General features: G+C 67.9%; 44 protein-coding genes and 1 pseudogene (1 of these 45 only partly in view). 32 read left to right on the forward strand and 13 right to left on the reverse strand.

The genetic code is table 11. The annotated features are described in order from the left end of the window. From lpxD to WS91_RS05110, 6 genes are all read left to right on the forward strand, one after another. Nucleotides 1–40: the 3' end of a UDP-3-O-(3-hydroxymyristoyl)glucosamine N-acyltransferase gene (gene lpxD, locus WS91_RS05085; RefSeq protein WP_059669877.1), read on the forward strand. 1,046 nt of this gene lie to the left of the window's left edge; 40 of the gene's 1,086 nt are visible here — the last part of the coding sequence; the start codon falls outside the window, past its left edge; it ends in the stop codon at nt 38–40. Between the two features lie 151 nt (nt 41–191). Continuing rightward, the gene (gene fabZ, locus WS91_RS05090) at nt 192–659 is read left to right on the forward strand and encodes a 3-hydroxyacyl-ACP dehydratase FabZ (RefSeq protein WP_038745009.1); all 468 of its coding nucleotides are present in this window, start codon (nt 192–194) and stop codon (nt 657–659) included. A 55-nt stretch (nt 660–714) separates the two neighbouring features. Further along, nucleotides 715–1,503 (forward strand): acyl-ACP--UDP-N-acetylglucosamine O-acyltransferase, encoded by a 789-nt coding sequence (gene lpxA, locus WS91_RS05095; RefSeq protein ID WP_059669878.1) that lies wholly within the window; start codon nt 715–717, stop codon nt 1,501–1,503. Between the two features lie 3 nt (nt 1,504–1,506). Then, nucleotides 1,507–2,673 carry a lipid-A-disaccharide synthase gene (lpxB, locus tag WS91_RS05100; protein ID WP_038745014.1) on the forward strand — a complete coding sequence of 389 codons (1,167 nt, stop codon included), beginning with the start codon at nt 1,507–1,509 and terminating at the stop codon, nt 2,671–2,673. Further along, a complete protein-coding gene (rnhB, locus tag WS91_RS05105; RefSeq protein ID WP_059574535.1) occupies nt 2,673–3,317 on the forward strand; it encodes a ribonuclease HII in 645 nt (214 codons plus the stop codon). Before lpxB ends, rnhB begins: the two co-directional genes overlap by 1 nt. Beyond that, entirely contained in the window at nt 3,314–4,102 is a 789-nt protein-coding gene (locus tag WS91_RS05110) for a TrmH family RNA methyltransferase (RefSeq protein WP_038745019.1), read from the forward strand. Before rnhB ends, WS91_RS05110 begins: the two co-directional genes overlap by 4 nt. 242 nt (nt 4,103–4,344) lie before the next feature. Here the strand turns inward: WS91_RS05110 and ppsR are convergent, their stop codons facing one another. Continuing rightward, the gene (ppsR, locus tag WS91_RS05115; protein ID WP_059643109.1) at nt 4,345–5,163 is read right to left on the reverse strand and encodes a posphoenolpyruvate synthetase regulatory kinase/phosphorylase PpsR; all 819 of its coding nucleotides are present in this window, start codon (nt 5,161–5,163) and stop codon (nt 4,345–4,347) included. A gap of 248 nt (nt 5,164–5,411) precedes the next feature. Here ppsR and WS91_RS35525 point away from each other — a divergent pair, with 248 nt between their 5' ends. From WS91_RS35525 to WS91_RS05125, 3 genes and pseudogenes are all read left to right on the forward strand, one after another. Continuing rightward, complete coding sequence (locus WS91_RS35525) at nt 5,412–5,672, forward strand: hypothetical protein (RefSeq protein ID WP_145986752.1); 261 nt, start codon at nt 5,412–5,414, stop codon at nt 5,670–5,672. Beyond that, nucleotides 5,669–7,561 (forward strand): S53 family peptidase, encoded by a 1,893-nt coding sequence (locus WS91_RS05120; protein WP_038745023.1) that lies wholly within the window; start codon nt 5,669–5,671, stop codon nt 7,559–7,561. Before WS91_RS35525 ends, WS91_RS05120 begins: the two co-directional genes overlap by 4 nt. Nucleotides 7,562–7,582: 21 nt before the next feature. Next, a pseudogene (locus tag WS91_RS05125) lies at nt 7,583–8,463 on the forward strand (phytochelatin synthase family protein); the annotation flags it as partial. Between the two features lie 513 nt (nt 8,464–8,976). On the opposite strand, the gene WS91_RS36690 reads toward WS91_RS05125, so the two are convergent. Further along, nucleotides 8,977–9,159, reverse strand: a complete 183-nt coding sequence (locus tag WS91_RS36690) for a hypothetical protein (protein ID WP_156440113.1) — start codon at nt 9,157–9,159, stop codon at nt 8,977–8,979. Between the two features lie 14 nt (nt 9,160–9,173). Between WS91_RS36690 and ppsA the strand changes: the two genes are divergently transcribed. The 3 genes from ppsA to WS91_RS05140 all read left to right on the forward strand — a co-directional run bounded on the left by ppsA (nt 9,174) and on the right by WS91_RS05140 (nt 13,141). Beyond that, the gene (gene ppsA, locus WS91_RS05130; RefSeq protein WP_059669879.1) at nt 9,174–11,573 is read left to right on the forward strand and encodes a phosphoenolpyruvate synthase; all 2,400 of its coding nucleotides are present in this window, start codon (nt 9,174–9,176) and stop codon (nt 11,571–11,573) included. 130 nt (nt 11,574–11,703) lie between these two features. Next, nucleotides 11,704–12,138 carry an NfeD family protein gene (locus WS91_RS05135; RefSeq protein WP_059669880.1) on the forward strand — a complete coding sequence of 145 codons (435 nt, stop codon included), beginning with the start codon at nt 11,704–11,706 and terminating at the stop codon, nt 12,136–12,138. Nucleotides 12,139–12,193: 55 nt separating this feature from the next. Then, the gene (locus WS91_RS05140) at nt 12,194–13,141 is read left to right on the forward strand and encodes an SPFH domain-containing protein (protein ID WP_038745031.1); all 948 of its coding nucleotides are present in this window, start codon (nt 12,194–12,196) and stop codon (nt 13,139–13,141) included. Nucleotides 13,142–13,277: 136 nt separating this feature from the next. On the opposite strand, the gene smpB is transcribed toward WS91_RS05140, so the two are convergent. Next, nucleotides 13,278–13,724 (reverse strand): SsrA-binding protein SmpB, encoded by a 447-nt coding sequence (gene smpB, locus WS91_RS05145; protein WP_038745032.1) that lies wholly within the window; start codon nt 13,722–13,724, stop codon nt 13,278–13,280. Between the two features lie 97 nt (nt 13,725–13,821). Here smpB and WS91_RS05150 point away from each other — a divergent pair, with 97 nt between their 5' ends. Together WS91_RS05150 and WS91_RS05155 are read left to right on the forward strand one after the other, a co-directional pair. Then, complete coding sequence (locus WS91_RS05150) at nt 13,822–14,259, forward strand: type II toxin-antitoxin system RatA family toxin (RefSeq protein ID WP_038745034.1); 438 nt, start codon at nt 13,822–13,824, stop codon at nt 14,257–14,259. A gap of 5 nt (nt 14,260–14,264) precedes the next feature. Beyond that, nucleotides 14,265–14,588, forward strand: coding sequence for an RnfH family protein (locus WS91_RS05155; RefSeq protein ID WP_038745123.1), 324 nt, complete (start codon nt 14,265–14,267; stop codon nt 14,586–14,588). A 154-nt stretch (nt 14,589–14,742) separates the two neighbouring features. On the opposite strand, the gene WS91_RS05160 is transcribed toward WS91_RS05155, so the two are convergent. The 3 genes from WS91_RS05160 to WS91_RS05170 all read right to left on the reverse strand — a co-directional run bounded on the left by WS91_RS05160 (nt 14,743) and on the right by WS91_RS05170 (nt 17,934). Then, nucleotides 14,743–15,714, reverse strand: a complete 972-nt coding sequence (locus WS91_RS05160; RefSeq protein WP_059669890.1) for a DMT family transporter — start codon at nt 15,712–15,714, stop codon at nt 14,743–14,745. 279 nt (nt 15,715–15,993) lie between these two features. Then, nucleotides 15,994–16,680 (reverse strand): Vgb family protein, encoded by a 687-nt coding sequence (locus tag WS91_RS05165; RefSeq protein ID WP_059574541.1) that lies wholly within the window; start codon nt 16,678–16,680, stop codon nt 15,994–15,996. A gap of 33 nt (nt 16,681–16,713) precedes the next feature. Further along, the gene (locus tag WS91_RS05170; RefSeq protein ID WP_059669881.1) at nt 16,714–17,934 is read right to left on the reverse strand and encodes a hypothetical protein; all 1,221 of its coding nucleotides are present in this window, start codon (nt 17,932–17,934) and stop codon (nt 16,714–16,716) included. A 131-nt stretch (nt 17,935–18,065) separates the two neighbouring features. On the opposite strand from WS91_RS05170, the gene WS91_RS05175 reads away from it, so the two are divergent. The 5 genes from WS91_RS05175 (at nt 18,066) to guaA (ending at nt 24,146) form a co-directional block, all read left to right on the forward strand. Next, entirely contained in the window at nt 18,066–18,830 is a 765-nt protein-coding gene (locus WS91_RS05175) for a DUF899 domain-containing protein (RefSeq protein WP_059574545.1), read from the forward strand. Then, a complete protein-coding gene (locus tag WS91_RS05180; protein ID WP_197422211.1) occupies nt 18,808–19,686 on the forward strand; it encodes a DUF2182 domain-containing protein in 879 nt (292 codons plus the stop codon). The genes WS91_RS05175 and WS91_RS05180 overlap by 23 nt, the downstream gene beginning before the upstream one ends. A gap of 589 nt (nt 19,687–20,275) precedes the next feature. Then, entirely contained in the window at nt 20,276–21,736 is a 1,461-nt protein-coding gene (guaB, locus tag WS91_RS05185) for an IMP dehydrogenase (RefSeq protein WP_038745044.1), read from the forward strand. Between the two features lie 6 nt (nt 21,737–21,742). Continuing rightward, on the forward strand, nt 21,743–22,399 hold the full coding sequence (locus WS91_RS05190) for a hypothetical protein (protein ID WP_059669891.1): 657 nt from the start codon (nt 21,743–21,745) through the stop codon (nt 22,397–22,399). A gap of 127 nt (nt 22,400–22,526) precedes the next feature. Continuing rightward, nucleotides 22,527–24,146: a glutamine-hydrolyzing GMP synthase gene (gene guaA / locus WS91_RS05195; RefSeq protein WP_038745047.1), complete on the forward strand. Its 1,620-nt coding sequence runs from the start codon at nt 22,527–22,529 to the stop codon at nt 24,144–24,146. 462 nt (nt 24,147–24,608) lie between these two features. On the opposite strand, the gene WS91_RS05200 is transcribed toward guaA, so the two are convergent. The 4 genes from WS91_RS05200 to WS91_RS05215 all read right to left on the reverse strand — a co-directional run bounded on the left by WS91_RS05200 (nt 24,609) and on the right by WS91_RS05215 (nt 28,650). Further along, a complete protein-coding gene (locus WS91_RS05200) occupies nt 24,609–25,379 on the reverse strand; it encodes an MBL fold metallo-hydrolase (RefSeq protein WP_059669882.1) in 771 nt (256 codons plus the stop codon). A gap of 232 nt (nt 25,380–25,611) precedes the next feature. Continuing rightward, nucleotides 25,612–26,304 (reverse strand): tautomerase family protein, encoded by a 693-nt coding sequence (locus WS91_RS05205; protein WP_231751978.1) that lies wholly within the window; start codon nt 26,302–26,304, stop codon nt 25,612–25,614. 16 nt (nt 26,305–26,320) lie between these two features. Beyond that, the gene (locus tag WS91_RS05210) at nt 26,321–27,313 is read right to left on the reverse strand and encodes a GlxA family transcriptional regulator (RefSeq protein ID WP_059669884.1); all 993 of its coding nucleotides are present in this window, start codon (nt 27,311–27,313) and stop codon (nt 26,321–26,323) included. A 62-nt stretch (nt 27,314–27,375) separates the two neighbouring features. Continuing rightward, entirely contained in the window at nt 27,376–28,650 is a 1,275-nt protein-coding gene (locus tag WS91_RS05215) for an MFS transporter (protein WP_082758094.1), read from the reverse strand. A gap of 343 nt (nt 28,651–28,993) precedes the next feature. On the opposite strand from WS91_RS05215, the gene WS91_RS05220 reads away from it, so the two are divergent. From WS91_RS05220 to WS91_RS05275, 11 genes are all read left to right on the forward strand, one after another. Further along, complete coding sequence (locus WS91_RS05220) at nt 28,994–29,500, forward strand: DUF1993 domain-containing protein (RefSeq protein ID WP_038745055.1); 507 nt, start codon at nt 28,994–28,996, stop codon at nt 29,498–29,500. Between the two features lie 831 nt (nt 29,501–30,331). Then, nucleotides 30,332–30,733, forward strand: a complete 402-nt coding sequence (locus WS91_RS05230) for a DnaJ family domain-containing protein (protein WP_038745060.1) — start codon at nt 30,332–30,334, stop codon at nt 30,731–30,733. Next, nucleotides 30,730–31,311 carry a tRNA adenosine(34) deaminase TadA gene (gene tadA / locus WS91_RS05235; protein WP_038745062.1) on the forward strand — a complete coding sequence of 194 codons (582 nt, stop codon included), beginning with the start codon at nt 30,730–30,732 and terminating at the stop codon, nt 31,309–31,311. The genes WS91_RS05230 and tadA overlap by 4 nt, the downstream gene beginning before the upstream one ends. 56 nt (nt 31,312–31,367) lie before the next feature. Further along, a complete protein-coding gene (ldcA, locus tag WS91_RS05240; RefSeq protein WP_059643084.1) occupies nt 31,368–32,309 on the forward strand; it encodes a muramoyltetrapeptide carboxypeptidase in 942 nt (313 codons plus the stop codon). A gap of 336 nt (nt 32,310–32,645) precedes the next feature. Further along, nucleotides 32,646–33,341 (forward strand): GntR family transcriptional regulator, encoded by a 696-nt coding sequence (locus WS91_RS05245; protein ID WP_038745067.1) that lies wholly within the window; start codon nt 32,646–32,648, stop codon nt 33,339–33,341. Between the two features lie 154 nt (nt 33,342–33,495). Next, a complete protein-coding gene (locus tag WS91_RS05250; RefSeq protein WP_197422212.1) occupies nt 33,496–34,989 on the forward strand; it encodes an NCS1 family nucleobase:cation symporter-1 in 1,494 nt (497 codons plus the stop codon). Between the two features lie 10 nt (nt 34,990–34,999). Next, on the forward strand, nt 35,000–35,908 hold the full coding sequence (locus WS91_RS05255) for an aspartate/glutamate racemase family protein (RefSeq protein WP_059669885.1): 909 nt from the start codon (nt 35,000–35,002) through the stop codon (nt 35,906–35,908). Nucleotides 35,909–36,053: 145 nt separating this feature from the next. After that, nucleotides 36,054–37,004 carry an allantoinase PuuE gene (gene puuE, locus WS91_RS05260; protein ID WP_038745073.1) on the forward strand — a complete coding sequence of 317 codons (951 nt, stop codon included), beginning with the start codon at nt 36,054–36,056 and terminating at the stop codon, nt 37,002–37,004. Then, entirely contained in the window at nt 37,004–37,525 is a 522-nt protein-coding gene (gene uraD, locus WS91_RS05265; protein WP_038745137.1) for a 2-oxo-4-hydroxy-4-carboxy-5-ureidoimidazoline decarboxylase, read from the forward strand. The genes puuE and uraD overlap by 1 nt, the downstream gene beginning before the upstream one ends. A gap of 262 nt (nt 37,526–37,787) precedes the next feature. Beyond that, complete coding sequence (alc, locus tag WS91_RS05270; protein ID WP_038745139.1) at nt 37,788–38,801, forward strand: allantoicase; 1,014 nt, start codon at nt 37,788–37,790, stop codon at nt 38,799–38,801. Further along, nucleotides 38,798–39,310: an ureidoglycolate lyase gene (locus WS91_RS05275; RefSeq protein WP_038745075.1), complete on the forward strand. Its 513-nt coding sequence runs from the start codon at nt 38,798–38,800 to the stop codon at nt 39,308–39,310. The genes alc and WS91_RS05275 overlap by 4 nt, the downstream gene beginning before the upstream one ends. Before the next feature lie 747 nt (nt 39,311–40,057). Here WS91_RS05275 and WS91_RS05285 read toward each other — a convergent pair. Together WS91_RS05285 and uraH are read right to left on the reverse strand one after the other, a co-directional pair. Continuing rightward, entirely contained in the window at nt 40,058–41,251 is a 1,194-nt protein-coding gene (locus tag WS91_RS05285) for a urate hydroxylase PuuD (protein ID WP_038745077.1), read from the reverse strand. Nucleotides 41,252–41,300: 49 nt separating this feature from the next. Next, on the reverse strand, nt 41,301–41,654 hold the full coding sequence (uraH, locus tag WS91_RS05290; RefSeq protein WP_038745079.1) for a hydroxyisourate hydrolase: 354 nt from the start codon (nt 41,652–41,654) through the stop codon (nt 41,301–41,303). 537 nt (nt 41,655–42,191) lie between these two features. Here uraH and WS91_RS05295 point away from each other — a divergent pair. After that, on the forward strand, nt 42,192–43,604 hold the full coding sequence (locus WS91_RS05295) for an 8-oxoguanine deaminase (protein WP_059669887.1): 1,413 nt from the start codon (nt 42,192–42,194) through the stop codon (nt 43,602–43,604). A gap of 205 nt (nt 43,605–43,809) precedes the next feature. Here the strand turns inward: WS91_RS05295 and WS91_RS05305 are convergent, their stop codons facing one another. Beyond that, complete coding sequence (locus tag WS91_RS05305) at nt 43,810–44,739, reverse strand: LysR substrate-binding domain-containing protein (protein WP_010104452.1); 930 nt, start codon at nt 44,737–44,739, stop codon at nt 43,810–43,812. A gap of 185 nt (nt 44,740–44,924) precedes the next feature. Between WS91_RS05305 and WS91_RS37170 the strand changes: the two genes are divergently transcribed. Next, nucleotides 44,925–45,123 (forward strand): hypothetical protein (locus WS91_RS37170; protein WP_231751979.1); only part of this gene is annotated, 199 nt, incomplete at its 3' end.

A 45,123-nucleotide genomic window follows, 5' to 3' on the forward strand; every position in this document is an offset into this window, starting at 1 on the left:
CGCGCTGGCCGCGCGGGAAGGCGACGCCGGCGGCGCATGAACCCACGCGTCGGCCGGGGATTGCACGGGGCAGCTTGCAGGTTGCCCGGCGCGCCGGCCGACCGAACCGAGCGCCGTTTTCCCCGACGCGGCCCGCATCAGCATTTGCAGTCATCACCGCGCAACCCAACCATTGCGTGAGACGAACCACCATGAGCTCTGAAAAAATCAACTTCGACATCCATAAGATCCTCACGCTGCTGCCGCACCGCTATCCGATTCTGCTCGTCGATCGCGTGCTCGAACTCGAGCCGCACAAGTCCATCAAAGCGTTGAAGAACGTGACGGTCAACGAGCCGTTCTTCACAGGCCATTTCCCGAAGCGGCCGGTGATGCCGGGCGTGCTGATCATCGAGGCGCTCGCGCAGGCGGCCGCGCTCCTCACGTTTGCCGAGGCGCAGCCGAAGGACCCGGAGAATACGCTGTACTACTTCGTCGGCATCGATAATGCGCGCTTCAAGCGCGTCGTCGAGCCGGGCGACCAGTTGATCCTGAACGTGACGTTCGAGCGCTACATTCGCGGCATCTGGAAGTTCAAGGCCGTCGCGGAAGTGGACGGCAAGGTCGCGGCGGAAGCCGAGCTGATGTGCACGGTCAAGACGGCCGACGCGGCGCCCTGAGCGCGCGGCGCGCAAGGCTACGCAACGCGACATAGACATTGAGAGGCAACGGCGCATGAGCAGGATTCACCCCACGGCGATCATCGAGCCGGGCGCGCAGGTCCACGAGACGGCCGAGATCGGCCCGTATGCGATCGTCGGTCCGAACGTGACGATCGGCGCGCGGACCACGATCGGTTCGCACAGCGTGATCGAAGGCCATACGACGATCGGCGAAGACAATCGCATCGGCCATTACGCGTCGGTGGGCGGCCGTCCGCAGGACATGAAGTACAAAGACGAGCCGACGAAGCTCGTGATCGGCGATCGCAACACGATCCGCGAATTCACGACGATTCACACGGGCACCGTGCAGGACACGGGCGTCACGACGCTCGGCGACGACAACTGGATCATGGCGTACGTGCATATCGGCCACGACTGCCGCGTCGGCAGCCACGTGATCCTGTCGAGCAACGCGCAGATGGCGGGGCACGTCGAGATCGGCGACTGGGCGATCGTCGGCGGGATGTCGGGCGTCCACCAGTTCGTGCGGATCGGCGCGCATTCGATGCTGGGCGGCGCGTCGGCGCTCGTGCAGGACATTCCGCCTTTTGTCATCGCCGCGGGCAACAAGGCCGAGCCGCACGGAATCAACGTCGAGGGGCTGCGCCGCCGCGGTTTCTCGCCCGATGCGATCTCCGCGCTGCGCAGCGCTTACCGGATACTGTACAAGAACGGCCTGTCGCTCGAAGAGGCGAAGGTCCAGCTGCGCGAGCTCGCGCAGGCGGGCGGCGACGGCGACGCGGCCGTCAAGGCGCTAGCCGACTTCGTCGAGACGTCGCAGCGCGGCATCATTCGCTGAACGATGGCGTTCCAACTCACACCGCTGCGCGTCGCGCTCGTCGCGGGCGAGCCGTCGGGCGATCTGCTCGGTGCGTCGCTCCTCGGCGGGCTGCATGCGCGGCTGCCCGCATCGTCCCGCTACTACGGGATCGGCGGGCCGCGCATGACCGCCGTGGATTTCGACGCGCACTGGCCGATGGAAAAGCTCGCGGTGCGCGGCTACGTCGAGGCGCTCAAGCACATTCCCGAAATCCTGCGCATTCGCGGCGAGCTGAAGCGTCAACTGCTCGCCGAGCCGCCCGACGCGTTCATCGGCATCGATGCGCCCGACTTCAACTTCGGCCTCGAGCAGGCGCTGCGCGGCGCGGGCATCCCGACGATCCACTTCGTCTGCCCGTCGATCTGGGCGTGGCGCGGGGGGCGGATCAAGAAGATCGTCAAGGCCGTCGACCACATGCTGTGCCTGTTCCCGTTCGAGCCCGAACTGCTCGAGAAGGCGGGCGTCGCGGCGACGTTCGTCGGCCATCCGCTTGCCGACGAAATTCCGCTCGAGCCCGACATGCACGGCGCGCGGATCGCGCTCGGCCTGCCGGAGAGCGGCCCCGTGATCGCGGTGCTGCCGGGCAGCCGCCGCTCCGAGATCGAGCTGATCGGCCCGACGTTCTTCGACGCGATGGAGCTGATGCAGCAGCGCGAGCCCGGCGTGCGTTTCATCGTGCCGGCCGCGACGCCCGCGCTGCGCGAGCTGCTGCAGCCGCTCGTCGACGCGCATCCGTTGCTGTCGGTCACGTTGACCGAGGGGCGCGCGCAAGTCGCGATGACGGCGGCCGACGCGATCCTCGTGAAGAGCGGCACCGTGACGCTCGAGGCGGCGCTCCTCAAGAAGCCGATGGTGATCTCGTACAAGGTGCCCTGGCTCACCGGGCAGATCATGCGCCGGCAGGGCTACCTGCCGTACGTCGGGCTGCCGAACATTCTCGCGGGCCGCTTCGTCGTGCCCGAGCTGCTGCAACACTTCGCGACGCCCGACGCGCTTGCCGACGCGACGCTCACGCAGTTGCGCGACGACGCGAACCGCCGCGCGCTCACCGAAATCTTCACCGACATGCATCTCGCGCTGCGCCAGAACACCGCGCAGCGCGCGGCGGAGGCCGTCGCGCGCGTGATCGACGACAGGAAGCCGCGCTGATGGCCGCGACTCGCAAACCCCGTGGGGCCGCGGCTGGCGCGGCCCAGCCGGCGCTCGAGTTCGATGCGCCGGGCGAGATCGTCTGCGGCGTCGACGAAGCAGGGCGCGGCCCGCTCGCCGGGCCCGTCGTCGCGGCCGCCGTCGTGCTCGACCCGGCGCGGCCGATCGTGGGGCTCGACGATTCGAAGGCGCTGTCCGCGAAGAAGCGCGAGCGGCTCTTCGACGAAATCGTTGCGCATTCGCTCGCGTACTGCGTTGCGTCGGCGAGCGTCGAGGAAATCGATACGCTCAACATCCTGCACGCGACGATGCTTGCGATGAAGCGCGCCGTCGAAGGGCTCGCGGTGCGGCCGACGCTCGCGAAGATCGACGGCAACCGCTGTCCGACGCTTGCGATCCGCAGCGAGGCGATTGTCGGCGGCGACGCGCTCGTGGCGAGCATCTCGGCCGCGTCGATTCTCGCGAAGGTCACGCGCGACCGGATGCTCGTCGAGCTGCACGCGCAGTTCCCGATGTACGGATTCGACGTTCATGCGGGCTACGGCACGCCGAAACACCTCGCGGCGCTGCGCGAGCACGGCCCGTGCGAGCATCACCGCCGTTCGTTCGCGCCCGTGCGCGCGGCGTTCGATCTGATTCGATGAAAGCAATCACTTCCCGCGACAATCCGCTGTACAAGCGCCTGAAGGCGCTCGCGGGCTCGACGCATCAGCAGCGCCGCGGCGGCCAGGCGCTGCTCGAGGGGCTCCATCTCGCGAGCGCCTATCTCGATGCGGCCGGGCAGCCGGAGCTGTGCGTCGTCACCGACGGCGCGTTCGCGCACGCGGAGGCGCGCGAGATCGTCGCGCGCGTCGAGCCGGCGCGGCTCGTCACGCTGCCCGATGCGCTCTTCGGTCAACTGTCGAACGTCGTCCACGGCGTCGGTCTGCTGCTGCTCGTCGCCCGGCCGGCGCCCGCGCTGCCGGAGCGCGTCGCGCACACGGCGGTCGTGCTCGACGGCGTGCAGGACGCGGGCAACGTCGGTTCGATCCTGCGCAGCGCGGCCGCGGCGGGCGTGAAGCAGGCGTTCTGCACACCGGGCACCGCATATGCGTGGTCGTCGAAGGTGCTGCGCTCGGCGATGGGCGCGCACTTTCTGCTCGACATCCACGAGGACGTCGCCGCCGACACGCTGATCGAGCGGCTCGCGGCCCCGGTCGCGCTGACCGATTCGCACGGCGCGCGCGCGATCTACGACTGCGATTTGTCCGGGCCGGTCGTGTGGGTGTTCGGCAACGAGGGGGCGGGCGTATCCGCACGCTGGCGCGACGCGGCGACGCATCGCGTGACGATTCCGCAGCCGGGCGGGATGGAATCGTTGAACGTGGCTGCTGCGGCGGCGATTTGTCTTTTCGAGCAGTGCCGGCAGCAACGCGCGCGCGGCGTGTGACGCACGCGCGTTTCCTTCTCTCTTCTGTTACGCGATTGGCGCGCTAGGCGCGGTGAGTGCGCTTGCGCGGCGCACGGCCTGAAACGCGATGCTCGCGATGTCGGCGGCCGGCATCGCGATGCCGATCAATGATGCCGCGGGTGACGCGCGTCGCCGCGCATGCCGGATGCAGCGGCGTGTGGGGGGGCGCAAGCGCCGCGGCGCGCGAGCGGCGCTTGCATCGCCGCCGTCGCGGGTCTGCATCAATACGATTGCCGTTCCTCGAGCTTGATTTCCTGCAGGATCGTCGTCGCGATCTCCTCGATCGACTTGTGCGTCGACGACAGCCATTTGACCCCTTCGCGCCGCATCATCGCTTCCGCCTCGTTGATTTCGTAGCGGCAGTTCTCCGGCGCGGCGTACTTGCTGCCGGGGCGGCGCTCGTTGCGGATTTCGGAGAGGCGCATCGGGTCGATCGACAATCCGAACAGCTTGTCGCGGTGCGGGTGGAGCGGCGTCGGCAGCTTGCCGCGCTCGAAGTCTTCCGGGATCAGCGGATAGTTTGCCGCCTTTACGCCGTACTGCATCGCGAGATAGAGGCTGGTCGGCGTCTTGCCGCTGCGCGACACGCCGATCAGGATCACGTCCGCGTCGGCGAGATTGCGGTTGGACTGGCCGTCGTCGTGCGCGAGCGAGAAGTTGATCGCTTCGATCCGCGTCTTGTATTCCTCGGTGTCCGCGTTCTGGTGAACGCGGCCCATCGCATGGCTCGACTTCAGTTGCAGCTCCTGTTCGAGCGGCTCGACGAAGCGCTGGAACATGTCGAGCACGAGCGCGTTCGAGCGCTTGACGATCTCGTTCGATTCGCCGTCGACGAGCGTCGTGAACACGATCGGCCGGCGGCCGTCGTGCTGCGCGGTGTCGTTGATTTTCTGGACGGTGCCGTACGCCTTCTCGAGCGAATCGATGAACGGCACGCGCACGAGCCGGAACTTCTGGTCGAACTGGGACAGGATCGAATGCGCGAAGGTTTCGGCGGTGATCCCGGTGCCGTCGGAGACGATGAATACGGTTGGAAGCATGAATCGGAGCGTCGAGCGTGTGCGTGGCGGCCGCGCGCGGCCGGGAAGCGGTCATTCTAGCAGGCGCGGGCGCGCGGTCCGGGCGACGGCGAAGCGTCGCCGGCGGCGCCCGAGCGTCGCGCCGCTCGACGATATGACGAACGATCAATCCGGATTCGACGATAAGCATTTGCGTATTGAGCAATAGTCGATGCGTGCATTCATCGGAATGATCTGTAATATTTCGTAATGCTGTTCGAAAGGTGGCAATGGCGAGCCGTATCATGTCGCCGAATGAATGTTTTCGCCGCGCAAATCAGTTTGTCGAGTTGCCTTGGTTGATTCGGAATCCTACTGATTGCCGATCGGCCCTTGGCGTGGACGGGCGGCGGCATTCGTTCATTGCCGCATCGCGGGCGAGGCCGGAGGAGCGGCGGCGCATGCGTGCGGACAGCAGTCGTGGGGCAGTGGTACTCGAGCAGTTCGGCGGTTCGATTTGTTTGAGTTTCGACTTTATTCAAACCAAATGAGGAACGACGAAATGACGTCAAGAAAATGGGCCAACCCTCGCGCTTCGCAAGCGAAGCGTGCGATTTGCGCGGCGACGTTTTGCGCCGCGACCACGCTGACGGCGCACGCCGCCGCGCCGGCGTGGGTCGATACGCAGACCCGCGCGTATCCGGCATTCCCGCAGCAGGCGTCGGCGGCGACGTTTGCGGCCGGCAAGGCGATCGACGCGGCGCCCGGCGAGCCGGTGCGGGTGGTCGTCAGTCTCAATCTCAACGACGAAGCGAGGCTCGATCGCTTTCTGCGCGATCTGCATACGCCCGGCAACGCCGCGTACGGCCGGCATCTGACGCCCGCCGAATTCGCCGCGCAGTACGCGCCGACGCAACAGCAGGTCGCGCTCGTCGAAGCGCATCTGCGCCGGTCCGGATTTCGCGACATCCAGGTGTCGCCGAACCGGCTGCTGATCTCGGCGACGGGCACCGCGGCCGCGGTCAAGACGGCGTTCAACACGCGGTTGAAGAGCTTCACGCTCGAAGGCCGGCGCGTGCACGCGAACCAGGACACGGCGCAGGTGCCGGCCGCGCTCGGCAGCATCGTCGGCGCGGTGCTCGGGCTCGACAGCGCGACGCTCGCTCACACGTACAACCGCCGGGCGGCCGTGACGGGCGCCGTCGGCGGCGCGAAGGCGTCGCTTGCGGCGCGCGCGAGCGACGCGACCGCGAACGCGGCCGCGAGCGGCACGCCGGTGCTGACGGGCCACGATCCGCTCGAATTCTCGCAAATCTACCGCGCGGGCTCGACGCCGACGGCGTCGCAGACGACGGTCGGCGTCATCATGGCGGGCGACGCGGCGCCCGTGCTGCGGGATCTCGGCACCTTCGCGGCGAAAGCGGGGCTCGCGCGCGTGGCCGCGAGCGTCACGCGCACCGGGCCGCCCGGCAGCGACTACAGCGACAACTCGGGCCTGAGCGAGTGGGACATGGATAGCCAGGCGATCGTCGGCGCGGCGGGCGGGCAGGTGAAGGGGATCGTGTTCTACGCGGCGCCGTCGATGTTGCTGACCGACATCACCGAAGCATATAACCGGGCCGTCATCGACAACGTCGCGAAGGTCATCAACGTGTCGCTCGGCGTGTGCGAGGCGGATGCGCGCGCCGCCGGCACGCAGGCGGCCGACGACCGGATCTTCAAGAGCGCGGTCGCGCAGGGGCAGACCTTCGCCGTCGCGGCGGGCGACGCCGGCGCGTACGAGTGCAGCGTGAGCCGCGTTTCCGGCGGGCAGGGCGTGCCGGCGCGATCGAACTATTCGGTGAGCGAGCCCGCGACGTCGCCGTACGTCGTCGCGGTCGGCGGCACGACGCTGTCGACCGACAAGTCGACGGGCGCCTACGCCGGTGAAGCCGCGTGGAACGAGGGGCTGCAGCCGATCGGCGTGTACGATCCGTACGGCAGTTACGATTCGACGCAGCGCCTGTGGGCGACGGGCGGCGGCTACAGCAAGAACGAAGCGGTGCCGGCGTGGCAGCGCAGCGTGCTCGGCACGTCGGCGAGGACGCGCGCGGTGCCGGACGTCGCGTTCGAGGCGGACGGCCGCAGCGGCGCGCACGTCTACGTGAACGGGCAGATCGAGCAGTGGGGCGGCACGAGCCTCGCCGCGCCGATCTTCACGGGGATCTGGGCGCGCTTGCAATCCGACAATGGCAACCGGCTCGGCTTTCCGCTCGCGAGCCTTTATCGCTACGTTCCGTCCAACGGCACGCTGGTGCACGACGTGACGTCCGGCAACAACGGCTCGGGCGGCTACGGCTACAAGGCGGGCACCGGCTGGGACCCGGTGACGGGCTTCGGCAGCTTCGACATCGGGAACCTCGCCGCATTCGTCAAGAAGACGGCGGACTTCGCGCGATAGGGCCCGGCGCGCCGCTTCGGCGCGCGGGCCGCGGCGACGCGGGCGGCGGGAGCCGCGCCCGGCTTTTGCGCGCCGTTTCGCATCGCCGCGCCCCGCTCGGCGTCGCGCTATGCTCGTGCGGGCGCCGTGCGCGAGCGGCGCTCCACTCGTCGAACGACAAAGGATCGATCGTGACAAAAAGAAAAGGATTCGCCGTGGCCGCGTTGTGCGCGTTCGCGTTGATCGGGCGCGCGGCCGCGCAAACGCTGCCGTTGCCCGACGGCCTGATCGACCTCGGCAGCGGCGCCGGCGAGCACATGCTGGCCGAGAGCGGCGCGCGCAGCGCATACGTGCCGCTCGGCAGTCACTTCGTCACGCAGAAAACCGAGAGCTATTGCGGCGTCGCGTCGCTCGTGATGGTGCTGAACGCGCTGCGCGTGCCGGCGCCCGCCGCCGCGCAATATCCGTCGTTCCACTACTTCACGCAGGACAACGTGCTCAACGACGCGACCGAGAAGATCCGTCCGCAGGCGCAGATCGAGCAGCACGGGATGACGCTCGATCAACTGGGGGCGCTCGCGAACGCGCTCGGCGCGCGCGGCGACGTGCGCCATGCGTCCGATGCGTCGGTCGATGCGTTTCGCGCGGACGCGGTCGCGCATCTCGGCCGCCCGGGGCGCTACGTGCTCGTCAACTACCTGCGCAGCCGCCTCGGCCAGCAAACGGGCGGCCACATCTCGCCGCTTGGCGCGTACGACGCCGCGGCCGACCGCTTTCTGATCCTCGACGTGTCCCGTTACAAATACCCGCCTGTCTGGGTGAGGGCGGCCGATCTGTACGCGGCGATGAACACGCCCGATGCGGACAACGGCGGCCGCAGTCGCGGCTACGTGCTCATCGGCGGGGCGACGGCGGGGCGTTGATGCGTGCGGCGGCGACGTGCCGGCCCGCAGGGTGGGCGTACCCGTCGTCCGACAGGCGCGAGGCCGCACGACGCGGGCGGCGCCGGCGCAAGATTGCGGCGAGTCGGTCGGCCCGCCGCCCGTGCGTCGTTTGCGTCGGGGAGCGGGAACCCGGCATTCGGTGCGCCAAATGCCTGAATGCCTGAATGCCTGAATGCCTGAACGCCCGAACGCCCGAACGCCCGAACGCCCGAACGCCCGAACGCCCGAACGCCCAATGCCCAATGCCCAATGCCCAATGCCCAATGCCTGCACTCAAACGCCCGTACACCGCCCCGACGAAAAGCGACAGACCGGCAAGCCCCTGCCGGGCAAGGCTTGCCGACTTGCCCGGCGCGTCGAAACCGCGCGCTAGAGCCCCATTGCGAGCGGGTTGCGCCACATCCGCTGGCCGTCACGGTAGAATAGCGGCAACCTGTTGGATAAGCCCTTGCGGCTGAAGCGCGGCGCAGCCGCGATTCGGGTCGCGATGCGCTACGGATTCCCGGCAAGTTCGGCGATTTGTCTGCTTTTTCGCCTTTCTGCCGGGATTTTTGCAAGTGCGCCGGAGTCGTCCCGTCCCTGCGAAGGCTTATCCGACAGGTTGTGCAATGCGTGTCCCGCTTTTTGCAGGCGGCCGCGCTCCGAGCCCGTTGCACGATCGAGCATTTTTTTCACACTTAGGGGCTTGTATGACTAACGCAGCAAACGTCGCAAAGGATCAGGCGTATGTAATTCCGTTCGAGCAGTTGCGAATGACCGATGTCGAAATCGTCGGCGGCAAGAATGCGTCGCTGGGCGAGATGATCAGTCAACTGGCTGAGGCAGGCGTACGCGTGCCCACCGGTTTCGCAACGACCGCGCTCGCATTTCGCGACTTCCTCCAGCACAACAAGCTCACGGAGCGCATCGCGCAACGTCTCGAGTCGCTCGACGTCGACGACGTGAAGGCACTCGCCGAAGCCGGCGCCGAGATCCGCCGATGGATCGTCGACGCGCCGATGCAGTCGCGCCTCGAACAGGAGATCCGTGCGCAGTTCGAGATCCTGAAGAACGGCTCGCCGGGCGAGCTGTCGTTTGCCGTGCGCTCGTCCGCGACCGCGGAAGACCTGCCGGACGCATCGTTCGCGGGCCAGCAGGAGTCGTATCTGAACGTCGTCGGCATCGAAGACGTGCTCGACCGCATGAAACACGTGTTCGCGTCGCTCTACAACGACCGCGCGATCTCGTACCGCGTGCACAAGGGCTTCACGCACGCCGAAGTCGCGCTGTCGGCCGGCGTGCAGCGCATGGTCCGCTCGGACGTCGGCGCGGCCGGCGTGATGTTTACGATCGACACCGAATCGGGCTTCAAGGAAGCCGTGTTCATCACCGCGAGCTACGGCCTCGGCGAGACCGTCGTGCAGGGCGCGGTGAACCCGGACGAGTTCTACGTGTTCAAGACGACGCTCGCGCAGGACAAGTACCCGATCATCCGCCGCTCGATCGGCTCGAAGCTGATCAAGATGGAGTTCACGCAGCCGGGCGAGCCGGGCCGCGTGAAGACGGTCGACGTGCCGCACGAGCAGCGCAACCGCTACTCGATCACCGACGAGGACGTGATCGAGCTCGCGAAGTACGCGGTCATCATCGAGAAGCACTACCAGCGCCCGATGGACATCGAGTGGGGCAAGGACGGCCGCGACGGCAAGATCTTCATCCTGCAGGCGCGCCCGGAGACGGTGAAGAGCCAGGCCCACGGCAAGGTCGAGCAGCGCTTCAAGCTGAAGGGCCAGTCGCAGGTGCTCGCGACGGGCCGCGCGATCGGCCAGAAGATCGGCGCGGGCCCCGTGCGCGTGATCCACGATCCGTCCGAGATGGAGCGCGTGCAGCCGGGCGACGTGCTCGTCGCCGACATGACCGACCCGAACTGGGAGCCGGTGATGAAGCGCGCGTCCGCGATCGTCACGAACCGCGGCGGCCGCACCTGCCACGCGGCGATCATCGCGCGCGAGCTCGGCGTGCCGGCGGTGGTCGGCTGCGGCGACGCGACCGACGTGCTGAAGGACGGCTCGCTCGTCACCGTGTCGTGCGCGGAGGGCGACGAAGGCAAGATCTACGACGGCCTGCTCGAGACCGAAGTGTCCGAGGTGCAGCGCGGCGAACTGCCGCCCGTGCCGGTCAAGATCATGATGAACGTCGGCAACCCGCAGCTCGCATTCGACTTCTCGCAGCTGCCGAACGCGGGCGTCGGCCTCGCGCGCCTCGAGTTCATCATCAACAACAACATCGGCGTGCACCCGAAGGCGATCCTCGAGTATCCGAACGTCGACGCCGACCTGAAGAAGGCGGTCGAAAGCGTCGCGCGCGGCCACGCGTCGCCGCGCGCGTTCTACGTCGACAAGCTGACGGAAGGCATCGCGACGATCGCGGCGGCGTTCTATCCGAAGCCCGTGATCGTGCGCCTGTCCGACTTCAAGTCGAACGAGTACAAGAAGCTGATCGGCGGCTCGCGCTACGAGCCGGACGAGGAAAACCCGATGCTCGGCTTCCGCGGCGCGTCGCGCTACATCGCCGAGGATTTCGCGCAGGCGTTCGAGATGGAGTGCATCGCGCTCAAGCGCGTGCGCGACGAGATGGGCCTCGCGAACGTCGAGATCATGGTGCCGTTCGTGCGCACCGTGAAGCAGGCGGAGCGCGTCGTCGGCCTGCTCGAGAAGTTCGGCCTGAAGCGCGGCGACAACGGCCTGCGCCTCATCATGATGTGCGAAGTGCCGTCGAACGCGATCCTCGCCGAAGAGTTCCTGCAGCACTTCGACGGCTTCTCGATCGGCTCGAACGACCTGACGCAGCTGACGCTCGGCCTCGACCGCGACTCGGGCATGGAACTGCTCGCCGTCGACTTCGACGAGCGCGATCCGGCCGTGAAGTTCATGTTGAAGCGCGCGATCGACACCTGCCGCAAGCTCGGCAAGTATGTCGGCATCTGCGGCCAGGGCCCGTCCGATCACCCGGATTTCGCGAAGTGGCTCGCCGACGCAGGCATCGCGTCGATCTCGCTGAACCCGGACACGGTCATCGACACGTGGCAGGCGCTCGCCGCCAAGCAATAACCGGCAGCGGTGATCGTTCGTCCGGGCGGCGGTCGTCGGATCGCCGTTTGAATGAAGGCAAATTGCAAGGTTCGTGCTATAAACACCCCGGTAACGCCGGGGTGTTTTTCTTTGTGCAACGGGAGGGGCGATGGTGTCAGGGCAGTTTTTCTGGTGGATCGGCGTCGGGGTGTTCGTCATCGCGGAACTGCTGACGGGAACGTTCTACCTGCTGATGATCGCGCTCGGCTTCCTCGCGGGCGGCCTCGTGCATCTCGCGGGCGCGCCCGTCGCGTGGCAGTTCGCCGCCGCCGCGCTCGTCGCGATCGTCGCCGTGATCGTGCTCCGGCGCTCGGGGCTCGGCCGCAAGCAGAAGCGCGACGCGTCCGCGAATCCCGACATCAACATCGACATCGGCGCGACGATCACGGTCAGGCACTGGCATGATCACCGCGCCCGCGCGCAGTATCGCGGCGCGCAATGGGACGTCGAGCTCGCCGCCGGCGAGCGCGAGGACGCGCATCTGTACGAAGTGCGCGCGGTGCGCGGCAATTGCCTCATCGTCGCCGCGAAGCCGTCGGCCTGACCGCACGCGTGCTCGCGCGTTCGGCTTTCACATTTCAACCAGGAGGACCAGCTTCATGGATTCGTTGATCGTCTGGGCGGTGCTGCTCGTCATCGCTTTCGTGATCGTGTCGCAGACGGTGAAGATCGTGCCGCAGCAGCACGCGTGGGTGCTCGAGCGGTTCGGCCGCTATCACGCGACGCTGTCGCCGGGCCTGAACATCGTGCTGCCGTTCGTCGACCGGATCGCCTACCGGCACGTGCTGAAGGAAATCCCGCTCGACGTGCCGAGCCAGATCTGCATCACGCGCGACAACACGCAACTGCAGGTGGACGGCGTGCTGTACTTCCAGGTCACCGATCCGATGAAGGCGTCGTACGGGGCGAGCAACTTCGTGCTCGCGATCACGCAGCTCGCGCAGACCACGCTGCGCTCGGTGATCGGCAAGCTCGAGCTCGACAAGACGTTCGAGGAGCGCGACTTCATCAATCACAGCATCGTGTCGGCGCTCGACGAGGCGGCGTCGAATTGGGGCGTGAAGGTGCTGCGCTACGAGATCAAGGATCTGACGCCGCCGAAGGAGATCCTGCATGCGATGCAGGCGCAGATCACCGCGGAGCGCGAGAAGCGCGCGCTGATCGCCGCGTCCGAAGGGCGCAAGCAGGAGCAGATCAACCTCGCGTCGGGCGCGCGCGAGGCGGCGATCCAGAAATCGGAGGGCGAGAGGCAGGCGGCGATCAACCAGGCGCAGGGCGAGGCGGCCGCGATTCTCGCCGTGGCCGAGGCGAACGCGCAGGCGATCCAGAAGATCGCGCAGGCGATCCAGTCGCAGGGCGGGATGGACGCGGTGAACCTGAAGGTCGCCGAGCAGTACGTCGGCGCGTTCGGCAATCTCGCGAAGGCGGGCAACACGCTGATCGTGCCGTCGAACCTGTCGGACCTGAGCACGGCGATCGCGTCGGCGCTCGCGATCGTGAACCGCGGTGCGCCGGGCGCGGCAGGCTCGGGCGCGAGCAAGGGCTGAGCGCCGCCGTCGGCGGGATGAAGAAAAGGCCCGCTTTTTCGAGTCGATCGAAGCGGGCCTTTTCGATGTCGGCGCATCGCGCGGCGGATGAAGTGCGCCGCGGGCGGGCGCGCGGCGTGCGGCAAAGCGTCGCGCGTTACGCGGCCGAGCGCATGATCCGCGCTTTTTCGCGTTCCCAGTCGCGTTTCTTTTCGGTTTCGCGCTTGTCGTGCAGTTTCTTGCCCTTGGCGAGGCCGATCTCGCATTTGACGCGGCCGCCTTTGTAGTGGAAGTTCAGCGGCACGAGCGTATAGCCGCGCTGCTCGACCTTGCCGATCAGTTTCTTGATCTCGTCGCGATGCAGCAGCAGCTTGCGGGTGCGGACCGGGTCAGGCTTGATGTGGGTCGAGGCCTCGGGCAGCGGGCTGATGTGCGTGCCGATCAGGAAGATCTCCGCGTTCTTCACGACGACGTAGCCTTCCTTGATCTGGCCGCGCCCGGCGCGCAGCGCCTTGACCTCCCACCCCTCGAGCACGAGCCCCGCTTCGTAGCGCTCTTCGATGTGGTAATCGAAAAACGCTTTTCTGTTGTCGATGATGCTCATGAAGGGAAATGGCCAACTCGTTTAAAATCACAATTTTAGCAAAGCGGGGCGGCGTTGGCCCGGCTTGCTCGTTTACCTTAGCGATGCCGCGCGATTTATGGCAGATGTCCAGAAAACCGTATTGATCCGCCATTCGGCGGAACAGATGTTCGACCTCGTCACCGACGTGGCCGACTACCCGAACTTCCTGCCTTGGTGCGGCGGCGTCGAGATTCGCCGTCGCGACGAAACCGGCATGGAGGCGCGGATCGACATCAACTTCAAGGGCATCAAGCAGCATTTCGCGACCCGCAACACGCAGGAGCGCCCGACCCGGATCGACATGGAGTTCGCCGACGGGCCGTTTCGCAAGTTCACCGGCTACTGGCGCTTCACGCCGCTGCGCGCGGACGCGTGCAAGATCGAATTCGCGCTGCATTACGAGTTCTCGAGCATCATCCTCGAGAAGATCATCGGGCCCGTGTTCACGCACATCGCGAGTACGTTCGTCGAATCGTTCGTGAAGCGCGCCGACCAGCGCTACGGCAAGGGGTGACGCAGATGCCGAAGGTCCAGGTCTGCTACGCGCTGCCCGAGCAACAGACGCTCGTCGCCGTCGACGTGCCGGCGGGCGCGACCGTGCGCGACGCGATCGACGCGAGCGGCGTGCTCGCGCGCCATCCGGACATCGATCTCGCGACGCTGAAGACGGGCATCCTCGGCAAGCTCGCGCCGCTCGACGCGCCCGTGGCCGATGGCGACCGCGTCGAGATCTACCGGCCGCTCATCGTCGATCCGAAGGTCGCGCGGCAGCGCCGCGTCGACAAGACCCGCCGCGAAGGCTCGATCGAAGGCCGCAAGTGGCTGCCGAAGGATTCGCGCTGAGCGGCGGCGCGCGGCGTGGGCGATTCGCCTGACGAAATTTCGCGGCGGCCCATGCGCGCGCTTTCCGGGCCGACGCCGGGCGAAGCTTCCGAAGAGAAATCCGAACAGACATATCCGAAGAAATATTCGGAGAAGCGTCCGGCGGAGGCCGGGCTCAATGCGCGCCGAGGTTCGCGTTGAGCGGATCGTCGGCCGCGCGCTTGCCGTCGCCGTGGCGGCGCACCGATCCGTAAACGCCCGCGAGCAGCAGCGCGAGCGCCGCGATCTCGAGCGCGCGCGGCAGGCGATGATCGAAAACGAAGCCGTACAGCAGCGCGAAGACGGTTTCGAACACGATCAACTGGCCCGACAGCGTGAGCGGCAGCCGCTTCGACGCCGCGTTCCACAGCCCGTTGCCGAGCCACGACGCGCCGATCGCGAGGCCGAGATTCAGCAGCCAGAACAACTGCCAGCGCGATGCGGGCAGCGCGGGCTGCAGCGCGCCGGCCGGCAGCGCGACGATGCCGATCCAGCACAGCCCGCCGATCAGGCCGGTGACGACGCCCCACAGCACCGACCATTCGTTGCCGTCGAAATGATGGTGGCGTTGCAGGTAGCGGCCGTTCGCGACCGCGTACCATGTCCAGCTCGCGAGCGCGCCCGCCGCGCACGCGATGCCGGCGAGCTTTTGCGAGAGCGTCGTCGCGTGCGCGGCTTCGGACGTGAACAGGTCGACGTTGATGCACGCGATGCCGGCCACGACGAGCGCGAGCGGGCCCGCGAGCCGCTTGAGCGGCACCGCGCCGTGGTCGCCGAGGCCGGCGAGCGTGACGGTGACGGGCAGCACGCCGACGATCAGCGAGCTGGGCGCGATGCCGATCAGATGCACGGCGCTCGACAACAACATGTAGTAGGCGACGTTGCCGACGAGCGCGAGCTTGACGAGCGCGACGAGATCGTCGCGCGTCAAGCGCGCGGCGAGCGAGCGGGCGGCGGGCAGCGCGGCCGCGAGCGACACGAGGCCGTACATCGCATAGCGGCCCACGCTCAGCAGCAGCGGCGAAAAGTCGGTCAGAAGCCGCGGCACGAGAAACACCATCCCCCACAAGGCGCCTGCCAACACGCCATACACCACACCGCGCTGCATCGAATTCTCCGGCCATTTCACTGACGAGCGCGCATCTTAGCGAAGCGAGGCGGTGTCTGTCTTGTTCATTCCTGCACTCGGTCGGAGCGGCGTGGGCGTGGAGCGCGCCGGCTCGGCGGCTCGGTGTTGAGGCGGATCGCCGGCAATTGCGCGCGCCGCGTCGGCGGCGCGGCCTCATCGCTCGACGGCGGCGAGCGAAGTTTTGGCGCGCCTGTCGCCGTGTTTGCGCGTGACGCGCGGACGGACGTTGCGGCGCATGCCGCCCGTGGCTGCCCGTGGCTATTCGTCGGTCGAGCCGGCCGCGCGCCCCGCGCCGCCGCGTGCCGCGCCGTTTCGCGCGGGGCGGCGGACGGCTCGCACTTTCCCGCTGTTGCCGCCGCCGCAGAAGAAGCGCTCGCCGCCGTCGGATTCGAGCCCCGACACGCCCACGCCAGCCGGCATCTCGAGCGCTTCCAGCACGTCGCCCGTTCGCGGATCGATGCGGCGCAGCTCGCTCTCGTCGTTCTCCCACGTGCCGTGCCAGAGCTCGCCGTCGACCCACGTGACGCCGGTGACGAAGCGGTTCGATTCGATCGTCCGAAGAATCGCGCCTGTGTCGGGATCGATCTGATGAATCTTGCGATCGCGGTACTGGCCGACCCAGAGCGTGCCTTCCGCCCATGCGAGCCCGGAATCGCCGCCGCCGCCGGGCGCGGGGATCGTCGCCAGCACGCGCCCCGTGTCCGGATCGATCTTGTGGATGCGATCCTCCGCGATCTGATACAGGTGCCGGCCGTCGAACGCCGTGCCCGCGTGCGCGGCGACACCGATCGAGCGCAGCGTCGCCCCGCTCGCCGGGTCGAGCGCGTTCAGTTTGTCGCCGGACGCGAACCATACGCGATGGCCGTCGTACGTGAGCCCGTGCACGCTGTCGACGCCTGCGAACGGGCCATATTCCCGAATGATTTCGGCTGCGGATCGTTTCATGTCTTCGCCTCCCGGTCGATCGATGGCGCCATCCTAATCGCCCGGCAGCGCGGCCGGGAGTAACAAGGCTGTCGCGAATCCGGGCACGGGCGGGGTGGTCCAGCGGCGCGCGCGCCCGCGGCCGAACGACTGCGCCTTGCCTGCCGTCGCGAGCGCGTCGAGCGAGCGCTGCACGGTGCGCTGGCTCGCGCCGAGCGCGAGCGCGAGCGCCGAGCTCGACCACGACTCGCCGTCGGCGAGCAGGGCGAGCACCGCCGCGTGCGCGTCCTCGACCGGGCGCGCGAGCACGGCCACGTCGCGCGCGCGGCGCGGCGTCAGCGCGAATCCTCGCTTCGTCGCATGAATGTCGGCGAGCGCGCCGAGCATCGCGCGCAGCCGTCCGATTTCGACGCGCAGGCGCGCGCGATGCGTTTCGTCCATGCGTTTCGCGCGGAACGCGCGGGCGACGAGCGCGTCCCGCGGCACGTCGCCCGGCCAGGCCTCGCCGAGCGCGCGCGCCAGCGCGAACAGCACGGGACGTCTCGCGAGCGAGACCGTCGCGCGCGTATCGCGCACGACGTGGCGGCACGCGTCGACGACGAGCGATTGCGATGCGCGCCACGCTTCGACGTCGTCGAGCCGCAGCGCGCGTTCTTCGCCGCGCGCGATGAGGCGCGCCGCGGGCGCGTCGAGCACGCGCAACGCGTGCTCGACCTCGGCCGTCAGCGCGGGAATGCCGGCCTCGCGCGCGGCGCGCCCGGCGTCGGCGAGCGCCGCGCGCGCGGCCTTCGTTCTGATCCGCCGCAGCGCGATTCCCGCGACGATCAGCGCGTGCGTGGCTTGCAAGGCGGGCGGCAAGGCGGCCGGATCAAGCGCGGCGAGCGTGCGCTCGGCTTCGTCGAGGCGGCCGATTAGCAACAGGCGCCGGACTTCGAGATAGCGCGCATGCGCGGCGTTCGCGCGGTCGCCGTGCGCCTCCAGCGTCGTGCGCGCGGCTTCGAGCGCCTTCTCGGGCCAACCGAGCTCGCGCGACGCGAGCGCGATCTCGGCTTCGGCGACGACGCATCGCGCGCGGGCGACGGCTTCCTTCGCGCCGAACGCGCGGGCCGCGCTTCGCACGAGCGCCTTCGCCCGCGCGAAATCGCCGAGCTGGGCCATCGCGATGCCGCGCAGCGCGAGCGCGGGCGCGTCGTCGCGCAACGCGACGCGGTTCAGCGCGCCGAGCGGATCACCCGCCGCGAGCGCGCGCGCCGCGGCCGTGATCAGCGAGTCCATCGGAATCCCGCCACACTTGTCACTCCCACCGTTCGAAGCCCGCGACTAATCTACCACCACGATCACGCAACCCGCGCGCCGGTTCGCGAATCGGGCGAGCTGCGCGCGACACGAAAAAGGAGGGACGATCGATGGCGACTCACACGATTGGGACGCGCGACGAATGGCTCGCCGCGCGGCTCGAACTGCTCGATGCGGAAAAGGCGCACACGCGGCGCGGCGACGAACTCGCGCGGCTGCGCCGGGCGCTGCCCTGGGTGCGCGTCGACAAGGCGTATCGATTCGAGACCGACGAAGGACGCACGTCGCTCGCGGAGCTGTTTCGCGGCCGCTCGCAACTGCTCGTCTACCACTTCATGTTCGGGCCCGACTACACGGCCGGATGCCCGTCGTGCTCGGCGATCGCGGACGGCTTCGACGGCTTCGTCGTTCACCTCGCGCATCACGACGTCACGCTGTCGGCGGTGTCGCGCGCGCCGCTCGCGAAGCTGCAGGCGTACCGCAAGCGCATGGGATGGACGTTTCCGTGGGCGTCGTCGCTCGACAGCGACTTCAACTACGACTTCAACGTGTCGTTCACGCAAGCGCAGCAGCGCGACGGGACCGTCGAATACAACTATCGGCGCGGCGGCCATGCGATGGACGCGACGCCCGCGCCTGCGCCCGTCGCCGAATTCGCGGCCACCTGCGGGACCGATGCGCGCACGTACGCGCGCGATCGGCCCGGGATGAGCGCGTTCGTGCTCGAGGACGGCGTCGTCTATCACACGTATTCGACGTACGCGCGCGGGCTGGACGGCCTCTGGGGCATGTACCAGTGGCTCGATCGCGCGCCGAAGGGACGCAACGAAACGGGTGTCTGGTGGCGTCGCCATGACGAGTACGGCGAGCGCTGAGGGCGCGCGCGGTCGCTGCCTGCGCGACACCGGGCGCGGCGTCGCGCGGCACGCCGCCTTCGGGCGCGCGGCGCCGGGCGTGCTCGGCGGCGCGTCGGCGCTGCTTGGGGGCGCCGTCGCGGCGGCCGCGATCGCGTGGCTCGCGTCGATGCCCGCGACGGGCGACGCGCCGATGGCCGGCGGCGGGACGATGTCGGTGATTGGCGCGCGAGTGTGCGGACGGACGTGGGCGGGCGATGCGGCGTCGTTCGTCGGCATCTGGGCCGCGATGATGACGGCGATGATGTTGCCGTCGTTCGCGCCGATGCTCGTGCGCTGCGCGCGTTCGGTCGGCTGCGTGGGCGGGATTCGGGCCCGGCTGCGGGCTGGGCTGCGGGCCGTGTCGGTCGCGGTGGGGTATGGGTTCGTGTGGATCGCGGTCGGCATCGCCGTCTATGTGCTCGGCGCGGCGCTGGCGGCGGTCGAGATGCACGTGCCGGCGCTGGCGCGCGCCGCGCCGGTCGCGCGCGGCGTGGTCGTCGCGTGCGCGGGCGCGCTTCAGTTCACTGCGTGGAAGGCGCGCCATCTCGCATGCTGCCGTGAGGCGCCGCGCCGCTGCCGCGCGTTGCCCGCGAGCGCCGGCGCGGCCTGGCGGCACGGCGTGCATTTCGGCCTTCGCTGCTGTTGCTGCAGCGCGGGCCTCACGGCGAGCCTCGTCGTCCTGGGGATCATGGACCCGCCGACGATGGCGGCCGTGACGGCCGCGATCACGGCCGAGCGCCTCGCGCCGGCCGGTGAGCGTGTCGCGCGGGGCGTCGGGTGTGTCGGCGTCGCGGCGGGCATGATCCTGATCGCGCGAGCGGCCGGGCTCGGGTGACGCCGCAAGCGACGCGCGCGGCATCCGGCGCGGCGGGCAAGGCGCTCGCGCCGCGCTCTGCCGTCGGAGCAAATGTGGGGCATGCGCGGGGTGCTCCGGCCCGAGCGGCCGTGTATGAGCGACGGAGTCTGCGAAAGCTGCAAGGACTGCGACGGCCATGGGCTGACAGAGCCGTTTGGCCGGGCGATGGCGTGGCAGTGGTTCGCTTCGGCGTGGACGAGGGCGCGACATGGGTGCAACAGGACACGACTAGGGTACGGACAAGGGCGGGGTACGACAGGGGCGCGTCGCCCGCCCCGCCCGACTTGCGTGCCGCTTTTCGCGCGCTTATCCGTCCTGTCGCCTAGCGCCGCCGCCGCAAGCGTCGCACAGGGCGCACACGGCGCGCGTGGCACGCCGGCTTCGCCCCGCGCGAACCCGCGCCCGCCGGGCCAAAACGAAACCGGATCGAAAGCGACTCGAACCGGGAGCCGAACGATTCGGGGCTCCGAACGACCGAAAGCGGCCGAAAACGGCTAAGCCGTTGTTCGTGTTGTGAAAATTAACCGGGCATCGCGTATAATTCGCTTTTGCGCCCATAGGATTTGCCATGCGTCTGATCCAAAAAGCACTCACGTTCGATGACGTGCTCCTCGTCCCGGCGTTCTCCGACGTTCTGCCGCGCGACACCAGCCTCAAGACCCAACTGACCCGCAACATCTCCCTGAACATGCCGCTCGTGTCCGCCGCGATGGACACGGTCACCGAAGGTCGCCTGGCGATCGCGATGGCGCAGCAAGGCGGCGTCGGCATCGTTCACAAGAACCTCACCCCCGTCGAGCAGGCCCGCGAAGTCGCGAAGGTCAAGCGTTTCGAATCGGGCGTCGTGCGCGATCCGATCACCGTTCCGCCGAGCATGAAGGTGCGCGACGTGATCGCGCTGTCGCGCCAGCATGGCATCTCGGGCTTTCCGGTCGTCGAAGGTCCGAAGCTCGTCGGCATCGTCACGAATCGCGACCTGCGCTTCGAAACCCGCCTCGAGGAGCCGGTCAAGTCGATCATGACGCCGCGCGAGCGCCTCGTGACCGTCGCCGAAGGCACGCCGCTCGCCGAGGCGAAGGCGCTGATGCACAGCCACCGCCTCGAGCGCGTGCTCGTCGTCAACGATGCATTCGAGCTGCGCGGCCTGATGACGGTCAAGGACATCACGAAGCAGACCGAGCACCCGGAAGCGTGCAAGGACGAGCACGGCAAGCTGCGCGTGGGTGCGGCGGTCGGCGTCGGTGCGGACAACGAGGAGCGCGTCGAGCTGCTCGTGCAGGCGGGCGTCGACGTGATCGTCGTCGATACGGCGCACGGCCACAGCAAGGGCGTGCTCGAGCGCGTGCGCTGGGTCAAGCAGAACTTCCCGAAGGTCGAGGTGATCGGCGGCAACATCGCAACCGCCGCCGCCGCGAAGGCGCTCGTCGAATACGGCGCGGACGCGGTGAAGGTCGGCATCGGCCCGGGCTCGATCTGCACGACGCGGATCGTCGCGGGCGTCGGCGTGCCGCAGATCAGCGCGATCGCGAACGTGTCGGACGCGCTGCGCGGCACGGGCGTGCCCTGCGTCGCCGACGGCGGCATCCGCTTCTCGGGCGACGTGTCGAAGGCGCTCGCCGCCGGCGCGAACGCCGTGATGATGGGCAGCATGTTCGCCGGCACCGAAGAATCGCCGGGCGACGTGTTCCTGTATCAGGGCCGCCAGTACAAGTCGTACCGCGGCATGGGCTCCGTCGGCGCGATGAAGGACGGCGCGGCGGACCGCTACTTCCAGGACAATTCCGCGAACATCGACAAGCTCGTGCCGGAAGGCATCGAAGGTCGCGTCGCATACAAGGGCTCGGTCAACGCGATCATCTTCCAGTTGATCGGCGGCGTGCGCGCGAGCATGGGCTACTGCGGCTGCAAGACGATCGCGGAGCTGCACGACAAGGCCGAGTTCGTCCAGATCACCGCGGCCGGCATGCGCGAATCGCACGTGCACGACGTGCAGATCACGAAGGAAGCCCCCAACTATCACGTGGACTGATTGCCGATGAAACCGTTGCTGCGCGCCGTTCTCCTCATCGATGCCGCCTTGCTCGCCGCCTTCGGCGTGCTGTTCGTGCTGACTCCGTGGAAGGCGCTGTACGACGCGCTGCAACTCGTCACGGTCGATCCCGCGATGATCGGCCAGGCGTTCGGCATCGCGCTTCTCGGGCTTGCGTGGCTGTCCGTGCACGCGGCCTTCAACGGCGACCTGACCGCGGGCGTCGCGCGCGCGGTCGGGCACGTGAACTGGCTGACGGGCGTCGTGATGCTCGTGTGGCTGCTCGCGATCCGCTCGCCGCAGTTGTCGTCGTTCGGTCAATTCGTGTCGGTGGTCACGGCAGCGGTGCTGCTCGTGATCGGCCTGGGCGGCGTGCGGCTCGCGGCCGCGGTGCGCAGGCGCGAAAAGACGCAGGCGATCGAGGCGCGCGTCGCGTCGAAACGCGCTGCGGAGCCGGCCGTGACGGCGCCCACCGCCGCGCGGATCGAGCCGAGCGTGTCGCGCGCAGGCGAGCCGACCGGTGCGGCGGGCGCCGCATCGGCAACGAGCGCGAGCGCGGCGCAGGCCGCGAACGCAGGCGAGACGATCGCGGCGCCGGCCGAGCGCAAGGGCGCCCCGACGAGCGATCTCGGCGACGCGGCGCGGCCGCCGTCGCAACCGTGAGCGGCCCGGTCTCCCCGACTGTCAGGCCGCCGCGCATCGCCGCGGCGCGACCGCCCGGATACGTATTCGATGCAGCGCCTCGTGCGCTGCTTTTGTTATTCCATTGTTCTTTTTCCCGTCCGCTGCCATGCACGACAAAATCCTGATTCTCGACTTCGGTTCGCAAGTCACCCAACTGATCGCGCGGCGCGTCCGCGAAGCGCACGTCTACTGCGAGATCCATCCGAACGACGTCTCCGACGACTTCGTCCGCGAATTCGCACCGAAAGGCGTGATTCTGTCCGGCAGCCACGCGAGCACCTACGAGGACCAACAACTGCGCGCGCCGCAGGCGGTGTGGGATCTCGGCGTGCCCGTGCTCGGCATTTGCTACGGGATGCAGACGATGGCCGTGCAACTGGGCGGCAAGGTCGAATGGAGCGACCATCGCGAGTTCGGCTATGCGGAAGTGCGCGCGCACGGTCACACGCGACTGCTCGACGGCATCCAGGATTTCGCGACCCCGGAAGGCCACGGGATGCTGAAGGTGTGGATGAGCCACGGCGACAAGGTTGCCGAGCTGCCGCCGGGCTTCGCGCTGATGGCGTCGACGCCGAGCTGCCCGATCGCCGGCATGGCCGACGAGTCGCGCGGCTACTACGCGGTGCAGTTCCATCCGGAAGTCACGCACACGGTGCAGGGCCGCAAGCTGCTCGAGCGCTTCGTGCTCGACATCGCAGGCGCCGCGCCCGACTGGATCATGCGCGACCACATCGAAGAGGCGGTCGCGCTGATTCGCGAGCAGGTCGGCGACGAAGAAGTGATTCTCGGCCTGTCGGGCGGCGTGGATTCGAGCGTCGCGGCGGCGCTGATTCACCGCGCGATCGGCGATCAGCTGACCTGCGTGTTCGTCGATCACGGCCTGTTGCGCCTGAACGAAGGCAAGATGGTGCTCGACATGTTCGAGGGCCGCCTGCATGCGAAGGTCGTGCACGTCGACGCGTCCGAGCAGTTCCTCGGCCATCTCGCGGGCGTCGCCGATCCGGAGCGGAAGCGCAAGATCATCGGCCGCGAGTTCGTCGAGGTGTTCCAGGCCGAGGCGAAGAAGCTGACGAACGCGAAGTGGCTCGCGCAAGGGACGATCTATCCGGACGTGATCGAATCGGGCGGCGCGAAGACGAAAAAAGCGACGACGATCAAGAGTCACCATAATGTCGGCGGTCTGCCGGAGACGCTCGGCCTGAAGCTGCTCGAGCCGCTGCGCGATCTGTTCAAGGACGAGGTGCGCGAGCTCGGCGTCGCGCTCGGCCTGCCGGCAGAGATGGTGTATCGCCATCCGTTCCCGGGCCCGGGCCTCGGCGTGCGGATTCTCGGCGAGGTGAGGCGCGACTACGCGGAGCTGCTGCGCCGTGCGGACGCGATCTTCATCGAAGAGCTTCGCGGGACGTTGGCGACCGAGCAGGACGCGGCGGCGGGCCTTTGCGAGCCGTCGCAGGTCGGCAAGAGCTGGTACGACCTGACGAGCCAGGCGTTCGCGGTGTTCCTGCCGGTGAAGTCGGTCGGCGTGATGGGCGACGGCCGCACGTACGACTACGTGACCGCGCTGCGCGCGGTGCAGACGACCGATTTCATGACCGCGCACTGGGCGCACCTGCCGTATGCGCTGCTCGGCCGCGCGTCGAACCGGATCATCAACGAAGTACGCGGGATCAACCGGGTCGTGTACGACGTGTCGGGCAAGCCGCCGGCGACGATCGAGTGGGAGTGATCCCGGTCTTTCGAGAAGCGGCCGTGAGTCGTTGAAGTGCCGGGGCTCGTGCCGCACGACGGCTGTCGGCGGCCATTGCCCCGTCGGTATCTTGCGTTGGCCGCAACGCCGAGGAAGGTTCTCGGCGGTCGAAAGCAGCGAGAGACGCCGCGATTGCGGCTGTCGAGAGCTTCGGCGATACGACTGGCCGCCGCCGACGCGCTGCAACGTGCGCATGGCCTACGGCGCGCGGCTCATGCGCACGAGCGTCGTTGATCGAAACCGCTTGTGCGCGTTTTTCGGAGACGCTTGTCGACCGAGATCGATCCGGCCGATTGATGAGGCGAGTGTTTTGCAACGAGGCGAAGGCGTCCGGAGCGCCGGCAGCAACCTCCCTGTCAGCGAGTTCGTTCGGCGCAGCCGCGCCTTCGCCATCGCTGACGGAGAAGGCGTGCGCCCCGGCTCGTCTTGCCGACGCTTGTCTCAGAAAACGTACGCCTGTCCGTCTTCCGGAACGAGCAGGCGGTCCGTCATGCCTTTCTCCATGGAGAATTCGCGCAGCGCTTGTCGCGTCAATGCGGCGTGATTCACCGCTTCCATGTGACTCGCGATCAACGTGGCCTGCGGCGCCGCGCGGTGGACTTCGTAGACGTCTTCCTTGCCCATGATGATTGCACCGAGGCCGACGACTTGTGCGTCTCCGCTATTCACGATGACGACGTCCGGTCGGAAGCGCTTCAGGTTCTGTTCCACGTGCTTGTTCCAGACTGTGTCGCCGGCCAGGTAAAGCGTCTTTTCGTCGGCGTGCCTGAACACGACGCCGCAGACTTCGCCCAGCAGCTCGCCGATCGCGTGAATCGCATCGTCCGTGCCGTGTTGCCCGGGCGTCTTGACGAGCGTCACGCCGTTGTATTGGGTGCGATGCGTCAGCAGGCGGACGTCCATGAATCCGGACGCCTTCACGAGGCGGGCGTCGCGTTCGTGCTGGACGAAGACCGGCAGGCTCTTCGGCACGACGGACTTCGCCGTTTCGTCCCAATGGTCCGGATGCGTGTGGGTGACGATCACGGCGTCGACGTCGAGGATCGCGTCCATGGCGATCGGCAGTTCGACGGTCGGCCATTTCAGGTGGCCGTTCACGGTGCCCTCGAGCCCGGGGTAGGTGCCCTTGGAAGCAAGCATCGGATCGACGAGAAACCTCGTGCCGGCATATTCGATCAGGACCGTCGCATTGCGTACTTGCCGGAATTTCACGGGGCACTCCTTTTGTCGTTTTTCATTGCGTACCGATCGGTACAAAACCAGGATAAAGATGCGCGCGTGCCAGGCATGCGCGTGTTCAGCGGAGATTCGAGAGGAGCGGCAGCAAAGACTCGTTCAGTCGCTCGATGCGAAATATCAACGGGCTTGCGGATTGCGGCATCAGAACAATGTCGGCGTGCCGTTTGCCGCGGCGACCGAGCGATGGCGGCTTCCACGACTTCGCTCAGTCTGCGGTGCGCGTCAGCGTCGCAGCGCGGCCGGTCAGCGCTAGCAGCACCGCTTCGACAAAAGCCGTCGCATCCGCGCGGCGTTTGGCTGCGAGGCGCTGTTCGCCGAGCGTTCTGAGCGTCGCTCCGCCGAAGTGCTCCATGATGTCCGGCAGGCGGCGCACGCTACCGCGGCTTCCCCAGCCGCCGTCGCCGATTTCGGTCGGGAAGATCCAGGCGCGCGCTCCGATTTCGTCCGCGGGCGTGCCTTCCGCGCGCGCGATGGCGGCGGTGACTTCCTTCACGAGGCTGGCTCGCGCCGCATCCGTGTATTGACCTTCCGGCACCGACGCCACGATTCGAAAAATCGGCGCGGCCGCGGGCGCGCCGGCCCGATAGACTGCCGTGGGCCGATGCACGAATATCCATGCGGCGTCGCGCACCCGCGGATCGTCGGGATCGAGATCCTCGTGACGGATCAAGATGTCCGTCAGCTCGCGCATCAATTGCGCCTCTGCTTGCGGCGCGAGTGCGCCTTCCGGAATATATGCATCGATCATCGGCATCGTGAATTCCTCGAGTGGTTTCAGGGCGGGCCGGCTCGCATGCCGGGCGACGTGGTTCCACTTTAGGAATGGAGGCGATGTATCGGAAGTGGCGAAATCGCCATTCGGCGGGGCAATTCGGACATCGGCTGCGGCGTCGATCATCGCCGCCCACCGATGCTCATCGAGCGAATCGGCGCCGGTATTCGCCCGGCGACACGCCCGTCACACGCTTGAACAGCTGTCTGAAGCCGCTGACGTCCGTGTATCCGACGCGTTCGCATACGGCGTCGATGCCGAGCTTTCTTTGTTCGAGCAGGCGCTTTGCCACTTCGATGCGCAGCGTCTGCAGATACCTGAGCGGCGGCGCGCCGACGGCCTCCTTGAAGCGCCGATTGACGGTCCGCTCGCTGACGGCGAGATGGCGGCTCAAGCGCGTCAGGCTGAACGGCTCGCGCAGATGCCGCTCCATCCAGCGTTGCGCACGCGCGACCACGGCGTCGTCGTGTTCGCGGCTGTCGGCGTGGGCGATGTCGATGAACGAATCCTGCGACACGCGGTTCATGTCGATCAACATGATCTTCGCGGTTGCGGCGGCGAGTTTCGGTGTCCCGAGCTTTTCAACGACGCGCAGCGCGAGGTTCTGATACGACGTGACGGCGCCGCTGCAAAGGATGCCTTCTTGTTCGGTCAGAACGTCCGATGCGCGCAATTCGACTTCAGGGTAGCGCGCGCGAAAGCTCGTCGCTTTCGACCAATGCGTGGTGGCCACGCGTCCGTCGAGCAGGCCCGCTTCGGCGAGCAGGAACGCACCGGTGCAATACGTTGCGATCAGCGTGCCGCGTGCGTGTTGGCGCCTCAATGCGTCGAGAAGCGGCGCCAGCAGGGCCGGGCGGCTCAGGAGCCGCCCGACGTCGGAGACGAACGGTCCTGTCAGCCAGATCGCATCGGCTGCGCTTCTGCCGTCGATTCGCCCGTCGACCTGAGCGATCTGGCCCGAAGCGGTGCGCACCGGATTGCCGTCGATCGAATCGACGCGCCATGTGAACGCGCGCGCGCGTCGCTCGCTCCCGTCTTCCGCGGCGAGATGATTGGCGGCCGTCAGCATGTCGATCGGCGCGGCGATGCCCGATGCGAGACAATGCTCGACCGCCCATATTCGGATGAATGGCATGGTTGGCAAAATTGTCGATGTATCAGGACGATTCTGCCACAGCCATTTGTTGGTATCCGGGGCTATTGCGGTCGCCCGTTCGCCGTATTTTCCGGGGAGGGCTCGCTCGGCATCAGCCTCGCCGTGGCGGCCCAGAACGCGAATGCCGCGGCGCTCGTGGCCGCGCCCAGCATGCACACGCCGCGCCACCCGGCTGCCGCGTAGACGGCCGTCGACGCGATCGCGCCGAGGCCGCTGCCGACCGAATAGAACAGCATGTAGACGGCGACGAGCCGGCTGTGCGCGTCGGGCCGCGCGCGAAAGATCATGCTCTGGTTGGTCACGTGAATCGCCTGTCCGCCGACATCGAGCAGCACGACGCCGAGCGCGAGCGCCCACAGCGACGCGGGCATGAACGCAATCGGCAGCCATGACGCGAGCAGCAGCGCGAGCGCCGCGGCGCTCGTCGGCTGCCCGAAGCCGCGATCGGCCCAGTGTCCGGCGCGCGCGGCGGCGAGCGCGCCCAGCGCGCCGACGAGCCCGAACGCGCCGATCGCGGTGTGCGAAAACGCATACGGCGGCGCGCTCAGCGGCAGCACGAGCGCATTCCAGAAGATGTTGAACGCGGCGAACATCAGGAGGGCGATCGTGCCGCGGATCTGCAACACGCGCTCGTCGCGCAGCAACGTGAAGAGCGACGCGATCAGGCGCGGATAGCCGATGCGCGACGGCGCCGGCGCGACGGCGGGCAGCTTGCGCGCAAGCAGCGCCGCAAGCACGAGCATCGTCGCAGCCGAAAGGAAATAGACGCTGCGCCATCCCGCCGCTTCGCTGACGACGCCCGCCAACACGCGCGCGAGCAGCAGCCCGACGACGACGCCGCCTTGCGCCGCGCCGACCACGCGTCCGCGCTCGTGCGCAGCCGCCGCGCTCGCCGCGTACGAAATGAGTCCCTGGGTCATCGCGGTGCCGAGCAGCCCGGCGCCGAGCATGCCGGCGAGCAGGACGGTGGCGGTCGGCGCGAAGCCGACGACGGTCAATGTCGCCGCGAGCGCGAGCGATTGCGCGAGCATCAGCCGCCGTCGGTCGACGAGGTCGCCGAGCGGAACGAGCAGCAGCAGCGCGAGCGCGCAGCCGATCTGCGTGGCGGTCACGACGCCGCCGATCGCCGCGCGCCCGATCGCGAAATCGGCGGCGAGCGCATCGAGAAGCGGCTGCGCATAGTAGACGTTGGCGACGCTCAGGCCGCTCGCGCAGGCGAACAGCGCGACTGCGCTGCGCGGCAGCGTCGCCGGCGCCGCAGGCGAATCGGCGGCTCGAATCGAACGGGCGGCCGGTGCTGCTGGCGGAGCTTGCATGCGGATGCCTCGCTTGAATGGTTGCAAATTGAAACCATGCGAAGAATAGTTCGTTTGGTTTTGATTTGCAACCGATCGGCAAGAGGTTCGACGGTGTATTGTCGAAACCCTGCCGGGCGTGCGGTGAAAAGAAAGCCGCGTATCGGAGAACTTCGCTTCGAGCGGCATTTCTTCGGCGGCACGTCCGCGCGGGCCGTGCGCGGTGCGCTGTCGAAAGCCTCGTCGAATGCTTGCCGCTTGGCGACGGTGCGCATGCTTGTCCGATCCGGTCTATGCTAAGGAGCCGCCGTCAGCGACGGTCGGCCATCCCGAGGATGATTCGCGAACCCGTCAAGGAGAACCCATGGCTCTTTCGATGTACGACGTTTCGATTCCCGCGTTCATTCGCGGCCTGAACAACCTGTCGGCCGTGCTCGACAAGGGCGACGCGTACGCGCGCTCGCAGGGCGTCGAGCCGGCCGAGTTCGTTCGCGCGCGGCTTCGCGACGACATGTACTCGCTCGACGCGCAGGTTCAGCGGGCGAGCGACACCGCGAAGGGATGCGGCGCGCGGCTCGCGGGGATCGCGGTGCCGTCGTTCGCCGATACCGAGGCGACGTTCGCCGAGCTGCGCGCGCGCATCGGCAAGACGATCGATTTCCTGAAGACGATCCAGCCGGCGCAACTCGACGGCAGCGAAACGCGCGCGATCGAGTTGCCGCTGCGCGACGGCGTGATGACGTTCGACGGCAAGTCGTATCTGCTCGGCTTTGCGCTGCCGAATTTTTATTTCCACACGACGACGGCCTACGACATCCTGCGGCACAAGGGCGTGCCGCTCGGCAAGATGGACTATCTCGGCGGGCGTTGACGCGGGGCCGGCGCGTGCGCCGTCGCCGGTAGCGGCGACAGCGCGCCGGCGCGCCGGCCGTTCGGCGAGTTTGGGATTCGACGACGAGCCTCCGGTGATCGGCCGCGAGCGGAGCCGGCTGTCCTGGCGAATGAAATCGTGTCGGAACGGCGGCGGGAGAATGCCGGGCAGTGGAGTGGCCGGAGACGGCGGCGTAACGGCCGCAGTCGGCGTGTCCGGCCAGAAAAGAGGGGCGAAGCGCCGTGGCTTTTCGAGTGTCGCGTCGGGCGGAGGTGGCGGAGGCGCCGCTTGCCGGGCCGATTCGCGCGGAGCGAAGCGACGCGTCGGCGGGCGAGGCGACGCGGAATGCGCGACGCGAGGGCAGTCGGCGCTAGCGAAACCTGGCGGCGTGCCGCGGCGGCGAGAAACCCTCGCCTCGTCGACGCTTGCCGATCGACGGCGATGCCGCTATCGGCCGCCGGTTTGGTGCTTGAATCCGCTTCGCTCAGGCCTTTTCGCGACGCCTAAAACCTCACGCCGGTCGCGCACCCGCCCGCAAACCCGCCGTTGCCGCCCGCGCCGCCGCACATCACGCCGCATCCCGACGCGAGTCCGGCTGCGACGAGCGACACCGCAAAAACGAGGGCGCGAACGTGGCGCCGAGTGACGATCGACATTGCTTCGTTGCCCTGAGCGAGCGCAAGGCGCCATGCGCCGCGCGGTTGGAGAGGCTGCAGCAAGAATAGCGCCTTTTCTCGCATGCGGGCCCGGATATCGAGCATTTGCTCGGACAGGCTGGACCTCGGCGCGCCGCCTGCTAAAATCCGCATGCCGCATTGTTATGAAACCCCGATGAAACTGCTTGACGCTCTAGTCGAACAACGTATCGCCGCCGCCGTCGCGCGGGGGGAGTTCGACGATTTGCCGGGCGCCGGCGCGCCGATGGAACTGGACGACGACCTGCTCGTCCCGGAAGAAGTGCGCGTCGCGAATCGGATATTGAAGAACGCGGGCTTCGTGCCGCCCGCGGTCGAGCAACTGCGGGCGCTGCGCAACCTGCAGGACGAGCTTCGCGCGGTCAGCGACCGCGCGACCCGCTGCCGCCTGCAGGCGAAGATGCTCGCCCTCGACATGGCGCTGGAATCGTTGCGCGGCGGCCCGATGGTCGTGCCGCGCGAATACTGCCGCCGCATCGCCGAGCGTCTGTCCGAGCGCGTGCTCGGCGAAGCGCAGGGCGAAGCGGGGGCGATGTGATGCCCGCCGGCGCGCCCGCGTCCGGCGTCGAGCCCAGCGAATCGCAACCGCCGCTTCTGTCAGCCGCCGCCGAGCGCGACCGCCGCTACATGCGCATGGCGCTCGCCGCCGCCGAGGAAGCGCGTGCGGCGGGCGAAGTGCCGGTGGGCGCGGTGATCGTGCGAGGCGACGAGGTGATCGCCCGCGGCTTCAATCATCCGATCGGCGGCCACGATCCGTCCGCTCACGCCGAGATGGCCGCGCTGCGCGCCGCCGCGCGCGCGCTGCGCAACTACCGGATGCCCGGCTGCGAGCTGTACGTGACGCTCGAGCCATGCCTGATGTGCTCGGGCGCGATCATGCACGCGCGGATTGCGCGCGTCGTGTTCGGCGCGCCGGACCCGAAGACGGGCGCATGCGGCAGCATCGTCGACGCATTCGCCGACGCGCGCCTGAACCATCACACGCTGGTCGAAGGCGGGGTGCTCGCGGACGAATGCGGCGCGGCGCTCAAGTCGTTCTTTGCGGAGCGGCGGCAGGCGATCCGCGACGCCCGCCGCGCGCAGCAGGCGCCCGACGCGCCGCCGCGCGAGGATTGAACCGAGCGGTGCGGGGCGCCTCTAAATACGTCTGATCGATTCTTCCCAGCGAATTCATGATTCTCACGCCCCGCATGCCGCGCACGATTCGTCTTCTCGCCCCTTCCGGTTATCCGCACGACCCCGCCGCGATCGATCGCGCGCTCGAACGCCTGAGCGACGAGCGGCATCGCATCGAGAACCTCGACGCGACGCAGCGCCGCTATCAGCGCTTCGCCGGCACCGACGGCGAGCGCGCGGGCGATCTGAACCGGCTCGCCGATCCGTCGCTGCCGCTGCCCGACATCGGTCTCGCGGTGCGCGGCGGCTACGGCGCCGCCCGGATTCTGCACGGGCTCGACTATCGGGGCCTAGAAAGGCGGCTGCGCGATCAGCCGATCGCGCTCGTCGGTCACAGCGATTTCACCGCGATCCAGCTCGCGCTCTACGCGAAGGCGCGCGTGAAGACGTTCGGCGGCCCGATGCTGTCCGCCGATTTCGGCGCGGAGAAGCCGAGCGAATTCACGCTCGCGCATTTCTGGCAGACGCTCACGCAGCCGACGGCGACGATCGTCTCCGACGTGCCGCAAACGCAGGCCGTCAACGCGTCGGGCACGCTGTGGGGCGGCAATCTCGCGATCCTCGCGTCGCTCGTCGGCACGCCCTACATGCCGCAGATCGAAGGCGGAATCCTGTTCATCGAGGACGTCAATGAACAGCCGTTCCGGATCGAGCGGATGATCTACCAGCTGCATCTCGCGGGCGTCCTCGTGCGCCAGCAGGCGCTCGTGCTCGGCCAGTTCACGGGCGCGCGTCCGTTCGAGTACGACAACGGCTACGACATGCAGACGATGATCGAGCAGGTGCGCGGCGTGATCGGCATTCCGATCGTCACGGGGCTGCAATTCGGCCACGTGCCCGACCTGCTGACGCTGCCGTTCGGCGCGCGCGCGGAGCTCGTCGCGAACGAGCACGGCTTCCGGCTCACGATGTCGGACTATCCGCATCTTTCGGCGTGAGCGCGGGGCGGCCGCCGGTACGGCACGAAAAAGGCGGGCGACCGCCTTTTTTTACGCGTTGCTTCGCAACTAACGGATATAGAGCGCGATTCGCTCGATCTGTCGTGATGCACCAATCGAAGGAAAAATTGTCGACAAAAATACAGGCTGCCGATGGCGATTGTGACGACTCAAACGGTGAAGAGTCCCGTCAAATATGGTGAATTGAAGCGTCTGCACCGAATTGATGCGGTTCGGGTGACGTCCCAATCACCCATGTTGTGCAAAATCGATGTGCAAAATTGTTGACAATATTTATGTCCAATCTACGATGCTGTTCATAACGAGATGCGAACCATGACGAAGAAAGATTCCGCGCCGACGGGCGCGAGCCCCGAGTCGATCGCCGAGCGGATGCGCACGGCGATCCTCGAGCATCGGCTCGCGCCCGGCACGAAGCTGACGGAAGCGCAGTTGTGCGAAGTGTTCGGCGTGAAGCGCGGCACGATCCGGCAGGCGCTAGCGCTCCTCGCGACCGATCGGCTCGTCGATCTTGAGCCGAATCGCGGCGCGTTCGTCGCGAGTCCGACGCTGCAGGACGTGCACGAAGTGTTCGAGATGCGGCGCATCGTTGAGCTCGCGGTGATGGAGCGGCTCGCGACGGGACCGGGCGCGAAGCGCCTGAAGGGCGTCGCGGCGATGATCGACAAGGAGCGCAACGCATTCGAGCGGCGCGATTTTCCGGCGTGGGTGCGTTTGTCCGGCGAGTTCCATACTGCGCTCGCGGCGCTCACCGGCAACACGGTGCTGCGCGATTGCCTGGAGGGGCTCGTCGTGCGCTCGACGCTGATGTCGGCGCTGTACGAATCGCACGGGCGCAGCCCGTGTTCGTTCGACGACCATGCGCAGATCCTCGCGGCACTCGAAGCCGGCGACGCGAAGCGCGCGGCGCAACTGATGGCGCACCATCTTCAGCACGTCGAACTGAGGATGCTCGATCGGCCGGCGCAGGGCGCGGTCGATCTGCGCGAGGTGTTCGGCAATCCGGGCTGACGGCCCGGCCGCACGCCTCGAGCGCTCACTGAACTGACGAAATGCCGGGAGGTCGCGTATGCGGCCGCCCGCCAGGGCGGCATCGGGCGACCACGTTCGGGCCGCGATTTCAATGACGATCGCGCGGCTCGTCCGCGGCAGGCAAGGAGATGTCATGGCTCAGTTCAGTGTGGCGCAGCAAGGCGCCTCGTATCGACCGAACGAAGATCGCCCGGACGACACGGACGGCGCGGCGGCGCCCCCCGGTTACAGCAATCGTCTGTACAACGAAGATCTCGCGCCGCTCGCGAACCAGAGCTGGGGCGCATACAACATCTTCGCTTTCTGGATGTCCGACGTGCACAGCGTCGGCGGCTATGTGTTCGCGGGCAGCCTGTTCGCGCTCGGCCTGACGAGCTGGCAGGTGCTCGTCGCGCTGATCGTCGGCATTTCGATCGTCAACGTGCTGTGCAATCTGATTGCGAAGCCGAGCCAGCAGCTCGGCGTGCCGTATCCGGTCGCGTGCCGAGCGACGTTCGGCGTGCTCGGCGCGAACGTGCCCGCCGTGATCCGCGGGCTCATCGCGATCGCATGGTACGGAATCCAAACTTATCTCGCGTCCAGCGCGCTCGTGATCGTCGTGCTCAAGTTCTTTCCGCAGTGGATGCCCTATGCGGACGTACATCGCTACGGCTTCCTAGGGCTCTCGGCGCTCGGCTGGGCGGGCTTCATGCTGCTGTGGGTGCTGCAGGCGTTCGTTTTCTGGAACGGCATGGAGACGATCAAGAAGTTCATCGATTTCGCGGGCCCCGCGGTGTACGTCGTGATGTTCGTCCTCGCGGGCTACATGGTGTGGCGCGCCGGCTGGCGCAACATCGGCCTCAATCTCGGCGGCGTCAAGTATCACGGCGCCGAGGTGATCCCGGTGATGGTGACGGCGATCTCGCTCGTCGTATCGTATTTCTCGGGGCCGATGCTCAATTTCGGCGACTTCTCCCGCTACTGCGGGCGCTACGGCAGCGTGAAGCGCGGCAATTTCTGGGGGCTGCCCGTCAACTTCCTCGCGTTCTCGCTCGTCACGGTGATCACGACGGCCGCGACGCTGCCCGTGTTCGGACAACTGATCACCGATCCCGTCGAGACAGTCGGCCGCATCGATCATCCGACCGCGGTGATTCTCGGCGCGCTGACCTTCACGATCGCGACGATCGGGATCAACATCGTCGCGAACTTCGTGTCGCCCGCGTTCGACTTCTCGAACGTCGCGCCGCGCCTGATCAGCTGGCGCGCGGGCGGCATGCTCGCCGCGGTCGCGTCGGTGTTCATCATGCCGTGGAATCTCTTCAACAATCCCGTCGTGATCCATTACACGCTCGACGTACTCGGCAGCTTCATCGGGCCGCTGTACGGCGTGCTGATCGTCGATTTCTATCTGGTGAAGCGCGGCGCGCTGCGGCGCGACGATCTGTACACGATGTCGACGGACGGCGCGTACTGGTATCGCGACGGCGTGAACCGGCGTGCGATCGCGGCGCTGCTGCCCGCGGCCGCGATCGCCGTCGCGTGCGTGATGGCGCCGGCATTGTCCGGGCTCGCGAATTTCTCGTGGTTCATCGGCGCGGCGCTCGGCGGTGCGTTCTACCGCGCACTCGCGCAAGCGAAAGCATGACGGAGTCCGTATGAAGATCAAGCTGATCAATCCGAACACGACGCAGCGAATGACCGACGCGATGGGCCGCTGCGCGCGCGAAGTCGCGTCGGCGGGCACGGCGATCGTCGCCGTGAGCCCGACGATGGGGCCGCCTTCGATCGAGGGCCATTACGACGAGGCGCTCGCGACGCCGGGCCTGCTCGCCGAAGTCGCGGCGGGCGAGCGCGACGGTTTCGACGGCTACGTGATCGCGTGCTTCGGCGATCCGGGGCTGTACGCGGCGCGCGAGCTCGCGCGCGGGCCGGTCGTCGGCATCGCGGAGGCGGCGATGCACGCGGCGAGCGTGCTCGCGCCGGGCTTCTCGGTCGTGACGACGCTCGCGCGCACCTGCGGAATGGCATGGCACCTCGCGGAGCGCTATGGAATGAAGCGCTTTTGCCGCAACGTGCGCGCGACCGACGTCGCCGTGCTCGACCTCGACAGGCCGGGCTCGGCCGCGCGCCGCGTGATCGTCGACGAATGCCGGCGCGCGCTCGACGAGGACGGCGCGGACGCGATCGTGCTCGGCTGCGCGGGGATGGCGGAATTCGCGCACGAGATCGAGGCGGCGATCGGCGCGCCCGTCGTCGAGGGCGTGACGGCAGCGGTCAAATGGGCGGAGGCGCTGATCGCGCTGAAGCTCGCGACCGCGAAGCGCGGCGATTTCGCGCGGCCGCTCGCGAAGCGCTACGACGGCGAATTCGCACGCTTCAGCCCGGGCGCGGCGGCGGTGCCCGGGCGAGCGCCGGCCGCGGGCGCGGCGGCGTGCGATGCGGTGCGCGATGCGGCGGATGCGGCGCGCGCCGCCGCTGCGTCCGGCATGGCGCCGCCCGACATCGCCACGCCGGACACCGCGACGTCCGCCGTTTTTCCGCAACCGCACATACATTCCGTCTGACCCGCACTATCCGTGCCCCCGTATGGGCGGTCCGAGGCGTTTTCGCTACACTGGGCCATCCGTCGCATCGGCCGCGCAGCGCCCGTTTCCGGGCGTCGCGCGGGCGGCGCGAAACCGCTGACGGGGCATCACTTCGCATCCAATCATGGCATTCGATCCCAACTATCCACGCGATCTGATCGGCTACGGCCGACATCCGGTGCAGGCGAACTGGCCGGGCCGCGCGCGCGTCGCGGTGCAGTTCGTGCTCAACTACGAGGAGGGAGGCGAAAACTGCGTGCTGCACGGCGATCCCGCCTCCGAGCAGTTCCTGTCCGAGATCGTCGGCGCGGCCGCGTATCCGGCGCGCCACATGAGCATGGAGTCGATCTACGAATACGGCTCGCGCGCGGGCGTGTGGCGCATCTTGCGCGAGTTCGACAAGCGCGGGTTGCCGCTCACGGTGTTCGGCGTCGGCATGGCGATCGAACGGCATCCGGAGCTCGCGCGCGCGTTCGTCGAGCTCGGCCACGAGATCGCGTGCCACGGCTGGCGCTGGGTCCATTATCAGGACATGTCGCCCGAGCGCGAGGCCGAGCACATGAAGCTCGGGATGGAGGCGATCGAGCGCGTGACGGGCGTGCGTCCGCTCGGCTGGTACACGGGCCGTGACAGCCCGAACACGCGTCGGCTCGTCGCCGAACACGGCGGCTTCCTGTACGACTCCGACTATTACGGCGACGATCTGCCGTTCTGGATGGGCGTCGAAGTGTCGGGCGGCGCAACGGTGCCGCAGTTGATCGTCCCGTACACGCTCGACACGAACGACATGCGCTTCGCGACGCCGCAAGGCTTCAACACGGCGGATCACTTCTTCCACTACCTGCGCGATGCGTTTGACGTGCTGTACGAGGAGGGCGACGAAGCGCCGAAGATGATGTCGATCGGCATGCATTGCCGACTGCTCGGCCGTCCCGGGCGCTTGCGCGCGCTGCAGCGCTTTCTCGATCACGTCGAGCGGCACGATCGCGTGTGGGTCACGCGCCGCGTCGACATCGCGCGCCACTGGCGCGAGCATCACCCGTATCAGCCTGCTCGACGCGAGGGGGACGCATGATGAAGGCGATGCACTACACGCTCGAGCAATTGAACGCGATGTCGACGGACGCGTTCGTCGCGGCGCTGTCCGGCATCTTCGAACATTCGCCGTGGGTCGCCGAGGCGGCCGCGCTCGAACGGCCGTTTCGCGGCGTCGACGCGTTGCACCGGACGATGAAGGACGCGGTCGAGAGCGCGGGCGACGCGCGGCAGCTCGCGCTCATCAACGCGCACCCGGAGCTCGCCGGCAAGGCGGCGGTGCGCGGCGAGCTGACGGCGGAATCGACGCGCGAGCAAAGCGGCGCGGGCCTCGATCGCTGCACGCAGGAGGAGTTCGACAAATTGCAGCGGCTCAACCGCGCATATCGCGAGAAATTCGGCTTTCCGTTCATCTTCGCGGTGCGAGGCTACGACCGGCACGGGATCATCGCGAACTTCGAGGCGCGCGTCGATCATTCGCGCGACGAGGAATTGCGCGCGAACCTCGAGCAGATCTACCGGATCGCGCGCTTCAGGCTCGACGATCTGATCGGCGCGTGAGCGCCGGCCGGGCGCTTCGATCGGCCCGGCGTCTGCGGGCGGCCGCCGCTTGCCGCTCGTCGCTCGTCGCTTGCCGCTCGTCGCGACGCGGCTGCCGGCGAAACGAAGAAGAATCACGCGATGCGCGGCGCGGCAGGTTCGCCGCGACGACACCGCCGCGACGCGCCCGGCGCGCCGCATCCGCCGCCATGCGCGCGCGATCGCGCGCCGCAGCGGCTTTCCACTCATCACGCATCACGTACATCACGACAAGGACACTACGATGGCTCTTCCGCTTTCCGATCCGAACGCACCCGAGTTCACGCGGCGTTACGTGAATCTCGCCGATCCGCGTCTCGGCGCGCAGGCGCTCGAGGCGAGCGACGATTTCTTCGCGCCGAAGGAGCGCATGCTGAATCCCGAGCCGGCCGTGTTCATCCCGGGCAAATACGACGATCACGGCAAATGGATGGACGGCTGGGAGACGCGCCGCAAGCGCACGACGGGCTACGACTGGTGCGTCGTGAAGCTCGCGCGTCCCGGCGTGATCAAGGGGCTCGACATCGACACGAGCCATTTCACCGGCAATTTCCCGCCCGCGGCGTCGATCGAGGCCGCGCACGTGGCCGACGGCGCGCCGAACGACGCGACGAAGTGGGTCGAGATCATGCCGTCGACGACGCTGCAGGGCAACAGCCATCACTACGTCGAAGCGCGCGACGCGAACGCTTATACGCATCTGCGCGTGAACATCTACCCGGACGGCGGCATCGCGCGGCTGCGCGTGTACGGCCAGCCGCAGCTCGATTGGGCGGGCGCGAGCAAGTCCGAGCTGTTCGATCTCGCGGCGATGGAGAACGGCGGCTACGTCGTCGCGGCGAACAACCAGCACTTCGGTCTCGCGTCGAGTCTGCTGCTGCCGGGCCGCGGCGTGAACATGGGCGACGGCTGGGAGACGCGCCGCCGCCGCGAACCGGGCAACGACTGGGCGATCATCGCGCTCGCGCAGCCGGGCGTGATCCGCAAGATCGAAGTCGACACCGCGCACTTCAAGGGCAATTATCCGGACCGCTGCTCGATTCAGGCCGCATACGTGACGGGCGGCACCGACAGCTCGCTCGTCACGCAGGCGATGTTCTGGCCGGTGCTGCTCGGCGAGCAGAAGCTGCAGATGGACAATCAGCACTATTTCGAGGCGGAGCTCGCCGCGCTCGGCCCCGTCACGCACGTGCGGCTGAACATCGTTCCGGACGGCGGCGTGTCGCGGCTGCGCCTGTGGGGCACGCTCGACCAATGAAGACGCTCGCGATCGAACCATTGACGCGCGCGGCATTCGCGCCGTTCGGCGACGTCATCGAGACGAACGGCGCGAAGCAGATCCCGATCAACCTCGGCACGACGATGCGCTTTCACGATCTCGCGCGCATCGACGTCGCCGACGAAGGCGGGCGGCCGCTCGTGAACCTGTTTCGCGGCCAGCCGCGCGCGCTGCCGTTCGAGGTGACGATGCTCGAGCGGCATCCGCTCGGCAGCCAGGCGTTCATTCCGCTTGCGGATCGGGCTTACATCGTCGTCGTCGCGCCGGCGGGCGATCTCGATCCGTCGAAGATTCGTGCGTTCGTGACGAGCGGATGGCAGGGCGTGAACTATGCGAAGGGCGTCTGGCACCATCCGCTGATCGCGCTCGGCGAGGTGAGCGACTTCGTCGTCGTCGATCGCGGCGGCGATGGGCTCAATCTGAACGAACAGGATCTGTCCGAACCGCTGTGGCTGACCGACGATGCGTTGCTGGCGGTGAGCGCATGACGCGCATAAAACAGGCATGAAGCATGAAGCGGCGCTGACGCGCCGCAACGCAACGCAACGCCCGCGCCTCGTGCGCGGGCTTTTCTTTTCTTGCCGCGCCGTGTAGCGGCGTACTTCGTTGCTGTTGCAACCGTCATGCGGCGGCGCGCGGCACGGCGGCGGGCTCGGCTTCGTATGCGCGCTGCAACGGCGCGACGCACGAGCGCGCGTCCGGCAGCCGCGTAACGCAGGCCCGATGTTTCGCGATGGCGCGTGTCCGGGAGTTCACCACGACCGCGCCCCCGATGGCGGGCGACTCGTCTCGTGACACGTCGCGGTTGCGCCGCGGCGCGTCAACTGGCAGCGCGGGATCTGCATCGTGACGCCGCTCGGCATATCGGCGTTCGGCCACGCGGCCGTTTCGCCGTTCCGGAGCGCGAGATTCCGGATCGAGCCTTCGCCGAGGCGGCCGCGCACGGGAAGGCGGTGCACGTCGTGTATCCCGAGTGCAGCCGCGACCATTCGCGCGCCGTCGCGTTTCGCGCATGATGGGTGGCGAAGAGCGCGTCACTGAGGCAGTGCAGGATGGCCGAACGCGGCCAACGCGGCGCGCGGTGACGGTTGCTCGATTGCGATGGGCGCGCATCGTCCGCGGTGCGCTGCCGCATGCCGTCGGCGGCGCTGACTCGAAGCCCGCGCCAAATGCAACGGGCCCGCCGAAGCGGGCCCGCCGGCAACGCGCGCGGCCTTCGTCACTTCGTCACTTCGTCACTTCGTCGCGCCGCTGCCGAACCAAGCGGCGATCTGCGTGCGCTCGCCGTCCGTCATGTGCGTGACGTTGCCGATCGGCATCGCCTTCAACTGCACCGCCTGTTGATAGATCCGCGGCGCATTCTGCGCGATCTCGTCGGGCGTATCGAACATCACGCCGGCGGGCGCGCTGCCCATCAGCGTCGGCTTCGCCGAGTGGCACGCGACGCAGCGCTGCTGCAGGATCGGGGCGATGTCCTTGATCGCGAGCTTCGGCGCGTTCGCGGCCTGCGCTTCGGGCGCGATCGGCTTCGGCATCGTCGCGACGAGCGCGAGCATCATCAGCGCGACGCCGCCGAGCGGCAGATACCACAGCTGCCGGCCGCGATGCCGCATCACGAAGAACTGACGAATCAGCGCGCCCGCGAGCATGATGACGACGAGCACGATCCAGTTGTACTTGTTCGCATACGTCATTGCATAGTGGTTCGACAGCATCGCGAACACGACGGGCAGCGTGAAGTACGTGTTGTGCACGGAGCGCTGCTTGCCGCGCTTGCCGTAGATCGGATCGGGCGTCTCGCCCTTGAGCAGCTTGTCGACCATCTTGCGCTGGCCGGGGATGATCACGAAGAACACGTTGGCCGTCATGATCGTCGCGAGCATCGCGCCGACGATCAGATACGCGGCGCGGCCCGAGAACACATGGCAGGCGAGGTACGCGGCCGCGACCACGTAGAGGCCCACGAACGCGCCGAGCAGCGTGTCGCGGTTGCCGAGCAGGCGGCACGCGCAGTCGTAGACGATCCAGCCCGCGAGCAGGAAGCCGAGCGCCGACGAGACCGCGACGACGGGGCCCATGTCGAGCACGTTCTTGTCGATCAGGTACGTGTTCGGCGCGAGCAGGTAGAGCACGAGGAAGAGGCCGAAGCCGGACATCCACGTCGTGTACGACGGCCACTTCGACCAGTGCAGGTCTTCCGGCATCTCGGGCGGCGCGACGAGGTACTTCTGCATGTTGTAGAAACCGCCGCCGTGCACGTGCCAGAGCTCGCCGAACACGCCGCGCGCCTTCAGCCGCGCGTCCTTCGGCGGCTTGAGGCTATTGTCGAGCGCGACGAAATAGAACGACTCGCCGATCCATGCAATCGCGGCGACGACGTGCAGCCAGCGGATCGCGAGATTCAGCCAGTCGGTGATGAAGCCTTCCATGAAACTCCTCCTGAGTCGATCGTTGTCGTTCGTGGGCAGCGATGCGTGGTCAGCTGCCGCGATAGGTGCTGTACGACCACGGCGACACGAGAAGCGGCACGTGATAGTGCGCGGCGGGGTCGGCCACGCCGAAGCGCAGCACGACGAGATCGACGAAGCGCGGCTCGGGCAGCGCGACGCCCAGCGCGGCGAAGTAGTCGCCCGCATGGAACACGAGTTCGTAAGTGCCGGCCGCGAGCGCGTCGCCCTCGAGGAGCGGTGCGTCGCAGCGGCCGTCGTCGTTGGTGAGTACCGTCTTAAGCAGCCGGCCGCCGTCGCCCGAGACCGCGTGGAGTTCGATCTTGATCGCGCCGCCCGGGCGGCCGTGCGCGGTGTCGAGTACGTGGGTAGTGAGCTTGCCCATTCGCAATGTCCCTGTGTAGTTGCGAGGATCGGCGGCGGCTCGATCCGGTGATGCTGCGGCGGATCGAGGCTCCACGTCAGTGGCTACATACCCGTCGGCGGATCGAAGCGAGCGCCGTGCAGCCATTGTAAAAAGGTTCGCTTGCGAAACGCTGAGCGATAACGAAGATAATGCGCGCCGCATGAGCGCGCGTCCATGCGCACGGGCGCGCATGGGCGCGTGGCCGCGGCGCTCGCGGGATATGGCGGGTTTTTGCGTCGTTCCGATGACGGACGCGGCCGGACATATCGGCCGCATGAAGGCGATCATGCGCGCGGCCCGCTTGCGCCGCGCCGCGGATTGCGCGATGCTCGGCCGGTGCGCGGGTGCGGGATCGGCCGGTGAGGCCGAGGCCCTGCGTGCATCCCGAAGACGGCGGGCACGCCGGGTAACCGGGCCAGGGCGTTCGAACGGACGCGGCGGCGCGGTGCGTGCCGCGCGTCGCGTTCGAGCGGGACGGCCGCCTCGGCGGCCGAACGATACGGAGATCGAACGACGATGGAACGACACCCGAGCGCGCGCGCCGGCGCGCAACCCCTTTCCCCGAATCGTCCGAAGACGCTCGTCGTCAAGCACGCCGACGTGCTCGTGACGATGGACGGCGCGCGCCGCGAGCTGCGCGACGCGGGCCTTTACGTCGAAGACAACCGGATCGTCGCGGTCGGGCCGAGCGCCGAGCTGCCCGCGCACGCGGACGAGGTGCTCGATCTGCGCGGCCATCTCGTGATTCCGGGGCTCGTCAACACGCATCATCACATGTATCAGAGCCTGACGCGCGCGATTCCCGCCGCGCAGAACGCCGAGCTGTTCGGCTGGCTCACGAACCTGTATCGGATCTGGGCGCACCTGACGCCGGAGATGATCGAGGTGTCGACGCTGACCGCGATGGCCGAGCTGCTGCTGTCCGGCTGCACGACGTCGAGCGATCATCTGTACATCTATCTGAACGGCAGCCGGCTCGACGACAGCATCGCGGCCGCGCGGCGCATCGGCATGCGCTTTCACGCGAGCCGCGGCAGCATGAGCGTCGGGCAGAGCGACGGCGGGCTGCCGCCCGATGCGGTCGTCGAGCGCGAGGCGGACATCCTGCGCGACACGCAGCGCGTGATCGAGGCCTATCACGACGACGGCCGCTACGCGATGCTGCGCGTCGTCGTCGCGCCGTGCTCGCCGTTCTCGGTGAGCCGCGGCCTCATGCGCGACGCGGCGGCGCTCGCGCGCGACTACGGCGTGTCGCTGCACACGCACCTCGCGGAGAACGTGAACGACGTTGCGTACAGCCGCGAGAAATTCGGGATGACGCCCGCCGAATACGCGGAGGATCTCGGCTGGGTCGGGCGCGACGTGTGGCACGCGCACTGCGTGCAGCTCGACGAGCCGGGCATCGCGCTGTTCGCGCGCACGGGCACGGGGGTCGCGCATTGCCCGTGCTCGAACATGCGGCTCGCGTCCGGCATCGCGCCCGTGCAACGGATGCGTTTCGCGGGCGTGCCGGTCGGGCTCGGCGTCGACGGCTCCGCGTCGAACGACGGCGCGCAGATGGTCGCCGAGGTGCGCCAGGCGCTGCTGCTGCAACGCGTCGGATTCGGACCCGATGCGATGACGGCGCGCGATGCGCTGGAGATCGCGACGCTCGGCGGCGCGCGGGTGCTGAACCGAGACGACATCGGCGCGCTCGCGCCCGGGATGGCGGCGGATTTCGTCGCGTTCGACCTGCGTGCGCCGCAGTTCGCGGGCGCGCTGCACGATCCCGTCGCCGCGCTCGTGTTTTGCGCGCCGGCGCAGGCGGCGTACGGCGTCGTCAACGGGCGGGTCGTCGTGCGGGAAGGGCGCTTGACGACGCTCGAGATCGAGCCGCTCGTCGCGCGGCACAACGCACTCGCGCGAACGCTCTACGAAGCCGCGCGCTGAGCGGCGCGTCGGGCGGCGGCGCGGCGCGCGCGGCTGGGTACCCGGTTGCGCGGATTGGGCGGAACATTCGGCGACAGGCTTGCCGCCGGATGTTCCGCGATCGACACTGATGCCGACATCGCCGACATCGCCGACATCGCCGACATCGCCGACATCGCCGACATCGCCGACATCGCCGACGTCGCCGCGCCGCCGCGCCGCGCGCTTACATATCGATCAGCGTGCGAGTCGCCTCGGCGACGAGCCCGCGCAGCCAGCGCACTTCGTCCGAATAATGGCAGCGCTCGTGCCACAGCTGGTAATACTGCATCGGCGGAAAATCGAGCGGCGCGGGCACGACCGACAGCGGCAGGAACTTCGCGTAGTGATCGGCGAAGAGCCGCGTCGTGGTGAAGATCAGATCCGACTTCACGAGCACGTACGGCGCGAGATTGAAGTACGGCAGCGTGACGACGACATGGCGCTTCAGCCGTTCGCGCGCGAGGTGCACGTCGATCGCGCCGCGCTGGCCGACCGAATACGGCGTCGGCGCGAGATGCGGCGCGTTCAGGTACTGGTCGAGCGTGAGGCCGCCGCGCTTCGCGAACGGATGCGTGTTGCTCATCAGGCAGACGATCTCGTCGACGAACAGGTTCGACAGATGCAGCTGCTCGGGCGGCTCCGGCCAGTTGCCGACGACGATGTCGAGCTTGCCGTCCTCGAGCGCGAGCTCGTAGTCGAACGCGGGGCCGAGCGAATGGAACTCGAGCGTCGCGTTCGGCGCGGCCTGCCGGAAGCGCTCGACGACGGTCGGCACGAACAGCACGTTCAGGTAGTCGGGGCAGCCGATCCGGTAGCAGCGGATCGACGTGGCCGGATCGAAGTTGTGCTGCTGGAACTTGATGCGCTCGATCTCGCGCAGAGCGTTCTGCACGGGTTCGAGCAGGCGCAGGCCGTACTCGGTCGGCACCATGCCGGACTTGCCGCGCACGAGGAGCGGATCGCCCGTGATGTCGCGCAGGCGGCGCAGCGCGGCGCTGATCGCCGGCTGCGACTGGTTCAGTTTGACGGCCGCGCGCGTCACGCTGCGCTCCATCAGCAAGGTGTGCAGGACGCGCAACAGATACGTGTCGATCGCCTCGCGTTGCTGGCTCATGTTCTCTCCGTTTATATGTCCAGGCTGATCGATTGGAGGTGGGGATATATGATTTTTAATATGGACATAAAGGAGCGTCAAGAGCGGCCCGTTCGGATTTTCGCTCGGCCGCGCGCGCTCGGCCGCGCGCGCTCGGCCGCGCGCGTGCGCGGGTGATTCGTTTGCCGCGTCGTCGCATCGACGCGATGAAGATCGCCGATGCGGGAAGCGGTTGGCGCGCGCAACAAAAAGGGACGGGCGGCGACGTTTCAAGGAGGCCGAAGGAACGGCGAACGATCGGGTGCGCGGTGCGACACTTTGCACGCAATGCACGCAATGCACGCAATGCACGCAATGCACGCAATGCACGCAATGCACGCAATGCACGCAATGCACGCAATGCAC

It is taken from the genome of Burkholderia sp. MSMB1498 (assembly GCF_001526245.1).
Classification (GTDB): domain Bacteria; phylum Pseudomonadota; class Gammaproteobacteria; order Burkholderiales; family Burkholderiaceae; genus Burkholderia; species Burkholderia savannae.

Bases quoted from the DNA above. Each gene is read 5' to 3' on its own strand.
- fabZ (WP_038745009.1), top strand. From the start codon at position 192: ATGAGCTCTGAAAAAATCAACTTCGACATCCATAAGATCCTCACGCTG.
- lpxA (WP_059669878.1), top strand. From the start codon at position 715: ATGAGCAGGATTCACCCCACGGCGATCATCGAGCCGGGCGCGCAGGTC.
- lpxB (WP_038745014.1), top strand. From the start codon at position 1,507: ATGGCGTTCCAACTCACACCGCTGCGCGTCGCGCTCGTCGCGGGCGAG.
- rnhB (WP_059574535.1), top strand. From the start codon at position 2,673: ATGGCCGCGACTCGCAAACCCCGTGGGGCCGCGGCTGGCGCGGCCCAG.
- WS91_RS05110 (WP_038745019.1), top strand. From the start codon at position 3,314: ATGAAAGCAATCACTTCCCGCGACAATCCGCTGTACAAGCGCCTGAAG.
- ppsR (WP_059643109.1), bottom strand. From the start codon at position 5,163: ATGCTTCCAACCGTATTCATCGTCTCCGACGGCACCGGGATCACCGCC.
- WS91_RS35525 (WP_145986752.1), top strand. From the start codon at position 5,412: ATGGCGAGCCGTATCATGTCGCCGAATGAATGTTTTCGCCGCGCAAAT.
- WS91_RS05120 (WP_038745023.1), top strand. From the start codon at position 5,669: ATGAGGAACGACGAAATGACGTCAAGAAAATGGGCCAACCCTCGCGCT.
- ppsA (WP_059669879.1), top strand. From the start codon at position 9,174: ATGACTAACGCAGCAAACGTCGCAAAGGATCAGGCGTATGTAATTCCG.
- WS91_RS05135 (WP_059669880.1), top strand. From the start codon at position 11,704: ATGGTGTCAGGGCAGTTTTTCTGGTGGATCGGCGTCGGGGTGTTCGTC.
- WS91_RS05140 (WP_038745031.1), top strand. From the start codon at position 12,194: ATGGATTCGTTGATCGTCTGGGCGGTGCTGCTCGTCATCGCTTTCGTG.
- smpB (WP_038745032.1), bottom strand. From the start codon at position 13,724: ATGAGCATCATCGACAACAGAAAAGCGTTTTTCGATTACCACATCGAA.
- WS91_RS05150 (WP_038745034.1), top strand. From the start codon at position 13,822: ATGGCAGATGTCCAGAAAACCGTATTGATCCGCCATTCGGCGGAACAG.
- WS91_RS05155 (WP_038745123.1), top strand. From the start codon at position 14,265: ATGCCGAAGGTCCAGGTCTGCTACGCGCTGCCCGAGCAACAGACGCTC.
- WS91_RS05160 (WP_059669890.1), bottom strand. From the start codon at position 15,714: ATGCAGCGCGGTGTGGTGTATGGCGTGTTGGCAGGCGCCTTGTGGGGG.
- WS91_RS05165 (WP_059574541.1), bottom strand. From the start codon at position 16,680: ATGAAACGATCCGCAGCCGAAATCATTCGGGAATATGGCCCGTTCGCA.
- WS91_RS05170 (WP_059669881.1), bottom strand. From the start codon at position 17,934: ATGGACTCGCTGATCACGGCCGCGGCGCGCGCGCTCGCGGCGGGTGAT.
- WS91_RS05175 (WP_059574545.1), top strand. From the start codon at position 18,066: ATGGCGACTCACACGATTGGGACGCGCGACGAATGGCTCGCCGCGCGG.
- WS91_RS05180 (WP_197422211.1), top strand. From the start codon at position 18,808: ATGACGAGTACGGCGAGCGCTGAGGGCGCGCGCGGTCGCTGCCTGCGC.
- guaB (WP_038745044.1), top strand. From the start codon at position 20,276: ATGCGTCTGATCCAAAAAGCACTCACGTTCGATGACGTGCTCCTCGTC.
- WS91_RS05190 (WP_059669891.1), top strand. From the start codon at position 21,743: ATGAAACCGTTGCTGCGCGCCGTTCTCCTCATCGATGCCGCCTTGCTC.
- guaA (WP_038745047.1), top strand. From the start codon at position 22,527: ATGCACGACAAAATCCTGATTCTCGACTTCGGTTCGCAAGTCACCCAA.
- WS91_RS05205 (WP_231751978.1), bottom strand. From the start codon at position 26,304: ATGATCGACGCCGCAGCCGATGTCCGAATTGCCCCGCCGAATGGCGAT.
- WS91_RS05210 (WP_059669884.1), bottom strand. From the start codon at position 27,313: ATGCCATTCATCCGAATATGGGCGGTCGAGCATTGTCTCGCATCGGGC.
- WS91_RS05215 (WP_082758094.1), bottom strand. From the start codon at position 28,650: ATGCAAGCTCCGCCAGCAGCACCGGCCGCCCGTTCGATTCGAGCCGCC.
- WS91_RS05220 (WP_038745055.1), top strand. From the start codon at position 28,994: ATGGCTCTTTCGATGTACGACGTTTCGATTCCCGCGTTCATTCGCGGC.
- WS91_RS05230 (WP_038745060.1), top strand. From the start codon at position 30,332: ATGAAACTGCTTGACGCTCTAGTCGAACAACGTATCGCCGCCGCCGTC.
- ldcA (WP_059643084.1), top strand. From the start codon at position 31,368: ATGATTCTCACGCCCCGCATGCCGCGCACGATTCGTCTTCTCGCCCCT.
- WS91_RS05245 (WP_038745067.1), top strand. From the start codon at position 32,646: ATGACGAAGAAAGATTCCGCGCCGACGGGCGCGAGCCCCGAGTCGATC.
- WS91_RS05250 (WP_197422212.1), top strand. From the start codon at position 33,496: ATGGCTCAGTTCAGTGTGGCGCAGCAAGGCGCCTCGTATCGACCGAAC.
- WS91_RS05255 (WP_059669885.1), top strand. From the start codon at position 35,000: ATGAAGATCAAGCTGATCAATCCGAACACGACGCAGCGAATGACCGAC.
- puuE (WP_038745073.1), top strand. From the start codon at position 36,054: ATGGCATTCGATCCCAACTATCCACGCGATCTGATCGGCTACGGCCGA.
- uraD (WP_038745137.1), top strand. From the start codon at position 37,004: ATGAAGGCGATGCACTACACGCTCGAGCAATTGAACGCGATGTCGACG.
- alc (WP_038745139.1), top strand. From the start codon at position 37,788: ATGGCTCTTCCGCTTTCCGATCCGAACGCACCCGAGTTCACGCGGCGT.
- WS91_RS05275 (WP_038745075.1), top strand. From the start codon at position 38,798: ATGAAGACGCTCGCGATCGAACCATTGACGCGCGCGGCATTCGCGCCG.
- WS91_RS05285 (WP_038745077.1), bottom strand. From the start codon at position 41,251: ATGGAAGGCTTCATCACCGACTGGCTGAATCTCGCGATCCGCTGGCTG.
- uraH (WP_038745079.1), bottom strand. From the start codon at position 41,654: ATGGGCAAGCTCACTACCCACGTACTCGACACCGCGCACGGCCGCCCG.
- WS91_RS05295 (WP_059669887.1), top strand. From the start codon at position 42,192: ATGGAACGACACCCGAGCGCGCGCGCCGGCGCGCAACCCCTTTCCCCG.
- WS91_RS05305 (WP_010104452.1), bottom strand. From the start codon at position 44,739: ATGAGCCAGCAACGCGAGGCGATCGACACGTATCTGTTGCGCGTCCTG.